This window comes from Duganella sp. Dugasp56, assembly GCF_047304105.1.
GTDB classification, from domain to species: Bacteria; Pseudomonadota; Gammaproteobacteria; order Burkholderiales; family Burkholderiaceae_D; genus Rugamonas; species Rugamonas hordei.
Genome location: NZ_JBGLYQ010000024.1, coordinates 54,701 through 110,350, shown reverse-complemented (window position 1 = coordinate 110,350; position 55,650 = coordinate 54,701). Strand labels below are relative to the sequence as shown.

Annotated in this window: 54 protein-coding genes (2 of these 54 only partly in view); 22 read left to right on the top strand and 32 right to left on the bottom strand. The window is 64.4% G+C overall.

Features of this window, described 5'->3' with window-relative positions; genetic code table 11:
• Positions 1-2,171 carry the 5' portion of a DNA translocase FtsK gene (locus ACCD07_RS18140; protein WP_176653722.1) on the bottom strand. Its footprint begins 223 nt before the window's first position, so the window shows 2,171 of its 2,394 coding nt (coding positions 1-2,171); its start codon is at positions 2,169-2,171; the stop codon falls past the left edge of the window.
• Positions 2,172-2,396: 225 nt separating this feature from the next.
• Between ACCD07_RS18140 and trxB the strand changes: the two genes are divergently transcribed.
• The 3 genes from trxB to ACCD07_RS18125 all read left to right on the top strand — a co-directional run bounded on the left by trxB (position 2,397) and on the right by ACCD07_RS18125 (position 4,740).
• Positions 2,397-3,350 (top strand): thioredoxin-disulfide reductase, encoded by a 954-nt coding sequence (gene trxB, locus ACCD07_RS18135; protein WP_176653721.1) that lies wholly within the window; start codon positions 2,397-2,399, stop codon positions 3,348-3,350.
• A 3-nt stretch (positions 3,351-3,353) separates the two neighbouring features.
• A complete protein-coding gene (locus ACCD07_RS18130) occupies positions 3,354-4,022 on the top strand; it encodes a Smr/MutS family protein (RefSeq protein WP_413448158.1) in 669 nt (222 codons plus the stop codon).
• Between the two features lie 79 nt (positions 4,023-4,101).
• Positions 4,102-4,740 (top strand): trimeric intracellular cation channel family protein, encoded by a 639-nt coding sequence (locus ACCD07_RS18125; protein WP_176653719.1) that lies wholly within the window; start codon positions 4,102-4,104, stop codon positions 4,738-4,740.
• Here the strand turns inward: ACCD07_RS18125 and map are convergent.
• Positions 4,737-5,504 carry a type I methionyl aminopeptidase gene (gene map / locus ACCD07_RS18120; RefSeq protein WP_413448157.1) on the bottom strand — a complete coding sequence of 256 codons (768 nt, stop codon included), beginning with the start codon at positions 5,502-5,504 and terminating at the stop codon, positions 4,737-4,739. The two genes, ACCD07_RS18125 and map, sit on opposite strands and share 4 nt — an antisense overlap.
• The gene (locus ACCD07_RS18115) at positions 5,501-5,713 is read right to left on the bottom strand and encodes a ParD-like family protein (RefSeq protein ID WP_176653717.1); all 213 of its coding nucleotides are present in this window, start codon (positions 5,711-5,713) and stop codon (positions 5,501-5,503) included. The genes map and ACCD07_RS18115 overlap by 4 nt, the downstream gene beginning before the upstream one ends.
• Positions 5,714-5,833: 120 nt before the next feature.
• On the opposite strand from ACCD07_RS18115, the gene ACCD07_RS18110 reads away from it, so the two are divergent.
• Positions 5,834-6,463 carry a pyridoxamine 5'-phosphate oxidase family protein gene (locus tag ACCD07_RS18110; RefSeq protein ID WP_353402123.1) on the top strand — a complete coding sequence of 210 codons (630 nt, stop codon included), beginning with the start codon at positions 5,834-5,836 and terminating at the stop codon, positions 6,461-6,463.
• An 8-nt stretch (positions 6,464-6,471) separates the two neighbouring features.
• On the opposite strand, the gene ACCD07_RS18105 is transcribed toward ACCD07_RS18110, so the two are convergent.
• The 7 genes from ACCD07_RS18105 to ACCD07_RS18075 form a co-directional block, all read right to left on the bottom strand.
• Positions 6,472-9,516 carry a TonB-dependent receptor gene (locus tag ACCD07_RS18105; RefSeq protein WP_176653715.1) on the bottom strand — a complete coding sequence of 1,015 codons (3,045 nt, stop codon included), beginning with the start codon at positions 9,514-9,516 and terminating at the stop codon, positions 6,472-6,474.
• 100 nt (positions 9,517-9,616) lie between these two features.
• Positions 9,617-11,143 carry a tryptophan halogenase family protein gene (locus tag ACCD07_RS18100; RefSeq protein WP_413448156.1) on the bottom strand — a complete coding sequence of 509 codons (1,527 nt, stop codon included), beginning with the start codon at positions 11,141-11,143 and terminating at the stop codon, positions 9,617-9,619.
• 305 nt (positions 11,144-11,448) lie between these two features.
• Positions 11,449-12,864: a sulfatase gene (locus ACCD07_RS18095; RefSeq protein ID WP_413448155.1), complete on the bottom strand. Its 1,416-nt coding sequence runs from the start codon at positions 12,862-12,864 to the stop codon at positions 11,449-11,451.
• A gap of 13 nt (positions 12,865-12,877) precedes the next feature.
• The gene (locus ACCD07_RS18090; protein WP_413448154.1) at positions 12,878-15,253 is read right to left on the bottom strand and encodes a TonB-dependent receptor; all 2,376 of its coding nucleotides are present in this window, start codon (positions 15,251-15,253) and stop codon (positions 12,878-12,880) included.
• A 99-nt stretch (positions 15,254-15,352) separates the two neighbouring features.
• On the bottom strand, positions 15,353-16,765 hold the full coding sequence (locus ACCD07_RS18085) for an aryl-sulfate sulfotransferase (protein WP_413448153.1): 1,413 nt from the start codon (positions 16,763-16,765) through the stop codon (positions 15,353-15,355).
• A gap of 135 nt (positions 16,766-16,900) precedes the next feature.
• Positions 16,901-17,239 carry a P-II family nitrogen regulator gene (locus ACCD07_RS18080; RefSeq protein ID WP_020705920.1) on the bottom strand — a complete coding sequence of 113 codons (339 nt, stop codon included), beginning with the start codon at positions 17,237-17,239 and terminating at the stop codon, positions 16,901-16,903.
• A 129-nt stretch (positions 17,240-17,368) separates the two neighbouring features.
• A complete protein-coding gene (locus ACCD07_RS18075) occupies positions 17,369-19,423 on the bottom strand; it encodes an NAD(+) synthase (RefSeq protein ID WP_353402115.1) in 2,055 nt (684 codons plus the stop codon).
• A gap of 127 nt (positions 19,424-19,550) precedes the next feature.
• Here ACCD07_RS18075 and ACCD07_RS18070 point away from each other — a divergent pair, with 127 nt between their 5' ends.
• A complete protein-coding gene (locus ACCD07_RS18070) occupies positions 19,551-20,681 on the top strand; it encodes a GNAT family N-acetyltransferase (protein ID WP_176653712.1) in 1,131 nt (376 codons plus the stop codon).
• A gap of 9 nt (positions 20,682-20,690) precedes the next feature.
• On the opposite strand, the gene ACCD07_RS18065 is transcribed toward ACCD07_RS18070, so the two are convergent.
• Positions 20,691-21,323 carry an HdeD family acid-resistance protein gene (locus ACCD07_RS18065; protein WP_413448152.1) on the bottom strand — a complete coding sequence of 211 codons (633 nt, stop codon included), beginning with the start codon at positions 21,321-21,323 and terminating at the stop codon, positions 20,691-20,693.
• A gap of 251 nt (positions 21,324-21,574) precedes the next feature.
• Between ACCD07_RS18065 and ACCD07_RS18060 the strand changes: the two genes are divergently transcribed.
• Positions 21,575-22,162 carry a Crp/Fnr family transcriptional regulator gene (locus tag ACCD07_RS18060; RefSeq protein ID WP_176653710.1) on the top strand — a complete coding sequence of 196 codons (588 nt, stop codon included), beginning with the start codon at positions 21,575-21,577 and terminating at the stop codon, positions 22,160-22,162.
• A 52-nt stretch (positions 22,163-22,214) separates the two neighbouring features.
• Here the strand turns inward: ACCD07_RS18060 and ppa are convergent, their stop codons facing one another.
• The 5 genes from ppa to hemC form a co-directional block, all read right to left on the bottom strand.
• Positions 22,215-22,757 carry an inorganic diphosphatase gene (gene ppa, locus ACCD07_RS18055; protein WP_176653709.1) on the bottom strand — a complete coding sequence of 181 codons (543 nt, stop codon included), beginning with the start codon at positions 22,755-22,757 and terminating at the stop codon, positions 22,215-22,217.
• Positions 22,758-22,933: 176 nt separating this feature from the next.
• Positions 22,934-24,130 (bottom strand): heme biosynthesis protein HemY, encoded by a 1,197-nt coding sequence (locus ACCD07_RS18050; protein ID WP_176653708.1) that lies wholly within the window; start codon positions 24,128-24,130, stop codon positions 22,934-22,936.
• 2 nt (positions 24,131-24,132) lie between these two features.
• Positions 24,133-25,281: a uroporphyrinogen-III C-methyltransferase gene (locus tag ACCD07_RS18045; RefSeq protein WP_413448151.1), complete on the bottom strand. Its 1,149-nt coding sequence runs from the start codon at positions 25,279-25,281 to the stop codon at positions 24,133-24,135.
• Positions 25,278-26,081 (bottom strand): uroporphyrinogen-III synthase, encoded by an 804-nt coding sequence (locus ACCD07_RS18040; protein ID WP_176653706.1) that lies wholly within the window; start codon positions 26,079-26,081, stop codon positions 25,278-25,280. Before ACCD07_RS18040 ends, ACCD07_RS18045 begins: the two co-directional genes overlap by 4 nt.
• Before the next feature lie 7 nt (positions 26,082-26,088).
• The gene (gene hemC, locus ACCD07_RS18035) at positions 26,089-27,120 is read right to left on the bottom strand and encodes a hydroxymethylbilane synthase (RefSeq protein WP_413448150.1); all 1,032 of its coding nucleotides are present in this window, start codon (positions 27,118-27,120) and stop codon (positions 26,089-26,091) included.
• 147 nt (positions 27,121-27,267) lie between these two features.
• Here hemC and ppc point away from each other — a divergent pair, with 147 nt between their 5' ends.
• The 4 genes from ppc (at position 27,268) to ACCD07_RS18015 (ending at position 32,973) form a co-directional block, all read left to right on the top strand.
• The gene (gene ppc / locus ACCD07_RS18030; RefSeq protein WP_413448149.1) at positions 27,268-30,108 is read left to right on the top strand and encodes a phosphoenolpyruvate carboxylase; all 2,841 of its coding nucleotides are present in this window, start codon (positions 27,268-27,270) and stop codon (positions 30,106-30,108) included.
• A 166-nt stretch (positions 30,109-30,274) separates the two neighbouring features.
• Entirely contained in the window at positions 30,275-31,396 is a 1,122-nt protein-coding gene (locus ACCD07_RS18025; RefSeq protein ID WP_353402095.1) for a PAS domain-containing protein, read from the top strand.
• Between the two features lie 98 nt (positions 31,397-31,494).
• Positions 31,495-32,274 (top strand): 3-hydroxybutyrate dehydrogenase, encoded by a 780-nt coding sequence (locus ACCD07_RS18020; RefSeq protein WP_176653702.1) that lies wholly within the window; start codon positions 31,495-31,497, stop codon positions 32,272-32,274.
• Positions 32,275-32,283: 9 nt separating this feature from the next.
• Complete coding sequence (locus ACCD07_RS18015) at positions 32,284-32,973, top strand: DUF899 family protein (RefSeq protein ID WP_413448148.1); 690 nt, start codon at positions 32,284-32,286, stop codon at positions 32,971-32,973.
• Positions 32,974-32,980: 7 nt separating this feature from the next.
• On the opposite strand, the gene ACCD07_RS18010 is transcribed toward ACCD07_RS18015, so the two are convergent.
• From ACCD07_RS18010 to rpoD, 5 genes are all read right to left on the bottom strand, one after another.
• Entirely contained in the window at positions 32,981-33,454 is a 474-nt protein-coding gene (locus ACCD07_RS18010) for a hypothetical protein (protein WP_413448147.1), read from the bottom strand.
• A gap of 1 nt (position 33,455) precedes the next feature.
• A complete protein-coding gene (locus tag ACCD07_RS18005; protein WP_413448146.1) occupies positions 33,456-34,160 on the bottom strand; it encodes a hypothetical protein in 705 nt (234 codons plus the stop codon).
• A gap of 134 nt (positions 34,161-34,294) precedes the next feature.
• Entirely contained in the window at positions 34,295-34,912 is a 618-nt protein-coding gene (locus tag ACCD07_RS18000; protein WP_413448145.1) for a DJ-1/PfpI family protein, read from the bottom strand.
• 3 nt (positions 34,913-34,915) lie between these two features.
• Entirely contained in the window at positions 34,916-35,278 is a 363-nt protein-coding gene (locus ACCD07_RS17995) for a VOC family protein (RefSeq protein ID WP_413448144.1), read from the bottom strand.
• A 112-nt stretch (positions 35,279-35,390) separates the two neighbouring features.
• Entirely contained in the window at positions 35,391-37,904 is a 2,514-nt protein-coding gene (rpoD, locus tag ACCD07_RS17990; protein WP_413448143.1) for an RNA polymerase sigma factor RpoD, read from the bottom strand.
• A 484-nt stretch (positions 37,905-38,388) separates the two neighbouring features.
• Here rpoD and ACCD07_RS17985 point away from each other — a divergent pair, with 484 nt between their 5' ends.
• The 4 genes from ACCD07_RS17985 (at position 38,389) to ACCD07_RS17970 (ending at position 41,642) form a co-directional block, all read left to right on the top strand.
• Positions 38,389-38,892 (top strand): ProQ/FINO family protein, encoded by a 504-nt coding sequence (locus ACCD07_RS17985; protein WP_176653695.1) that lies wholly within the window; start codon positions 38,389-38,391, stop codon positions 38,890-38,892.
• A gap of 85 nt (positions 38,893-38,977) precedes the next feature.
• The gene (locus ACCD07_RS17980) at positions 38,978-39,556 is read left to right on the top strand and encodes a 3'-5' exonuclease (protein ID WP_413448164.1); all 579 of its coding nucleotides are present in this window, start codon (positions 38,978-38,980) and stop codon (positions 39,554-39,556) included.
• A gap of 85 nt (positions 39,557-39,641) precedes the next feature.
• Entirely contained in the window at positions 39,642-40,358 is a 717-nt protein-coding gene (locus tag ACCD07_RS17975) for a c-type cytochrome (RefSeq protein ID WP_413448142.1), read from the top strand.
• A 9-nt stretch (positions 40,359-40,367) separates the two neighbouring features.
• Entirely contained in the window at positions 40,368-41,642 is a 1,275-nt protein-coding gene (locus tag ACCD07_RS17970) for a c-type cytochrome (RefSeq protein WP_413448141.1), read from the top strand.
• A 24-nt stretch (positions 41,643-41,666) separates the two neighbouring features.
• Here ACCD07_RS17970 and ACCD07_RS17965 read toward each other — a convergent pair whose 3' ends face one another.
• The 3 genes from ACCD07_RS17965 to ACCD07_RS17955 form a co-directional block, all read right to left on the bottom strand.
• A complete protein-coding gene (locus ACCD07_RS17965) occupies positions 41,667-42,089 on the bottom strand; it encodes a hypothetical protein (protein ID WP_413448140.1) in 423 nt (140 codons plus the stop codon).
• Positions 42,089-43,210: a type IV pilus twitching motility protein PilT gene (locus ACCD07_RS17960; protein ID WP_353402077.1), complete on the bottom strand. Its 1,122-nt coding sequence runs from the start codon at positions 43,208-43,210 to the stop codon at positions 42,089-42,091. The genes ACCD07_RS17965 and ACCD07_RS17960 overlap by 1 nt, the downstream gene beginning before the upstream one ends.
• A 76-nt stretch (positions 43,211-43,286) precedes the next feature.
• Complete coding sequence (locus tag ACCD07_RS17955) at positions 43,287-43,931, bottom strand: SAM-dependent methyltransferase (protein WP_176653690.1); 645 nt, start codon at positions 43,929-43,931, stop codon at positions 43,287-43,289.
• A 186-nt stretch (positions 43,932-44,117) separates the two neighbouring features.
• Here ACCD07_RS17955 and ACCD07_RS17950 point away from each other — a divergent pair, with 186 nt between their 5' ends.
• Positions 44,118-44,894, top strand: a complete 777-nt coding sequence (locus ACCD07_RS17950) for a head GIN domain-containing protein (protein WP_413448139.1) — start codon at positions 44,118-44,120, stop codon at positions 44,892-44,894.
• Positions 44,895-45,045: 151 nt separating this feature from the next.
• A complete protein-coding gene (locus tag ACCD07_RS17945) occupies positions 45,046-46,353 on the top strand; it encodes an amidohydrolase family protein (RefSeq protein WP_413448138.1) in 1,308 nt (435 codons plus the stop codon).
• Here the strand turns inward: ACCD07_RS17945 and ACCD07_RS17940 are convergent, their stop codons facing one another.
• Genes ACCD07_RS17940 through purU form a run of 4 tightly spaced genes read right to left on the bottom strand, consistent with a single transcriptional unit; the run spans position 46,354 to position 48,723 of the window.
• A complete protein-coding gene (locus ACCD07_RS17940) occupies positions 46,354-46,839 on the bottom strand; it encodes a YcnI family protein (protein ID WP_413448137.1) in 486 nt (161 codons plus the stop codon).
• Positions 46,839-47,282 carry a copper chaperone PCu(A)C gene (locus ACCD07_RS17935; RefSeq protein ID WP_413448136.1) on the bottom strand — a complete coding sequence of 148 codons (444 nt, stop codon included), beginning with the start codon at positions 47,280-47,282 and terminating at the stop codon, positions 46,839-46,841. Before ACCD07_RS17935 ends, ACCD07_RS17940 begins: the two co-directional genes overlap by 1 nt.
• A 12-nt stretch (positions 47,283-47,294) precedes the next feature.
• Positions 47,295-47,837 carry a YaeQ family protein gene (locus tag ACCD07_RS17930; protein WP_176653686.1) on the bottom strand — a complete coding sequence of 181 codons (543 nt, stop codon included), beginning with the start codon at positions 47,835-47,837 and terminating at the stop codon, positions 47,295-47,297.
• Between the two features lie 16 nt (positions 47,838-47,853).
• Entirely contained in the window at positions 47,854-48,723 is an 870-nt protein-coding gene (gene purU, locus ACCD07_RS17925) for a formyltetrahydrofolate deformylase (RefSeq protein WP_413448135.1), read from the bottom strand.
• Positions 48,724-48,847: 124 nt separating this feature from the next.
• On the opposite strand from purU, the gene ACCD07_RS17920 reads away from it, so the two are divergent.
• The 3 genes from ACCD07_RS17920 (at position 48,848) to ACCD07_RS17910 (ending at position 50,810) form a co-directional block, all read left to right on the top strand.
• Complete coding sequence (locus tag ACCD07_RS17920) at positions 48,848-49,876, top strand: NADP-dependent oxidoreductase (RefSeq protein WP_413448134.1); 1,029 nt, start codon at positions 48,848-48,850, stop codon at positions 49,874-49,876.
• A 66-nt stretch (positions 49,877-49,942) separates the two neighbouring features.
• Complete coding sequence (locus ACCD07_RS17915) at positions 49,943-50,359, top strand: hypothetical protein (RefSeq protein WP_413448133.1); 417 nt, start codon at positions 49,943-49,945, stop codon at positions 50,357-50,359.
• A 100-nt stretch (positions 50,360-50,459) separates the two neighbouring features.
• The gene (locus tag ACCD07_RS17910) at positions 50,460-50,810 is read left to right on the top strand and encodes a KGG domain-containing protein (RefSeq protein ID WP_176653682.1); all 351 of its coding nucleotides are present in this window, start codon (positions 50,460-50,462) and stop codon (positions 50,808-50,810) included.
• Positions 50,811-50,821: 11 nt separating this feature from the next.
• Here the strand turns inward: ACCD07_RS17910 and ACCD07_RS17905 are convergent, their stop codons facing one another.
• From ACCD07_RS17905 to modA, 4 genes are read right to left on the bottom strand one after another with little or no spacing between them, the layout of a single operon-like run.
• Positions 50,822-51,613, bottom strand: coding sequence for a TOBE domain-containing protein (locus ACCD07_RS17905; protein ID WP_413448132.1), 792 nt, complete (start codon positions 51,611-51,613; stop codon positions 50,822-50,824).
• Between the two features lie 13 nt (positions 51,614-51,626).
• Positions 51,627-52,307, bottom strand: coding sequence for an ATP-binding cassette domain-containing protein (locus ACCD07_RS17900; protein WP_413448131.1), 681 nt, complete (start codon positions 52,305-52,307; stop codon positions 51,627-51,629).
• A gap of 2 nt (positions 52,308-52,309) precedes the next feature.
• A complete protein-coding gene (gene modB / locus ACCD07_RS17895) occupies positions 52,310-52,999 on the bottom strand; it encodes a molybdate ABC transporter permease subunit (RefSeq protein WP_413448130.1) in 690 nt (229 codons plus the stop codon).
• 1 nt (position 53,000) lies between these two features.
• The gene (gene modA, locus ACCD07_RS17890; RefSeq protein ID WP_413448129.1) at positions 53,001-53,759 is read right to left on the bottom strand and encodes a molybdate ABC transporter substrate-binding protein; all 759 of its coding nucleotides are present in this window, start codon (positions 53,757-53,759) and stop codon (positions 53,001-53,003) included.
• A 133-nt stretch (positions 53,760-53,892) separates the two neighbouring features.
• Between modA and ACCD07_RS17885 the strand changes: the two genes are divergently transcribed.
• The 3 genes in view from ACCD07_RS17885 to ACCD07_RS17875 are tightly spaced (each overlapping or abutting the next) and all read left to right on the top strand, a layout consistent with a single transcriptional unit that may run on beyond the window.
• The gene (locus tag ACCD07_RS17885) at positions 53,893-54,507 is read left to right on the top strand and encodes a GbsR/MarR family transcriptional regulator (protein ID WP_176653678.1); all 615 of its coding nucleotides are present in this window, start codon (positions 53,893-53,895) and stop codon (positions 54,505-54,507) included.
• Complete coding sequence (cydP, locus tag ACCD07_RS17880; RefSeq protein WP_176653677.1) at positions 54,507-54,710, top strand: cytochrome oxidase putative small subunit CydP; 204 nt, start codon at positions 54,507-54,509, stop codon at positions 54,708-54,710. Before ACCD07_RS17885 ends, cydP begins: the two co-directional genes overlap by 1 nt.
• Positions 54,707-55,650 carry the 5' portion of a cytochrome ubiquinol oxidase subunit I gene (locus ACCD07_RS17875; protein WP_176653676.1) on the top strand. The gene runs 622 nt beyond the window's last position, so the window shows 944 of its 1,566 coding nt (coding positions 1-944); it begins with the start codon at positions 54,707-54,709; its stop codon lies off the right edge, out of view. Before cydP ends, ACCD07_RS17875 begins: the two co-directional genes overlap by 4 nt.

The window sequence follows — 55,650 nt, the reverse complement described above, 5'->3', positions numbered from 1 at the left end:
ACGGCATCGCCGCCGCCGGCTTCGCCTTCCAGCGTGCCGCCTTCGAGGATGCCTTCAATATAATTCGGCTCGCCCGTGGTCTTCAGGTGCTTGACCACGCGGTGCACCTCTTCATCCGACACGAAGGCGCCGTGCACCCGCACCGGCAAGCCCGTGCCCGGCGGCATGTACAGCATGTCGCCCATGCCGAGCAGCGTTTCCGCGCCCATCTGGTCCAGAATGGTACGGGAGTCGATCTTCGACGACACCTGGAACGCGATACGGGTCGGGATGTTGGCCTTGATCAGGCCGGTGATCACGTCCACAGATGGGCGCTGCGTCGCCAGGATCAAGTGCAAACCTGCCGCGCGGGCCTTTTGCGCGATACGGGCGATCAGCTCTTCCACCTTCTTGCCGACCACCATCATCAGGTCGGCCAGCTCGTCGATGATGATGACGATGGTCGGCAGCTTTTCCAGCGGCTCCGGCGAATCCGGCGTCAGGCTGAACGGATTCGGGATGTGTTCCTCCTTCTTCTTGGCCTCGGCGATCTTGGCGTTGTAGCCGGCCAGGTTACGCACGCCCAGCTTGGACATCAGCTTGTAGCGGCGCTCCATCTCGTTGACCGCCCAGTTCAGCGCGTGGCCGGCCTGGCGCATATCGGTCACCACCGGCGCCAGCAGGTGCGGAATGCCTTCGTACACCGACATCTCCAGCATCTTCGGATCGATCAGGATCATGCGCACGTCGGCCGGGTCGGACTTGTACAGCAGCGACAGGATGGTGGCGTTGATGCCCACCGACTTGCCCGAGCCGGTGGTACCGGCCACCAGCAAGTGCGGCATCTTGGCCAGGTCGGCCACGACGGCCTTGCCGGCGATGTCCTTGCCCAGCGCCACGGTCAGCGGCGACGGATTGTCATTGTAGACCTTGGAGCCGACGATCTCGCTCAGGCGCACGATCTGGCGCTTCGGATTCGGCAGTTCCAGCGCCATGTAGTTCTTGCCCGGAATGGTCTCGACCACGCGGATCGACGTCAGCGACAGCGAACGCGCCAGGTCGCGCGCCAGGCCGACGATCTGGCTGCCCTTGACGCCGGTGGCAGGCTCGATCTCGTAGCGGGTCACGACCGGGCCCGGATACGCGGCCACCACCTTGGCCTCCACGCCGAAGTCCGACAGTTTCTTCTCGATCAGGCGGCTGGTGAATTCCAGCGTCTCGATGGATACGGTTTCCTGCACCTCGGCCGCCTCGTCCAGCAGGGACAGGGCCGGCAGCTGGCTGTCGCCGCTCAGGTCCTGGAACAGGTTGGCCTGGCGTTCCTTCTCCACCCGCTCGGACTTGACCACGGTGACCACCTGCGGCTCGATCTTGACCGGCGGCGCCGCCACCGGATGCTTCTCGACGTGCTTGGCGCGCTCGATGACCACCACTTCCTCGCGCTTGACGGCGGCAACCTCGCCCTGGCGACGGTCTTCGCGGTACTGGTAGCGCTGCACGAACCACTCGATGATCATCTCGATGCCGCCGCCGATGCGCTCGGCCAGGGTAAGCCACGAGACATGGAAGAACAGGCTCAGGCCCAGCCCGAACAGCAGCAGCAGCAGCAGGGTCGCGCCGGTGAAGCCGAAGGCCACGTGGGCCGAATGGCCGATCAGCTCGCCGAGCACGCTGCCCGAGGTGCGCGGCAGTTGCATATGGCTGGTCAGGGTGCGCAAGCGTAAGAATTCGAGGCCGACACTGCCGATAAACAACAGCACGAAGCCGATCGCGCGGATCAAGGGTTCCTGCGCGTGCTCCGGATCGGGTTCCCGGGACATCACGAACTTCTGAGTCAGCCCGCGATAGCCCTGCCACACGAGACGCAACAGGCAGAACGCCCACCACCAGGCCGAAATGCCAAAGATATACAGCAACAAATCCGACAGCCAGGCACCGGCGCGCCCTCCCATATTGACGACCTTGGTTACCACCGTCTCATGCGACCAGCCTGGGTCGACCTTGCTGTACGTGGCCAAAATCAGCACGAAATACAATCCCAGCACGGCCAGCGCCAGCCAGCGCGCCTCGGACAGCAGCCGAACCAGCCGGTTTGGCAGGGGCTGGCGCTCGGTCGGGGTGCGGGTATAGGCGGACGAGGCGCCCTGAGAACTGGCTTTTGGCAGTCGTTCCTGAACTTTTTTACTGCTCATAGGTATAAAGGTGTTGCAACGTTATCGGCCAGTAAATATTCACATGCGGCTATTCTAAGGCATATGGGACGGAACAGGCCCTTCGATTCATGCCGGGCCGCTGCTTGCACTATAATCTTGTATTGCCTGCGTGAATGCAATAGCGACTGCCCTACCGCCGCCCTTGCCGTGATCGCAAATGCCCCCAAATTCGGATTAATCCAACATATTTTTAAGAAGCCTTCCATGACCACTGCTAAACACGCTCGTGTACTAATCCTCGGTTCCGGCCCAGCCGGCTACAGCGCAGCCATCTACGCGGCCCGCGCCAACCTGAAGCCGATGCTGGTGACGGGTGTCGAGCAAGGCGGTCAGCTGATGACCACCACCGACGTGGAAAACTGGCCGGCCGACCCGATGGGCGTGCAAGGCCCGGACCTGATGCAGCGCTTCCTGCAGCACGCCGAGCGTTTCAATACCGACATCGTGTTCGACCACATCCATACGGTTAAGTTGCAGGAAAAACCGATCCGCCTGATCGGCGACAGCCATGAATACACCTGCGACACGCTGATCATCTCGACCGGCGCCTCGGCGCAGTACCTGGGTCTGCCGTCGGAGCAGGCGTTCATGGGCAAGGGCGTGTCGGCCTGCGCCACCTGCGACGGCTTCTTCTATCGCGGCCAGGAAGTGGCCGTGGTCGGCGGCGGCAACACCGCCGTCGAGGAAGCGCTGTACCTGTCGAACATCGCCACCAAGGTCACGCTGATCCACCGCCGCGACAAGTTCCGCGCCGAAGCGATCCTGATCGACCGCCTGAACGCCAAGGTCGCCGAAGGCAAGATCGTCATCAAGTACAACCACACGCTGCAGGAAGTGGTGGGCAACGACAGCGGCGTCACCGGCATCAAGATCCAGTCGACCGACAACGGCGCCGTCACCGACGTGACCGTGCACGGCCTGTTCATCGCCATCGGCCACAAGCCGAACACCGGCATCTTCGAAGGCCAGCTGGACATGCACAACGGCTACATCAAGACCAAGACCGGCACCGAAGGCATGGCCACCGCCACCAGCGTGCCGGGCGTGTTTGCCGCCGGCGACGTGCAGGACCACATCTATCGCCAGGCGATCACCAGCGCCGGCACCGGCTGCATGGCCGCGCTGGACGCGCAGCGCTACCTGGAAGGCCAGGAGTAAACAGTGGGACTGAAAGACTTCGCCGACCTCAAATCCCTGAGCAAGCAGCTCAAGGAACAGGCCGAGACGCGCGCCGCCGCCGAGGCGGAGCGCGTCAAGCAGGAAAAGACGCGGGCGGCGGAAGCGAATATCTTCCAGACCAGCCTGGGCGGCGTCAAGCGCATGCCGGTGTCGGACCGCTACGTGCCGTCGCTGCCGAAGTCGGCCGCCACGGCCGCCGCGCCGGCCCGCAAGCTGACGCAGGCCGAGGACGACGCGGCCGTGCTGCGCGAGTCGCTGTCCGACCTGTTTGAAGTCGATCACTACCTGGAAGACGATCCGGCGCTGAACTACAGCGCTCCGGGCGTCGGGCCGGACGTGATGAAGAAGATGCGCAAGGGCCATTGGCCGGTGCAGGACGAGCTGGATCTGCACGGCATGAACCGCGACCAGGCGCGCGACGCGCTCGGCGCCTTCCTGACCCGCTCGGCCCAGCGCAACCACCGCTGCGTCTGCGTGATCCACGGCCGCGGCTTCGGTTCGCGCGGCCAGGAGCCGGTGCTCAAGTCGATGGTGCACAGCTGGCTGGTGCAAAAAGAGGTGGTGGCGTTCTGCCAGGCGCGCAACAACGAAGGCGGCGAAGGCGCGTTGATCGTTTTGCTGCGTGCCGCGCTGCAACCGCAACGCTATTAATTCCTGGCGAGAAACAATCTCACACGGTGACTGTTTGTCATGTTAACCTACGGACATCATCACTTTGTCCGTAGCCTACATGAAGCACGTCCCGGTTCCGCACGTTTCCCTGATCACCGTCATCGAGATCGTGGCTATCCTGGTGGGGGCGTTTTCGGGCTTCGTCGAAGCGCGCCGCAAGAAGATGGACGTGGTCGGCGTGTTCACGGTGGCCTTCATCACCGCGTTCGGCGGCGGCACCCTGCGCGACATCCTGCTCGACCGGCGCCCGCTGTTCTGGGTCATGCACCAGGAATACGCGATCCTGATCTTCATCCTGGCGCTGGTGGCCTCGCCGCTGATGCGCACCTTGCGCCAGATCCTGTCCGAACGCCTGATCGTGATCGCCGACGCCATCGGCCTGGGCCTGTTCGCCGTGGCCGGTGTGTCGCAGGCGCAGGCAGCACACATGCCGCTGTTCATCGCCTCGATGATGGGCGTCATCACCGGCATCTTCGGCGGCGTGCTGCGCGACATCGTCTGCAACGAAGTGCCGATGGTCTTCCGCGACGGCAAACCCTACGCCATCTGCGCCTTCTTCGGCTGCTGGATGTACATCGGCCTGCAGTACACCGACGTCTCCGACGACTTCGCGCTGTGGGCCAGCGCCGCGTTCATCACCATCCTGCGGCTGGTGACATGGAAGTTCGAGCTGCACCTGCACTACCACAAGAACTAAACAGGCAGTCTTTCCTCGGCGCGCAAGGTCAGGACCTGCACGCCGTTGTGGGTCACGGCCACCGTATGCTCGAACTGCGCGGACAACTTCCCGTCTGTCGTCACGACCGTCCAGCCGTCATCTTCGGTGTGAACGGCGCGACGCCCCTGGTTTAGCATCGGCTCGATGGTGAACACCATGCCCTCCCGCAGCACCAGTCCGGTTTGCGGCTTCCCCCAGTGCAGCACTTGCGGAGCTTCGTGCATCTCGCGACCGATGCCGTGTCCGCAATACTCCCTGACCACCGAGTAGCCGTTTCGCCGGGCGTGACGCTCGATGGCATGGCCCACATCGCCAAGCCTGGCGCCTGGGCGGACCGCTTTGATGCCCCGCCACATGGCTTCATAAGTCACCTGCACCAGCCGCCTGGCCAATGGCGACACTTCGCCGACGAAATAGGTTTTGCTGGAGTCGGCGATAAATCCGTTCTTTTCCAGCGTGATGTCGAAATTCACGATATCGCCGTTCCTCAGGATATCCGCCGGCGACGGAACGCCGTGGCAAACGACGTGGTTAGGCGAGGAGTTCAGCGCGAAGGCATAGCCGTACTGCCCCTTGCTCGCGGGACGCGCATCGAGTTCATTGACGATGAAACTGTCGACCATGTCATTCACCTGCATGGTGGACATGCCGATCAGACTCAATTGATCCAGGCGAGCAAATACACTTGCCAGCAGCTTGCCCGACTCCGCCATCAGCGCGATTTCTTCCGGCCGCTTGGTCATGTCAGAGCTCCCCTGACAGCCTGGGCGTCCACGCCGGCGGCCCTGAGTTCCCGCACAACGATCTCGTTGAAAGCCAGCGTAGGATTCATTTCGCACAGCATGCCGATCTTGATCCAGAAGGCGGCTTGCGCATTGATTGATCGGCAGGCCACGGAACTCGCCTTGCGTATCTGGTCGTGCAGCTCATCGTCGATGTTCACAATGCCCATATTTAATCCTATATACGAAACGTATACGAATCATATACCCATCCAGCGCAAACGCGCAAGGGGACGGAAATGCCCTCGACTATGAGAAAATTTGTTTTTTTGCATTTTAGGGGCGCCGCCATGGCTGACTACTCAGACCAGTTCACGATCACCAGCATCAGCGCACTAGAGGGTTTGTTCGACGCGCCCGCCGCCGCGTCCGTCTCCAAGGAGGTCGCGTTCATCCATCCGCATTACGGGGCGCTGATCAAGGCTTCGCCATTTTTCGTGCTGGCCACCAGCGGCCCGCATGGTCTCGATGCATCGCCGCGCGGCGATGCGCCCGGTTTCGTGGTGGTGGAAGATGAGACGACGCTGCTGATACCCGAGCGCCGCGGAAACAATCGCATCGACAGCCTGCGCAATATCGTCGAGGACCCGCGCGTCGCGTTGCTGTTCCTGATACCCGGTCACGGCGAAACCCTGCGCGTCAACGGCCGCGCCAGCATAGTGGTCGCGCCGGACTTGCTGGAACGTTTCGCGGTCGATGGCAAGACGCCGAAGTGCGTCCTGGTGGTGAAGGTTGAATCCGTGTTCTTCCAATGCGCCCGCGCCATCCTGCGTTCGCATCTTTGGGACGCCGCGTCGAGCCAGCGCGACAGCGAACTGCCGAGTGCCGGAACCATCCTTGCGGCACTCAGCGGTAACGCCATCGATGGCGCGCAATACGACAGGCAATTGCCCGAACGTCAGCGCGCCACCCTTTACTAACCCGCTCGTTAGAACGAGTACTGTGCCAACAGCGTGTAGCGCGGACCGCTCATGAAGACCTGACGGGTGAAGTCGCCCGCATGCTGCTCCATGATCTGACGCGTGTACGAGTTGGTCAGGTTGGTCGCTTCCAGTCCGACACGGAACTTGCTCGTGAAGTCATAGAAGACCGACGCGTCCACCTGACCGTACGCCGCCTGGTACAACGGCAGGCCATAGGCCTGATCGTTGTTGGTCGTCGGGATCAGGTACTTGCCCGCACCAGCGTCCGGATTCGTGTTCAGGCCGTTGTTGCCACGGCTGCCCCACTGGTTCACACCCAGCAGGTAACGCGAGCGCCAGTTGTAGGCCAGACGCAGCGACAGGCCGTTCTGCTCGTACATGAGCGCCAGGTTGATCGTGTGGCGGGACAGGCCCGGCAGCGCAGTCTTGCCGAATGGACGCGCATCGGTATCGCAACCGTTGATGCTCAGGTTGAAGTTGGAGGACGCATCGTTACCCGAGCACCATGCTTCGGCCACAGGGTCTTTCAGCGTGCGCTCACTCGACACGTAGGTCCAGCTTGCCTGCGTGCCGACGCCACGCAGCCAATTTGGTACGAAATCGTAGTACTGCTGGTGGGCGATCTCGAAACCGCGGGCAAAGCCCTTGGCGCCATTGACCGGACCGGTGACCACGAACGTCTGCGGCTTGCCGGTGACATCCTTCGCCGTGTACGCGTAGTTCTGCGTGATGATGATGTCCTTGAGGTCCTTGTTGAAGGCCGAGAACGTCAGCGAACCGGCCTTGGCGAAGTACCACTCGGCGGTCAGGTCGATGTTGGTCGACGTGATCGGCTTCAGCATCGGGTTGCCGTCGCTGGTGCCGGTCAGGGTGGTGCCGTCGAAGCGCACCGCCGTCGTGTTGCCTGCTGCGTCCCGGGTGACCGTCTGCTGGTGCTGGGCGCTCAGCGCCGTCTGCACCTGGAGCTGGTTGAAGTCCGGACGCGACATCGACTTGGCCGCCGCAAAGCGGAATTGCAGTTCGTCGTTGGCCTTCATGCGCAGGTTCAGGCTCGGCAGCCAGTTGCCGTATGAGTTGCTGAACGACTGCGCTTCCGCGAAGCCGGCGATGTTGATCAGCTTGTCCTGGCCGCTGACGTTGACGCCGGTGCCGACGACGGGGACGGACGGCGGGGTGAACGCGACGTAGCCGCTGCCGGAACCTTGCGTCCTCACGTAGCGGATGCCGACGTTGCCGTCGACCGGATACTTGAGGTCATCCCAGCCGAAGCGCAGCTGCGTGTAGGCGGCGCGGGTCTTCTCGGTCTGCGTGTTGGTGGCGGCCGGGTCGTTGAAGGTCGCCGGCTTCCATGGATCGCAGGTCGAGCCTTTTTCGGCGCACAGCACGTCGTGGTAAGCGTGGATCTTGCTCCATTGCTCCGGGAAGCCGCGCACCGTCGCCGCGTCCGCGAACAGCATCGGCGGCAGGTTGTATTTGCCGCCGAAGAAGTTGCCGATCTGCTGCAGCGAAGCGCCGCCGGCGAAGCGCGGATCGCTCAGGCGGGCAACGCCGTTGATCTGCCAGCCTTCCATCCACGGGAAGGTGATCGCCTGCCAGTTGTAGAACTTCTGGGCCTTGTTGTTCTCGCCTTCGCGGTCGGCCATGCGGACGCCGAAGCGGATGTCGCGCAGCACCGGGTCGTCGAACGAGTACTTGACGTCGGATTTCCACGCTTTCTGGGTGGCCGTGGCGTGGTCCAGCGCTTCCTGGGTATAGGCCCAGTAGTAGTTTTTCGGGTCGGCCATGTAGGCCGCCGAACCCAGGCTGATCTGCGGAACCTTGCCGGTCATGTCCATGGTCTGGTTCGGCAGGATGAAGCCGGTCGACACGTCGGCGTCGAAGCCCTCGGTGGTCGAACGCACATGCTGGAAGTCATTGGTCCAGCTCAGCGACGGCGAGATGCGCCATTGGACGTTCAGGGCGACGTCGCGGGTGGCGGATTCGCGCGTGTTGATGCGCTGCGAGCTGTTGAACGGGGAACCGCCATAGGTCGGGTTCGAGATCGTGCCGCTCTGGAACGCGCCCTTGCTGTCGAACACCGAGTTGGCGCTGGCCACCTGCTGGTACCACTTGTCTTCGGACGAGGCCACCACGTGTTCGTCCAGGTCTTCCTTGTAGCGGGTCTTGAAGTAGGTCAGCGCGGCGGTCAGGTCTTTGTTCGGCCGCCACTGGAGGGCAGCATAGTCGCCGCGGCGGGTGCGGTCGAAGTCCTGCGAGCGATAGCCGACGCCCAGCGGTATCCATTGCGTCTTGTTGCGGTCGTAAAGGGCCGGGTTGGTGGAGTTCACGTGCGGGAAGTACGGATCGACGCCCACGCCGTCCGACCGGCTGGGGCTCTTCGCATGGGCGATATCGATCAGGGCGCCGATCTCGCCGAGCCCGGTGTTCCAGCGGTTCGACAGCAGCAGCGTGCCGGTCGGGGATGGTGCGCCCTTGCGCAGCGTGGAATAGGATTCCGACACGCCGGCCGTACCCTTGAAGCCCTTGTAGTCGAACGGCATGGCGGTGCGCAGATTGACCAGGCCGGCGACAGCGCCTTCGATCTGTTCCGCGGACGGATTCTTGTAGACGTCAACGCCGGCCATCAGTTCCGGCGCCACGTCGGAGAAGCCGAGCGAACGGCCGCCACCGGCCGAGAACGCGTCGCGGCCGTTGACTTCCGAACGCACGTAAGTCAGGCCGCGCACGGACACGCCGGAGCCCTCGACCGATTGACGGTTCGGGTCGCCCGCCATGTTGCGGTCGATGGTGACGCCAGCGATACGCTGCAGCACTTCGGTGACCGAACGGTCCGGCAGCTTGCCGATGTCTTCGGCGACGATCGAATCGACGACTTCGTCGGCATTCTGCTTGAGTTTTTGTGCGGATTGCAGTGCGGCGCGCTGGCCGCTCACCACCACGACCGGTCCGGCGCTGGCGGTATCTGCCGTTTGGGCCCATGCCGGGCTGATGTGCAGCACTACAACCTGTGCGACCGCGGCGGCGATCGCCGTTTTTTGGAACTTACTCAATTTGTCTCTCCCCCATACAGGTGGTTTTTATATTTAACAACTGACACTGGTCTTTTCATAAGTACTCGTTCGAAAGTTTATGCCTCCATAAGTTTTGTAATCAGGATGAAACGCTCGCCGCAGCCTGGCTCGCGACATAGGCGCCGTGCTCCGGCATCCGCGTCACCGCCTGCGCGATCAGGTCGCGCAGTTCGGCGAAGTGGCCGTGCACCACGCGGATGTCGACGCGGTCAGCCAGCGGGTCGTAGCGCTTCGGCACCACGCCGAGGCCCATCATCATCGCCACGAACGAGGGCTCGGCGAAGCCGCCGCGATCGACGATCGCCACGCGTCCGGTCGCGCGGAACAGCTCGATCTGGTGGCGCAGCGAGTCGGGGATCGCCATGTTGGCGCAGTAGCGCCAGAATTCCGAATCGTCGCGCTTGGTCAGCTTGTAGTGCAGGATGATGAAGTCGCGCACCGATTCGTAGCGGATGCCCATGACGCGGTTGAATTCGTCGGCCAGCTCCGGCGCGCAATCGCGGTCCGGGAACAGTTCGAGCAGCTTGCCCACCGCCGTTTCGATCAGGTTGATGCTGGTCGATTCCAGCGGCTCGACGAAGCCGGCCGACAGGCCGATCGCGACCACGTTCTTGACCCAGGACTTGCGCCGCCGCCCGGTGACGAAGCGCAGCTGGCGCGGCTCGTCCAGCGCGGCGCCGTCGAGGCCGTCGAGCAGCACGCGGCGCGCCTGCTCGTCGCTGGTGAAGCCACTGCTGTACACGTGGCCGTTGCCGGTGCGATGCTGCAGCGGGATACGCCAGACCCAGCCGGCTTCCTTCGCGGTGGAGCGGGTGTAGGGCGTCAGCTGCGGGACCGAGGCGCAGGGCACGGCCAGCGCGCTGTTGCAGGGCAGGTACTCGCTCCAGTCCTCGTAGCCCGCCTTCAGCGCGCCTTCGATCAGCAGGCCGCGGAAGCCCGAGCAGTCGATGAACAGGTCGCCTTCGACGCGGCGGCCGTCGCGCAGTTTCACGGCGGTGACGAAGCCGGTCTCCGGATGCTGCTCGACATCGACGATCATGCCTTCGATGCGCAGTGCGCCGCGCGCCACGGCGTAGTCGCGCAGATAGCTGGCGTACAGGCTGGCATCGAAATGGAAGCCGTAGGAATAGGCGTCGGTCATGCCGGGCGTTTCCTCATTCGGCGGGACGAACTTGCCGTGGCGCGCCATGATCGAGGGCATCGACCAGTTCTCCATATCCGGCATCTTGTCGAACGCCTGCGCCAGGCGCAGCCAGTGCTGGTGCGCGCCGAGGCCGGCCAGCGCCGGGCCGAAATCGCCAAATCCGTGGAAGAAGCGGTTGCCGACGTGGCCCCAGTCCTTGAATTCGATGCCCAGCTTGTAGCTGGCCTGGGTCTTGCTGACAAAGTCGTCGGCATCCAGGCCCAGCGCCTCGTTGTAGACGCGGATCGTGGGCAGGGTCGCCTCGCCGACGCCGATGGTGCCGATCTCGGGCGATTCCACCAGCGTCACCTCGCAGGGCTGGGTCGGGTGGCGTGCCAGGCGCTGGGCCAGCGGGGCCGCCGTCATCCAGCCGGCGGTGCCGCCGCCCACGATGACGATCCTGCGGATCGCGTCGCCATTCATGTCGTTGCCACTCATTTTATGACAACGTTTTCATTTTTGGTCGAACCAAGGGCGGCTTTTGCATATGCCCCGGATCCCGGGGCAAGTTGGGCCGCGGCCATAGCAATGGCCGTCTTCTGTAAAACTTTCATGTGTGTGTCTCCCGTATTTTTTTATATGTCCGGCAACTGCGTGCTGGTGATTGGAAATTAACATTAATTCGATCAACGAACAAATAATTATCTCCCAAACGTTGCTGTTTAACCGTATCAGCTAAACAAGGCTTGACAAAACAAAATCCCCGCCGAAGCGGGGATTTCTGAACTTTAGTCGGGAATTTTCCCTCCGGGCGGAACTCCATAGCGATCCGCCTGCACATTACCACTGACACCATGGGTGCGTACATCGATGGTAATTGGCAACATCTCCTTGTCCCAAGCCTCCCACTTGGCCTTCAGTTGCGCAAACACCTCGGGGTGGCGTTTGGCCAGGTTGGCGCGCTCGCGCTGGTCCTTGACCACGTCGAACAGGAATTCGTTGCCGCCGATTTTCAGGTACTTCCAATTGCCGGAACGGATGGCGCGCTGGGCGTTGGCCTTGTAGCGCCACAGCAACGTGCGCTCGTTGTCGGCCGCCTGGCCGGTCAGGACAGGCAGCAGGTTCTGGCCGTCGCTCGGGTATTGCGGATCGGGCGCGCCGCCGGCGGCGGCCAGCAGCGTCGGCAGCCAGTCCATGGAAATCGCCACCTGCTCGCTCACCTGCCCCGCCTTGACCCTGGCCGGCCAGCGCACGATGGCGGGCACGCGGATGCCGCCTTCGAGCAGCTCGGTCTTCTGCCCGGTCAGCGGCCAGGTCCTGGAGAAGCGTTCGCCGCCGTTGTCGCTGGTGAAGATGACGATGGTGTTCTGCGCCAGCCCCTTGTCTTCCAGCGCCTTCAGCACGCGGCCGATCGACGCGTCCAGCGATTCGACCATGCGGCCGTAGGTGGCCAGGTCTCCGCCATCGTAGTGGAAGATGTTGTCGATGTCGCGCGAGACCGCCTCGTCGCCCGGCCCCTCCCACGGCCAGTGCGGCGCCGTGTAATGCAGCGACAGCAGGAAAGGCTTGCCGGCCTGCTGCTTGTTGACGTAGTCCACGGCGCGCGCGCCCAGCAGATCGGTGTAGTAGCCGATCTGCCGCACCGGCACTTCGCCCTCGTACAAATCCTCCTTCACCTGCGGGCCGACGCCCGGCTTGTGCGTGAAGTAATCGATGGCGCCGCCGTAGTTGCCGAAGAAGCTGTCGTAGCCGCTCTTCAGCGGGCCGAAGGTCGGCAGATAGCCCAGGTGCCACTTGCCGATCAGCGCCGTGCCGTAGCCCTGCTTCTTCAGCAGCGACGGCAGGGTCGGATGCGTGCGCGGCAGGCCGATGGTGTCGGAAGCGCCGGCGATCGGCTCTTCCAGCCCGCCGCGCAGCCGGTACTGGTAGCGGCCGGTGATCAGCGCGAAACGCGTGGCCGAGCATACGGCCGAATTGGCGTACGCCTGCGTGAAGCGGATGCCCTGCCCGGCCAGCTGGTCCAGGTGCGGCGTCTTGAAGTCGGTCTGGCCGTAGACGCCCAGGTCGGCGTGACCGAGGTCGTCGGCCAGGATGAAGAGGATGTTCGGCTGCTCCTTGCCGGCGCCGAAGACGTTCGGCAGCGCTCCAGCCAGCGCCAGGGCCGGCAAGGTTTTCAGGACGCTGCGGCGGGTATGGTCAGTCATGCTTGGTCTCCAGTCAGAAGTCTGCGCGGGCCGTCACGCCGAGCTGGCGCGGCGTGCCGATCACGGCGTTGTAAGCGCCCGGGTTGGTGTTCCAGGTGCTGGTGTAGTACAGCTTGTCGAACACGTTCTTGGCCCAGAACGAAATGTCCCAGCGCGTCGCGCCGTTCCTGATCTTCACGCCGGCCGACAGGTTGGTCAGGCTGCACGACGGGATGCGCCCGTACTCGGACGCGTCCAGCGTGCCGTAGGTGCTGCTGCGGTAGGCGTAGTTGATGTTGCCATAGCCTTCGATGTTGGCGGCCACCGCGTGCGCGTATTGCGCGCTCAGGTTGCCGATCCAGCGCGGCGCGTTGACCAGCGCGGCGCGGCCCGACAGATCGCAGAAGGCGCCGGCTTTCTCCGGCGGGCACGGGGCGTTTTTATACTCCTTGTACTTGACGTCGTTGAACGAACCGTTGGCGCCCAGCGTGAAGCCGCGCGCCACGACCAGGCTGGTGTCCAGCTCCAGGCCCCGGCTGCGCACGTTGCCAGCGTTGGTCAGGTAGGAGGTGGCGCTGACCGGGTCGTAGGCGTTGCTCTGGTAGCCCTTGACCTCGTTCCAGAACAGGCTGGCGTTGACTTGCGCGCGGCGTTCCAGCAGGTTGCTCTTGATGCCCAGCTCGAGGTTGTTGGCCTTCTCGTTGTTGACCTTGAGCGAGGATACACCCGCCGCGCCCGGCACCGACAGATTGATGCCGCCGGATTTTTCGCCGTGCGACACGCTGCCGAACGCCAGCACGTCGGTATCGATCTTGTAGGCCAGCGTGACCAGCGCCGATGGACTCAGGTTGTTCAGGTGGACGTCGCCGGAGTTGTAGGCGCCGTAGCGGGCGTTGCGCGAAGCCAGCGCGGCGCCGGTGACGGCGGCGCCGCCGGCGGGCGCGTCGCGCGTCACCTGGGCGATCTTGTCTTCATAGGTGGCGCGCAGGCCGCCGGTCAGGTCCCACTGCGGATCGATGTGCCAGATCGACTGGCCGAACAAGGCGTAGCTGTTGACGCGCAAGTGGCCGTTGCCGATGCTGGTGACGTTGCTCCATGCGCCTGCGGGTGTCGCGTTGAACTTGTCGGCCAGCGGACCGTTGTAGGTGAAGCTGACGTTGTCGAGATTCTGGTAGTAGTAATACGCGCCGAGCACCGATTCCACCGGTTGGCCCAACGGCGTGGCCAGGCGCAGCTCCTGCGTGAACTGGCGGTGGCGGGCGGAGGCGCCGACGTTCAGCACCACCGGCACTTCGAGGCCGTCATCGTTGTGCGGGGTGAAGTTCCAGAAGCGGTAGGCGCTGATGGAGGTGAACTTGTAGTCGTTGTCCAGCTTCCAGTTGACCTCGCCGGAGACGCCGCCCTGGTGCACGTCCACGTGCGAGCCGCGGTCCAGGTTGACCTCGCGCAGCGACGGATCGGTGATCGGGTGCCCGCCGACGGCGGCGGCCTGCGCCAGGAACTTGCCGCTCGGGCCGGCGTTGTAGAACACCAGCGTGCCGTTGTTGGAGTCTTCGACGTTGTAGTCGGCGATCAGGCGCGCGCTGACCTTGTTGTTCGGTTCCAGCAGCAACTGGGCGCGCACGCCTTCGCGGTCGCCGCCCTGCACCTTGTCGCCGTTGTAGACGTTGGTGATGTAGCCGCCTTCATGCGTCTTGTAGACGGCGAGGCGGCCGGCCGCCGTGTCCGAGAACGCGCCCGAGATGACAGCCTTGCCCTGCACATAGCCCTGCTCGCCGGCCGAAATCTGCGCGCTGTTCTCGCTGCGGAAAGTCGGCTGCCTGGTGGTGATATTCAGCACGCCGGCGGTGGTGTTCTTGCCGAACAGCGTGCCCTGCGGACCGCGCAGCAGTTCCAGCTGCTGGATGTCGAGCGCATCGAACGCGGCCATGCCGGGACGGGCCAGGTAGACGTTGTCCAGGTAGACGCCAACGCTGCCTTCGAGGCCATCGCTGGCGGGATTGTTGCCGAGCCCGCGGACGGCAAAGCTCATCTGCCGGGCGTGGACGTAGTTGACGGTGGTGCTCGGCAGCAGCTGCTGCAAGTCCTGCACGCGATAGACGCGGTTGCCTTCCAGCGCGCTGCTGTCGAGCACGCTCATGGTGGTCGGCACGCTTTGCGACGTCTCGTTGCGGCGCCGCGTGGAGACGGTGACGCGGGCCACCACTTCCAGCGACGCGTCGGCGGCGGCCGTGGTGGCGGCCTGGCCTTCGCCTTCGGCGGCTGCCGTGCTCGCGGCAGCCGCTTCCGCCGCCGTCCCCGACACGGCCGACAAGCCCACGGCTGCGGCGTTCTGCGCATACACCGGCGCCGAGGCCGCGATGATCAATCCATAAGCCGCGACGGCGGCGGCCAGTTTATTCTGTTGCATGACTATTTTCCTGTGGTTGTACTGCGAATTGCGCGGGCGTGAACCGCCCCGCACGCCGGCTTGGCGGCCGGCGCGTTGATCGTCATGAGTAGGTGGCGTTTAGTTTGTGGCTACGCGGAACTTGCCCTGCTCCGGCGGGGTGACCGCCTTTTCGGAGCGTGGCGTGCCGTCAGGCACCCAGTTGTACGGCACCGGTTGGGCGCGGTACAACCAATTGCTCAGCACCGGCTTGCCCGCGCCGGCAACCGGCGTCGGCGCAAAGTACGGGCTGACGTATTCCCAGGCGATGTCGCCCCTGGATGTGACCTGGAAGATGCGGCCGTTCATGCCCTCATCGATCAGCGTATTGCCGTTCGGCAGGCGGCGCGCGCTGCTGATGAACGAGCTGTAGAAGCCCCAATCCGGCCCGTTGGAATCGCCGCCGGTGTACTCCCACACGATCTGCTTGCTGACCGGGTCGATCTCCAGCACGCGCGAGCGCGGCTGCACGCCGACGCCGACGCGCGGATAGCCCGCCTCGCCCTGGTTGTCGAACACCAGGATGTGGCCGGCGCCCGGCAAGCCCGGCTCGATCAGGTGGGCGTCATGCTGGCCGACGATCTGGTCCACCGGGCGCGGCAGCACGCGCGGTCCGCGCACCTGCGCCGGATAGTCCGGCCCCAGCGACCACACCACCTTGCCGCTCTGCTTGTCGAGGATGACGATGAAGTTCGCCTCGCGCGAATCGATCAGGATGTTCTCGGGATTGAAGCGCTGGTCGCCCGCGTCGAACCAGCGGTTGGGGCCCAGCACCGACATGTTATTGATGTGCAGGTAGTCGAACGGCGCGGCCTTGCCGCGCGGCGAGTAGCCGCCCTTCACCAGCTTCAGCGATTCCGGCTTGAAGCCGAATTCGTCCAGGTGATCGGACGCCACCCACTTCCAGACGATATCGCCGCCGGGCGTGACCTCGTAGATCACGTCGTCCAGCACCTGCGGCGCGGCGAAGCCGGCCAGCGGATGCACCAGGTTGGCCAGCACCAGCGTATTGCCGTTCGGCAGACGGCGCCAGTCGTGGTGCTGCTTGGCGCTGCCGCCGGGCACTTGCGGCGAGGCCTTGCCTTCCACCGGCGCCGCATACGCATCCTGCGCGCCGCCCGCAGCGCCCCACTGCCATACCACCTTGCTGTCCCAATCCAGCTCGCCTATCGCCTGGTTGCGCAGGCCGTTGCCCTCGTTGGATGTGCCGGCCGTGCTGGCCAGCTGCACCAGCACATGGCCGCGCTTGCCGCCCGTCAGCGCCGGGTCCAGCAGCACCGGCGGAAAGCCTTCGGCGTTCCAGCGATGCACCTCGTTGCCGTTCATGTCGATCAGGTGGGTGTTCTTGTCCTGCCCGCTGAAGATGACGTAGCTGTTGTAGGCGGTGGCGGTATCGTAGCGGGTAACGCCGGTGGGATAGACGCTGGGCGCGGCGCCCAGGTTGGCGGCAACCGCCAGGAGTGATAGTGCTGCAAGCTTGGTGGTGGTGGTCATGACACGCGTTCTCAGGAGTGGACAGTGTGTCTATATTACTAATCCACCCAGAAAACCCGAACTAATATAACCAAACATCGTTATACAAAAAATGCCGGATAAACCGGCATTGTGGGGATGAGGCGCAGGCGGCGATTACACCGCCTCGGCGCCGGTCTCGCCGGTACGGATGCGTATCACCTGTTCGACGTTCTGCACGAAGATCTTGCCGTCGCCGATCTTGCCGGTACGGGCGGCCTTGATGATGGCATCCACCACCTGCTCGGCCACGCCGTCGTCGACCACCACTTCCACTTTGACTTTCGGCAGGAAGTCGACCACGTATTCGGCGCCACGATACAGCTCGGTGTGGCCCTTTTGGCGGCCGAAGCCTTTTACTTCGGTGACGGTCAGGCCGGTGACATTGACTTCAGCCAGCGCTTCACGCACTTCGTCCAATTTGAACGGCTTGATCACAGCGGTAATCTGTTTCATGACTTCTCCTTATTTAAAACCTGAATCGAAAATCTGTAGCCGGCCAACTGTGGACAGCGAGCGCACGTCTGTATTGTAATCGACGCGCACCCGCTGTCCATCAACGTCTGCGAATACCAGCTAAATCATTTAATCTTGCACCGGAATGGAGCGTAATTCTTCCAGCCATACAACGCTTTGCGCGTCGCTCGGCGCGCGCCAGTCGCCGCGCGGCGACAGCGAGCCGCCCGTGCCCACCTTCGGTGCGTTCGGCACACAGCTGCGCTTGAACTGGCTGGTGCGGAAGAAGCGGTCGAGGAAGATGCCCAGGTTCTTCTTGATCGCGGCCAGGTCGTACTGGTTGCGGGTGACGTGATCGCCGTCCGGCCAGCGGCCCAGCTCCTTGTCCCTCCAGGCGCTGAGCGACAGGAAGGCCACCTTCGACGGGCGGAAGCCGAAGCGCAGCACGTAGTACAGGTTGAAGTCCTGCAGCTCGTACGGGCCGATGGTGCTTTCGGTGCGCTGCTCCGGCTGGCCGTCCGCCGTGCCCGGCACCAGCTCGGGGCTGATCTCGGTGGCCAGGATATTGAGCAGCACCTGCGCGTCGTTGCGGCCGATCACGCCGGACTCGGCGACCCAGCGCACCAGGTGCGAGATCAGCGTCTTCGGCACGCTGGCGTTGACGTTGTAGTGCGACATGTGGTCGCCCACGCCGTAGGTGCACCAGCCCAGCGCCAGCTCGCTCAGGTCGCCGGTGCCGCAGACGATGGCGTTGTGGTGGTTGGCCAGGCGGAACAGGTGGTTGGTGCGCTCGCCGGCCTGGACGTTTTCAAACGTGATGTCGTACTGCGCCTGCCCTTCCGAGTACGGATGGTTCAGGTCCTTCAGCATCTGGATGCAGCTCGGGCGGATGTCGATTTCCTGCGCCGTGCAGCCGACCAGTTTCATCAGCTGGTGCGCCTGCGTCAAGGTGCGCTCGCTGGTGGCGAAGCCGGGCATGGTGTAGGCCAGGATGTTGGTGCGCGGCAGCTTGAGCTTGTCCATCACGCGCGCGCACACCAGCAGCGCGTGCGTCGAATCAAGCCCGCCGGAGACGCCGATGACGATCTTCTTGATGTTGCTCGACGTCAGGCGCTGCGCCAGCGCCTGCACCTGGATGTTGTAGACCTCGTTGCAGCGCTCGTCGCGCCGGCGCGCATCGGCCGGCACGTAAGGGAAGCGCTCGACGCAGCGCTTCAGCGCCAGCGGCTGTTCGCGGTTGATGTCCAGCTCGAAGAACACGGTGCGGAATTTATTCACCTCGGCGGCATGGCGCTGCACCGATTGGGCGAAGGTGTTCATGCGCATGCGCTCGCGCGACAGCCGCTCGAGGTCGATGTCGGCAAAGGTCAGCGTGGCTTCGTCGCTGAAGCGCTTGGACTCGGCCAGCATCTCGCCGTTTTCGCAGATCACGCCCTGCCCGTCCCACGCCAGGTCGGTGGTCGACTCGCCGGTGCCGGCCGAGGTGTACAGGTAGGCCGCGATGCAGCGCGCCGATTGCTGCGACACCAGCTGGTTGCGGTAGCCGGCCTTGCCGACCAGCGCGTTCGAGGCCGACAGGTTGACCAGCACCGTGGCGCCGGCCAGCGCGGCGAACGACGACGGCGGTATCGGCACCCACACGTCTTCGCAGATCTCGACGTGGAATTTGAACAGCGGCATGTCGGCCACCTCGAACAGCAGGCCGGAGCCGAACTGCACGCGCTCGCCCAGCAGGTCGATCTCGGTGGCGACCGCATAGTCGCCGCTGCTGAACTGGCGCGCGTCGTAGAATTCGCCGTAGTTGGGCAGATAGCTCTTCGGCACCACGCCCTGGATCTGGCCACTGGCGATGACCACCGCGCAGTTGTACAGCTGGTGCTCGACGCGCAGCGGCGCGCCCACCACGATCGTCATCTTCCACTGTCCCGACGCGGCGACGATGTCGTCCAGCGCTTCGAGGCAGCCGTCCAGCAAGGCGCGCTGATGGAACAGGTCGTCGCAGGTATAGGCCGACAGGCCCAGCTCCGGGAAGGCGACCAGCGCGGCGCCTTGTTCGGCGGCCTGCGCGGCCAGCTGGATGGTCTGGGCGGCGTTGTAGGCGGGATCGGCGATGCGGCAAATCGGCGCGGCGATCGCCACGCGGGCAAAGTCGTGCGAGTACAGATTGAGGAAATTCGAGGTCATGTCTAGTCTTTCGCGTGCACTACGGACATACAAAATTGAATTATCGCATGGGGGCGGCCGCTCCGCCGTCAACAGGAATGCCTCAGATAAGCTAGACTGGCGCCAACATCAAAGGCCGGAGGCAGGCGTGTCAGAAGCAGAGTTTACGATCATCGACTCATTGGTAGGCGTGGACCCGGCGCAATGGCAGGCGCTGGCCGGCGACAATCCGACGCTGTCCTACGCCTTCCTGCACGCGCTGCACGAAACCAATTGCGCCTCGCCCCACACCGGCTGGACCCCGCGCTACCTGGTGCTGCACCGCGACGGCGCGCTGCGGGCGGCCATGCCGCTCTACCTGAAGGACCACAGCCGGGGCGAATACGTGTTCGACCACGCCTGGGCCGACGCCTTCCACCGCAACGGCATCGACTACTATCCGAAACTGCTGTCGGCGGTGCCGTTCACGCCGGTGACCGGCAGCCGCCTGCTGGCGCACACGCAGGAAGACCGGCAGCTGCTGGCGCGCGCCGCGCTGCAGGTGGCGCGGCAGCTGGACACGTCGTCGCTGCACATCCTGTTCCCCGACGAGCAGGACAGGCAGGCGCTGGCCGAGGCCGGCTTCATGCTGCGCGAAGGCGTGCAGTTCCACTGGGAGAATGCCGGCTACGCGGATTTCGACGCCTTCCTGTCCAGCATGAAAATGGAAAAGCGCAAGAAGCTGAAGCAGGACCGGCGCCGCGTGCTGGACGCCGGCATAGCCTTCGAGCACCTGGCCGGCGGCCAGATCACGGACGAGGCGCTGCGCTTCTTCTACAGCTGCTACGTCTCGACCTACGAGGCGCACTATTCCAAGCCCTACCTGAGCCTGAAGTTCTTCCAGCGCATACTGCGCGAGCAGCCAGACAGCCTGATGATCGTGCTGGCCAAACGCGGCGGCCAGCCGGTGGCGGCGGCGCTGAACCTGGTCGGCGGCAACATCATGTACGGGCGCTACTGGGGCACGCAGGAATTCGTCTCGGGCCTGCATTTCGAGACCTGCTACGTGCAGTCGATCGAATACTGCATCCGGCACGGCATCGCCCGTTTTGAAGGCGGCGCCCAGGGCGTGCACAAGATGTCGCGCGGGCTGGTGCCGACGCCGACCTGGTCCGCTCACTGGGTGGCGGACCGGCGCTTCGCCGACGCCATCGCCGATTTCCTGGCGCAGGAAACGGCCGCCATGGACGACTACATCGACGAGCTGGCCGAGCACGTGCCGTTCAAGGCCGCCTGCTGACAGGCCGCTTCAGTGCTGGGCGGCCGGCGCGGTGCGGCGTTCGCCGACGCGGCGCTCGGCATTCACCTGCCTGGCCGCCGACCAGGGCATGCGCCCATACGAGCGGTACGCCAGCGCCAGATACAGCGCTCCGGCCACGATCGCGTAGGTGCCGATCAGCCAGACCAGCGCCAGCGCGCCGATGGCGGGCAGCGTCAGCAAAATCGTGCCGAACACGATGGCCGCCAGGCCGCCGGCCAGCAGCAGCCAGTCGCCGCCCCGCAAATGATTGCGCAGGCGCACGGCCAGCACGATATCCAGCACGCCGGTGATCAGCGCATTGACCCCGATGACGATCACCAGCACCAGCGCGGCCAAGCCGGGCCGCATGACCGCCAGCACGCCGGCAACCAGGCTCACCAGCCCGAGCAGCAGCAACAGCCACCAGTCCAGCGCATGCGGACCGGTGGCATGGCGCCGGTGCCGCACCGTGCCGGCCAGGTAGACTATCCCCGCCAGCAAGGCATACAGCGCAAAAATCGCCACCAGGCTCAGTACCGTCGGCCCGGGCATGGTCAGCGCCAGGCCGCCGAACACCAGCAGCAGCACGCCGCGCAGCGCCAGCACCCACCAGGACCGCAACACCATGGGCTTCGCATCCATATCCCCTCCTACACCGTAGCGTCTCATCTCATTCAGAGCGGTCTGGCGGGCAAAGGGTTCCGCAAACCGGTAAAATGGAAGCGTTACCTACGATTTTTACGTAGAGGAAACCCGTAGATGAAACCAGTTTGCTTCACAGCAACGTCAATCGGGCCTATACTTTGCGCCCCTTGTAGGGTTTTATCAGGACATGGCAAGCAAGCATGAATGCAGATTTTATAAGACAGCGTGAGCGGTTCAGGTCCGCCACGATGAAGCGGATCGATGTCAGCGACGAATCCTACAACAACGTCACCGAGATATTGGCCCCCATCGCCAAGCCGTTCCATGTGCGCAAGGGAGCTTATCTGCAGCGCGCCGGCGTCCCGGCGACCCAGGTGCACTGGATCAGCAGCGGCGTAGTGCGCAGCGGCTTTTTCAACCGCGACAACACGGAAATGACCTTGCGCTTTTACCGCGAAGGCGAATCGGCCACCACGCTGACCGACCTGATCAGCGGCGAGAGCGGCCAGCCCGCGGTGCAATTCCTGATTGCGGAAACGCCTGTGAACGGTTTCACGCTGGACTGGAAACTGTCCTGCCAGTTGCGCGCGCAGCACGAAGTGATGCAGCACTATCACCTGAACATCGCCATGCACGGCTTGCAGACGCTGGCGCAGCGCGCCTACACCAACGGCGAAACCTCGGCCCACGAGCGGCTGGCGGCGTTCCGCGAAGAATATCCGGGACTGGAGGCGCGCATCTCGCAGCGCGCGGTGGCGTCCTACCTGGGCATCACGCCGCAATACATGTCGCGCCTGCGGCGCGAGGCCGAAGCGGCAGCCGCCCAGCCGGAATAAAAAAAGCCCCGCAATAAACTAACGCGGGGCTTTCTCGTTGCGGCAGCGGAAATTACGCGACGCCGTTTTCCTTCTTGTACGACTCGACGCCGCTCAGGATTTCCTTCTTCGCTTCTTCAGGACCGTACCAGCCGTCGATCTTGACCCATTTGCCTTTTTCCAGGTCCTTGTAGTGCTCGAAGAAGTGCTGGATCTGGCGCAGGCGCAGTTCGTTCAGGTCTTCCGGCTTCTGCCAGTGGCTGTAGATCGACAGCACCTTGTCGACCGGCACGGCCAGCACCTTGGCGTCTTCACCGGATTCGTCGGTCATTTTCAGCACGCCGATAGGACGGCAGCGCACCACCACGCCCGGGATCAGCGGGAACGGGGTGATCACCAGCACGTCGACCGGGTCGCCGTCGTCGGACAGGGTGTTCGGCACGTAGCCGTAGTTGCATGGGTAGTGCATCGCCGTGCCCATGAAGCGGTCGACGAAGATCGCGCCCGACTCCTTGTCGACTTCATACTTGATCGGATCGGCGTTCATCGGGATTTCGATGATGACGTTGAAATCGTTCGGCAGGTCGCGGCCGGAAGATACTTTATTCAAGCTCATGGGGGTTTCCTCGTAGGTGCTGGCAAATGTTTAACCGCGTAATTATAGCGAAGTACAGCCCGCTTGTGCAGCGCAGCACCCAAAATCCGGGGTCAGATCCGACATTTGGACACGAACTCTGCTGTAGTAGCCGCTACAGCAGAGTTCGTGTCCAAATGTCGGATCTGACCCCGGATTTAAAGAATGGTGGCCAGCGCGCACTGGCGGTAGTGGTTGGCGGCGTCTTCCGGCTGCGCCAGCGCTTCGTGCATCTGCGCCAGCTTCAGGTGGGATTCGCGCACCATGCGCGGATCCGAGGCGTCCGACAAGGCTTGCTCCAGGTAACGCTGGGCCTTGCCCCACAGCTTTTGCTTCAGGCACAGCGAGCCCAAGGTCAGCGCCAGCTCGGCGTCGGTCGGGCGCGCGTGGATCCAGTTTTCGCAGTGCTCGATCTGCATCAGCAACGCGGCCGAGCCGGCCGGCGCCGCCGCTTCGCGGTAGGCGCGCACCACGCGGTCGTCCCAGTCGGCGGCCAGCGACTCTTCCGCCACCAGGCGCGCTTCGTCATGCAGTCCGCGCGCGTTCAGCGCGGTGGCGGCGCGGCAGGCGACGTAGGGCTTGATGCGGTCCGAGTTCGGCACCGTCGACCACACGCGCTGCAGCGATTCGGCGTCGTGGCCCTCGTCGGACAGCATGTCATCGTAGGCCAGCTCGCGCAGCCGCGCCGACAAGGCCGGATGCAGCGCGCGGTGCTTGTCCAGCGAACGCACCAGGCGCAGCACTTCCGGCCAGTTCTTGGCCTGCTGCTGCGCCTTCAGCGACCATTGCAGGGCGTGAATGTGGCGGGTGCCACTGGCGTTGAGTTCGCGCACCGCTTCCAGCGCCTGCTCCGGCTGATGGTCGTCGACCAGCAACTCGGTCATCGTCATCAGGCGCGCGGTCTTCATCGCGTTGTCGCCGCCGAGGCGGGCCAGCCAGTTGTCGCGGCGCTGGCTTTGACGCATGCGGTGCGCGGCGCGGGCGCCGATCAGCGCGGCCACGCCGGCGTTGTCCGGCAGTTCGGCGGCGCGCATGGCGGCTTTTTCGGCATGGCCGAAACGGCCCTCGAACAAGGCCTTCAGCGCTTCGCGCAAGCCCTTGTTGCCGTCACGCTCGCGCTTCTGCTGGCGGTAGGCGGCAACCTTGCCCGGCATCTTGACGGTGGCGCGGAAGGCGCGGATGACCAGGTACAGGAAGGCGAACAGCGCCACTTCCAGCACCACGAAGAAGTTCAGCGACAAATCGATGCGATTGGGCGGGTAGAACAGCACCACGTTGCCCGGGTTGTAACGCGCCGTCACGGCGATGCCGATCGCCGCGGCCATCAGGGCGACTATCCAGAGAAATAAACGCATGGCTATGGCTTCGCTTTGTAGTTGCGCACAGCGTTCAGGCTGTCCGACAGGGTCGGCATTTCAATCGCCAGATTGCTGCCCTGCACCTGGCGCAACAGCGCCTGCACGGTCTGCGTCGACTTGGCGCGCACGTCGAAATACTTGACCAGCGCTTCCTGCGCCGCGATCAGGTCGGCGCGGAAGGCCGCCTCGTTGCGCGACAGCAGCGCCATGCGGGCGTTCAGCAGGCGCAGCTTCAGGTTCTCGCGCAGGAAGTAGGCCTGGGTCGGCGACAGCATCAGCGCATCCGGCGTTTCCACGCTGCGCACGCGGATCAGCTGGCGCACGTCGATCCACATCTCGCTGCTCCAGCCGCTCCAGGTGTCCTGCAGCGCCTGCAGCCATGGGCTGGTCTGCTCGACCGGCTCAGGCTTGACGCCCTTGGCCAGCGGCTTGGCCGGCTTGAGTTTTTTCTCCGGCGGCGCCGGCAGCGTCGGCTTTTCGTCCGACAGCATCGGCAGCGTGTCGATCTGCGCGATGGCGTTGTCGAGGCGCAGCGCCACACCCACCGAATCGACGCTCGGCAGCGCCTTCAGCTTTTCCGTGTCCTTGGCGATGGCGCGGCGGATGGTGATGAATTGCGGCTTGTCCGAACGCGACAGGCTGCGGTCGGCGTTCTGCAGCGCGATCAGCGCGCCCGGCACGTTGCCGGCCAGCTGCAGCTGCTGGCTGGCGGTCGACAGCACTTGTTCGATCTCGGTCAGCGCCCACTCGTCGCGGTTCTTCGACAGGTCCTGGTACAACTGCTCCAGCGCCAGTTGCTGGCTCTGCGCTTCCTGCTGCTTGCTTTCCAGCAGGCTGACCTTGACTTGCAGCTCCTTGCTGCTCTCCTGCACCGCGCGCGCCAGGGTGCCGGTTTCGGCATTGCTGGCGTCGCCCTTTTGCAGGCGGCGCGCCATTTCCTCGCGCAGGTTGCGCACCTGATTGTGCGACGACCAGGTCTGGCCGGCCAGCAGGATCGCCAGCACGACGATGCCCACCAGCAGCGTCTGCGGCTGCTGGATGGTCTCAAGCAGGCTGGGCTCGGGCTGCGGCGGCTTGGCGGCAGGCGGGGTCTCGGGGGCGGCGCCGGTCGAGACGACGGGATCAGGTAATGTAGGCAAATCGTTCATAGGCGTGATTGTAACGCGGCCAGCAGGCGTTCGTCGCCTGATCCTGTGAGCGTCAGTCGGGAAAACCCCAAATTATTTGCCGTTTCGGCAATTCGGGCATGCGGAATGATCAAATGCTGCTGTTGCATCAATACAACGCTATTCTGCTGCGCCGCATCAGGATGTTCCTGGTCGAGCCGGACCAGCAGATCGCACAGGCCGCGCAACGCTTCGGAGCTGGTGATGATCCAGTCATTTTGCTGCGACAGCAAATGGCGCAAGGTGGCCGCCAGCTGCGGCGTCAGCCGCGGCACCGAGCGGCGGTAGGCCGGCACCACGTCGACCAGGGCACCGGCGGCGCGCAGGCCGTCGGCCATCAGTTCACGCCCGCTTTCGCCGCGCACGATCAGCACCGGCTGGCCCCGCAAGGCCTGCAGGTCCAGCGTTTGCAGCAGGTGTTCGGAATCGCTGTGGGCGCTGTCGGCCGGGCTGACGATATGCACCCGGTCCGGCGTGACGCCGTGCGCGGCCAGCGCCGCGCGGCTGCCCTCGCCCAGCACGGCCAGCGTGACGCCGTCCGGCCACTGCCGGATGTGGGCGAAGGCGGCGTCGATGGCGTTCGGCGAAACGAAGGCCACCAGCACGTAGCCTGGCACCGGCGCGGTCAGCCTGGCCAGCGCGGCCAGCAGGGCGGTCGGTTGCGGCAGGGGTTCGATTTCAAGCAGCGGCAATAATTCGACCCGGCGGCCCAGCGCGGTCACGCGGGCCGCCAGCGGCAAGGCTTGCGCCAGGGGACGGGTGATGACGACGGCGCCGGTCATCCGCAGGTCAGGCGTCTGCAGCGGGCGGCGTGGCCTGGGCCGCCAGGTCGGCCGAACGGGCGTCGGCGTCGGCCTGCGCCGCCTCGCTCAGGCACACCGACAGGATGCCGACCGCGTCCTGCGCGCGCAGCAGCTCGGCCACCTGCGCGCCCAGCGCCTCGGGATCGGCGGCCGCGCCGCGCACTTCCGCGCTGGCCATGCGGCTGCCGTCCGGCGTCGCCACCATCGCGCGCAGATGCATCTGCCCGCCTTCAACGGTGGCAAACGCCGCCAGCGGCACCTGGCAGCTGCCGCCAAACACTTTCGACACCTTGCGCTCGGCCGTGACGGCCTGCGCGGTGGCCTCGTGGTTCAGCGGCGCCAGCAGGGCCATCAGGTCGACGCCGTCGTCGCGCTCGGCGATTTCGATCGCCATCGCGCCCTGCCCGGCGGCCGGCAGGCTGCTGGCCGGATCCAGCAAGACGCGGATGCGCTGCGGCAGGCCCAGGCGGATCAGGCCGGCGGCGGCCAGGATGATGGCGGCGTAGTCGCCACGATCGAGCTTGCCCAGCCGGGTGTCGAGGTTGCCGCGCAGCGGCTTGATGACCAGGTGCGGATAGCGCGCCGCGATCAGCGACTGGCGGCGCAGGCTGCTGGTGCCGACGACGGCGCCGGCCGGCAGCTCGTCCAGCGAGGCGTAGTCGTTGGAGACGAAGGCGTCGCGCGGATCTTCGCGCTCCAGCACGGCTGCCAGCGCGAATCCTTCCGGCAACTCCATCGGCACGTCCTTCAGCGAATGCACCGCCAGGTCGGCGCGGCCCTCGGCCATCGCGACTTCAAGTTCTTTGACAAACAGCCCCTTGCCGCCTACCTTGGACAACGTGCGATCAAGAATTTGATCGCCTTTTGTCGACATTCCTACAATTTTGACATCGCACTGCGGATATAATAATGTCAAGCGAGCGCGGACATGCTCGGCCTGCCACATGGCAAGGCGGCTTTCACGCGAAGCGATTACCAACGTGGACGGGGGATTTTGTAGTAATTCCGATATTTTCAAAACCAGTTCTTTCGCTGTAGCTGACGCTAACCGGCGCAGGCCAGTAACACGCGCGTGTTTAAGATCACAAATTTTATCACGCTCACCTTCTTGCAGAACCGGGCCACAAGCCTTTGCACCGACATTTCATCCTTTGCGGCTTATCTCATGGCAAAACAATCTAGTGCAACGAACGATCAAACGGCTGAACAACCTGGCGTGGACACGAATCTCGATAAAGACGCGCCCCTCAAAGAAGACATCCGCCTGCTGGGCCGCCTGCTGGGCGACGTGCTGCGCGACCAGGAAGGCGAGGAAGTCTACGCCGTGGTCGAGACCATCCGGCAAACCGCCGTGCGCTTCCGCCGCGAGGCCGACGCCGGCGCCGCCAAGGAACTGGACGGCATGCTGAAAATCCTGACGCGCGAGCAGACCATTTCCGTGGTGCGCGCGTTCTCGTACTTCTCGCACCTGGCCAATATCGCCGAAGACCAGCACCACATCCGCCGCCGCCGCACGCACCTGCTGGCCGGCTCGAAGCCGCAGCAGGGCAGCGTCAGCTTCGCGCTGTGCAAGCTCAAGGAAGCCGGCGTCAGCCAGGAAACCGTGGGCGAGTTCTTCCAGCAGGCGCTGATCGCGCCGGTGCTGACGGCCCACCCGACCGAGGTGCAGCGCAAGTCCATCCTGGACGCCGAGCACGACATCGCCCGCCTGCTGGCCGAGCGCGACCTGCCGCTGACGCCGAAGGAACAGGCGGCCAATATGCACCTGCTGCGCGCCCGCATCGCGACCCTGTGGCAGACCCGCATGCTGCGCTACTCCAAGCTGACCGTGGCCGACGAGATTGAAAACGCCCTGTCCTACTACCGCATCACCTTCCTGCGCGAACTGCCGGGCCTGTACGACGACATCGAGACCGACATCGCCGCCCACTACGGCAACGGCGACGGCGCCACCACGCAGATCAACGCTCCCTACGTGCAGATGGGCAGCTGGATCGGCGGCGACCGCGACGGCAACCCGAACGTCAACGGCGGCACCATGGAGCACGCGCTGACGCGCCAGGCCACCACCATCCTCGACTTCTACCTGGAAGAGGCGCACACGCTGGGCGCCGAACTGTCGGTGTCGACGCTGATGATCGCCTGCAGTCCCGCGTTGCAGGCGCTGGCCGACCACTCGCCGGATACTTCCGACCACCGCGCCGACGAACCGTACCGCCGCGCGCTGATCGGCATCTACGCCCGCCTGGCCAGCACCGCCCGCGCGCTGGGCGCGACCAACATCCTGCGCAAGGAAGTGGGCCACGCCGAGCCGTACGCCAACGCCGCCGAATTCTCGGCCGACCTGCAGGTGCTGGTCGATTCGCTCAACGCCAACCACGGCGCTGTGCTGGTGCAGCCGCGCCTGTCGACCTTGAAGCGCGCGGCCGACATCTTCGGCTTCCACCTGGCCTCGCTGGACATGCGCCAGTCGTCGGACATCCACGAGCGTGTGCTGGCCGAGCTGTTCGCCAAGGCCGGCGGCCAGGCCGACTATTCGTCGCTGGACGAGGACGCCAAGGTGGCGCTGCTGCTGAGCGAACTGGCGCAGCCGCGCCTGCTGTACTCGCCGTACATCGCCTACTCGGCCGAGACCGTTTCCGAGCTGGGCGTGCTCAGCGCGGCGCGCCAGATCCGTGCCCGCTACGGCGAGCGCGCCATCCGCAACTACATCATCTCGCACACCGAAACCGTGTCCGACCTGCTGGAAGTGCTGCTGCTGCAAAAGGAAATGGGCCTGCTGCGCATCGCCGAACAGGAACTGGACCTGATGGTGATCCCGCTGTTCGAAACCATTCCCGACCTGCAGCGCGCGGCCGGCATCATGGAAGCCGTGATGGCGATCCCGCTGGTGAAGGCGCTGATCGCCAAACAGGGCCAGATCCAGGAAGTCATGCTCGGCTATTCGGATTCCAACAAGGACGGCGGCTTCCTGACCTCCAACTGGGAGCTGTACAAGGCCGAGACCCACCTGGTCACCGTGTTTGAAAAGGCCGGCGTCAAGCTGCGCCTGTTCCACGGCCGCGGCGGCACCGTCGGCCGCGGCGGCGGCCCGTCGTACGAGGCGATCCTGGCGCAGCCGCACGGCACCGTCAACGGCCAGATCCGCCTGACCGAACAGGGCGAGATCATCGCGTCCAAGTTCTCCAACAAGGACATCGGTCGCCGCAACCTGGAGCTGCTGGTCGCCGCCACGCTGGAGGCCAGCCTGATGCCGCAGTCGGAAGACGGCGCGCACCAGGCCCAGCTGCGCCAGTTCGAAGCCATCATGGCCGAGATCTCCGACCGCGCCTACAAGGCCTACCGCAACCTGGTCTATGAAACCCCCGGCTTCACCGACTACTTCTTCGCCGCCACGCCGATCGCCGAGATCGCCGAACTGAATCTCGGTTCACGTCCGGCTTCGCGCAAGTCGACCAAGCGCATCGAAGACCTGCGCGCGATTCCATGGGGCTTCTCGTGGGGCCAGTGCCGCCTGCTGCTACCGGGCTGGTACGGTTTCGGCAGCGCCATCGGCGCCTGGATCAACGACGGCAAGCAGGACGAGCGCCTGGCCCAGCTGCAGGCGATGTTCCAGCACTGGCCGTTCTTCGCCACGCTGCTGTCGAACATGGACATGGTGCTGGCCAAGACCGACCTGGCGATCGCCTCGCGCTACGCCGAGCTGGTGCAGGACAAGGACCTGCGCGACCGCATCTTCAAGCGCATCACCGAAGAGCACGCGAACACGCTGGGCATCCTGCAGCGCATCACCGGCGCCACCGAGCGCCTGGCCGGCAATCCGCTGCTGGCGCGCTCGATCCAGAACCGCTTCGCCTACCTCGATCCGTTGAACCACTTGCAGGTGGAGCTGATCAAGCGCCACCGCGCGCTGTCGAGCGAGCCGGGCAAGGCGGATGAACGGGTGCACCGCGGCATCCACCTGTCGATCAACGGCGTCGCCGCTGGTCTGCGCAACACTGGCTGATATTGCCACTAAGCATCTTCTTACCCTGCAGTACTGAAAGCCCCGTTTGCCTTGCGACGTTGTAAATTGTCGCAAGGCAGCATGGGGCTTTTTTTATTTCCCAAAAGACAAGACAAAATGACAAAATTAGCATTACAATCTTAGCTAAACTACTATATTCATTGTCATGAAGACTATAATCGAGTCGCTGGGTAAGTCCGAAATTGAAAGCGTGGTGGCCCAACTGCGGGCGGAGATAGGCGGCGCGCCGCTGGCGGCCGACGCCGAGCTGCAGGACATCATCACCATGATGCCGCTGGCCCTGTTCATCAAGGATGCGCAGTCGCGCTTCGTGCTGATGAACCCGGCCTGCGAAGCCATGTGGGGCGTGCGCTTCAGCGAAATGCGCGGGACCGACGGCAGCGCGCATTTCCCCGAGCAAACGCCCGGCTACATCGCCCAGGACCGCGCCGCCTTCGCCGCCCACCGCCACCTGGTCAACGAAGAACTGCTGTGGCACAAGGGACTGGGCGAAAACCGCTGGCTGCAAACCTACAAGCAGCCGACCTACGACGAGCAGGGCCGGCCACGCCTGCTGATCGCCATGTGCATCGACATCACCGAGCGCAAGCGTGCCGAGCGCACGATGGTGAACTCGATGAAGCAGTTGCGCGCGCTGTCGACCCACCAGCGCCGCGCCAAGGACAACGAACGGCGCCGCATCGCCAAGGAAGTCCACGACGACCTGGCGCAAAACCTGCTGGCGCTCAAGCTGGATGTGTCCGCCCTGCACGCCCGCACCAGCCAACAGCAACCGCTGCTGCACCGGCGCGCCGCGCAGTCGCTGGCCACGCTGGACGCCTGCATCGTCGCGGTGCGCGACCTGATCAACGAATTGCATCCCAGCACACTGGAGCTGGGCCTGTCGGCCGCCGTCGAATGGCAGTTGCAGCAGCTGGAGCGCCGTCACGGCCTGAGCTGCCGCCTGAAGGTGCTCAACGACAACGCCGCGCTGGACCAGCGCCAGACTTCCGCCATCTTCCACATCGCCCAGGCGGCGCTGGACTATGTCGGCAGCCACTCGGGCGTGCGCGAAGTGCAGGCGACGCTGAACCTGGAGCCGGCCAAGCTGTCCATCATCATCAGCGGCGACGGCCTGCCCGATCGGCGGAAGGTGTCCGGCGCGCTGGAACTGCGCGCCATCCGCGAGCGCCTGGTCGACTTCGGCGGCGAACTGGCGGTGGCCAACCTGGCCGGCGCCGGCACCGTGCTGAGCATGACCCTGCCGGTGACCTCGGTGCCCGAATAGCCCCCGCCCGGCCGCTATGTACGCTGGCGCATAGACGCCGGCCGGCATAGCCGCTGTAATCGCGGGGTTGCATTCCCACACCCGCGAGGAGCGAAACAATGAAACTGCAAGACAAAGTCTGTATCGTCACCGGTGCCGCCAGCGGCATCGGCAAGGAAATCGCGCTGGTCTACGCGCGCGAAGGCGGCAAGGTCGTGATTGCCGACCTGAACCTGGAAGCGGCGCAAGCGACCGCCAACGAATTGAAGGCCGCCGGCCACCAGGCCATGGCCATCGCCATGAACGTGGTTGACGAAGCGCAAGTCAACGCCGGCATCGCCGGCGTGATCGAGGCCTGGGGCCAGATCGACGTTCTGGTCAGCAACGCCGGCATCCAGATCATCCACCCGATCGAAGAGTTTCCTTTCGAGGACTGGAAGAAACTGCTGTCCATCCACCTGGACGGCGCCTTCCTGACCACCAAGGCTTGCCTGCCGCATATGTACAAGGCCGGCAGCGGCAGCGTGATCTACATGGGATCGGTGCACTCGAAGGAAGCGTCCAAGCTCAAGTCCGCCTATGTGACGGCCAAGCACGGGCTGATCGGGCTGGCCAAGGCCGTGTCCAAGGAAGGCGCCGAGCACGGCGTGCGCGCCAACGTGATCTGTCCGGGCTTCGTGCGTACGCCGCTGGTCGACAAGCAGATTCCCGAGCAGGCCAAGACACTGGGCATCTCCGAGGAGGACGTCATCAAGAAAGTCATGCTGGCCGATACCGTGGACGGCAAGTTCACCACGGTGGAGGACGTGGCGCAAGTGGCGCTGCTGTTCGCCAGCTTCCCGTCGAACGCGCTGACCGGACAATCGCTGGTGGTCAGCCATGGATGGTTCATGCAATAGGAGGAGATCATGAGCATGCTGACGCCGGCGGCTGAACTGGCCGCCAGAAGCAAACCCTATCCCAACGACAGCGCCGCCTACCGCACGGCGCGCACCGCCCTGCTGGCCGAGGAAATCGAACTGCGACGCCATATCGAGCGCGTTGCAGAGCAAAGGCGCGCGCTGCCCGACGGCGGCGAGGCGCCCGACTACGATTTTCTCGACGAAAACGGCAAGACGGTGAAGCTGGCCGACATGTTCGGCAAGCACGACACGCTGGTCACGTATTTCTGGATGTACGGGCCGCAGCGCGAGCGCCCCTGTCCGATGTGCACGGCCTTTCTCGGCGCGCTCGACACGCCGGCGCGCGACATCGCGCAGCGCGTCGCGGTGGCGGTGCTGGGCCGTTCGCCCGTGTCGCGGCAGCTGGCCTTCGCCCGCGAACGCGGCTGGCGCAACCTGGCGTTCTACCAATGCGTCGGCGACAATTTTCCACGTGATTACCGAGGCCTGGGACCGGACGGCAGCGAATGGCCGGCGCTCGACGTCTGGGTCAAGCGCGACGGCAAGGTGCGGCACTTCTGGGCCAGCGAGCTGGGCGGCACCGAAGATCCCGGCCAGGACCCGCGCGGCGCACCCGATCCGACGCCGCTGTGGAACATCCTCGACCTGACGCCGGCCGGACGCGGGACCGACTGGTATCCCAAGCTGTCCTACTAAACCGCGGCTAGCGGCCGAACGTCATGCGCATCAGCAGCGCGTTGAAGTCCATGTCGGGGCGGGCCAGTGTCTGCTCCGCATATCCGCCGTCGCAGGAGGACCGGGTTTCGTCGTCCGGCACCTGCGACACTTTTTCTTTCAGTCCGGAGGCAAACAGTTCAAGCACGGCGCCCACCTGCGCCTCGGCCTCCGCATCCGACAGCCTGGGCCGGGAGATGCGGATGTTACGCTCCAGCTGCGCCTTGTACAGCTGCCGCAGGATGGCCAGCGCGTCGGCGTTCTTCGCCTTCCACTGCGCCATGGATGCGGCCAGCGCGCCGGCCGAATCGGGCGCCAGCGTCCGGCATCGCTCCAGCAAAGCCGCGTGATAGGAGTCGAAGTCGATCTGCGCCAGCTGGATGCCGGTCGCCACATCCATCTGCTCCGCATCGGCGAGCAGGCAGCATGCCATCAGCAGCGCAGCGATACCGGCTTTTCTCATGTCAGTCCTGATGATGTTGCGCGGCCGTGTTGACCGTCTCGATCCGCGTGCCGCCGCGCGCGAGGCCATAGATCGCCGCGCCAATCTGCTCATAGCCGGCCTCGGCCTCCGCGCGCAGTTCAACGTCGGAAATGTTCTGCTCGTGCAGCAGCGTGGCCAACTCGGTGGCCGAGCCGACTTCCCTCCCCAGCACCGCGTAGCTTCCCTGCTTGACCCATACCACGGTCGGCCCGGGGCCGCGGCCCTGCTTCAACTGATCGAGCAGCGACGCCAGCGGCGCCATGCCCGCGTCATCGGCCGGCATGGCCTTCATCGGGTAGCCGCCGACATAGGTGAACGAGGCGGGCTTGAACAGCTGGACGCCATCCTTGATTTCCAGCGGCGACCACTTGGTTTCGGGACCTTGCGTCCGCACCAGGATCGCCGCCGCGCTGACCGGCAGCGTCGGCTTGCACCATTCGCCCAGGCGGGACTTGACGCTGAGCGTTGCGCCGGGGCCGTCGCCGACATAGGTCTGCTCTACCTTGATCCTGGCCTCCTGGCAGCCGCAATCGTTGGAGACGGTCAGCCTGGGGCCGTGCATAGCGTTCAAGTCGGGGCAGCCCGGCGCGCCCGCCGGCGTCAACGTTATCGATTCGACGCGGCCGGAAACCAGCAATTCGTCAGCCGCCACCGGCCCGACAGCGCCGGACAGCAGAACACACATCCATAAAGACCGCTTGTCCAGGACCATGGTGATTCCCAAAAAATTAGCTGAAAGCGGCGAAATCCGCCGCGACATGTACTGCAATGGCAGGAGGTGTTTTACAAAAACAGAGGGAACCTCAAGCAGCATCAAGCTCATACCTGATACTCCGCTGAGGTGATGTATGGCTGAATATTTTCCATCATTCTGGCCACGTATTGGTCCTTCTCTCCGACCGGAGCGATGTAGTGCATGGCGCTGCGCGCGGCGTCCTCGCCCGCCAGGCGCGCGACTATCCACGAGGCCAAATACACTGACGCGAGACAACCGCCGGCGGTGGCGATATTCCCTTTCGCGTGAAACGGCTGGTTCAGCACTTCGGTGCCCGCCTCAAGCACCCATGGCTTGGTTGTCAGGTCGGTACAAACTGGAGCGCCGTCAAGGATGCCGAGCTTGGCCAGAATCAGCGCGCCGGAACACTGCGCCCCCAGCAGCTGCCGCGTCGGGTCCAGCTTAAGTTGAGCCAGGAAATTCTCGTTATCCGCCAGTGCCCGGGTTTTTACGCCACTGCCGACGATGACGGCATCCGCCGCGCAAGCTTCCTCGATGGTCGACTGGGCGAGAACTGTCACGCCATTCATCGACGTGACCGAAGGACTGGGGCAGGAAATCGTCACCCGCCAGTCTTCTCTCTTCACCCGATTCAGCAAGCCCAAGGCAATAAACGAATCAAGTTCATTGAATCCGTCAAATGTCAGTATCGCGATATGCATGATTTACAGCTCCTGGCCGAACATGATGCGATGGCCGTCGATGGTGCGAATGCCGAACTCCCGCATGCCCCACGGCTTGTCCGCCAGCGCCTGGGTGAATTCCGCTCCCGCCGACTGGTACTCCGCAAACAAGGCCGTGGCGTCCGAGACCGTCACATAGCCATACCAGGAATGGTCGCCGAGCTCCGACGGTGGCATGGCATCTGTCCACTCGCCCAGCATCACGCGGAAGCTGCCGCGTGACAAGAAGGTCCAGCCTGGCGCCGTGAAGTCGATGGCCAGGCCGAGCACCGAGGTGTAGTAGTTCGTGGATTTCTCCAGATCCAGCACCGCAAGCGTGTATCGAACGTTGGTGAAGTCTGTCATGTGGCTCTCCGTATGGCCGCGCGCGCGGTGTCGACGGAAACTCTACCGCATCTGCCGGCCCAACGCAAAAAGGGAGGCGCGAGGCCTCCCTTTTTGCTTGCCGCTCCGACGCTTAGTTCTGCGTCAGGAAAGTCTTCAGCTTGTCCGAGCGCGATGGCTGGCGCAGCTTGCTCATCGCCTTCGCTTCGATCTGGCGGATACGCTCGCGGGTCACGTCGAACTGCTTGCCCACTTCTTCCAGCGTGTGGTCGTTCGACATTTCCACGCCATAGCGCATGCGCAGCACCTTGGCTTCGCGCGGGGTCAGCGAATCCAGCACTTCCTTGATGACGTTGCGCATCGACGCGTGCAGCGCCGCGTCCAGCGGCGCCAGCGTGGTGTTGTCTTCGATGAAGTCGCCCAGCTGCGAATCGCCGTCCTCGCCCATCGGCGTTTCCATCGAGATCGGCTCTTTGGCGATCTTCATGATTTCGCGGACTTTGTTTTCCGGCATTTCCATCTTGAGCGCCAGGGTCGCCAGGTCCGGCTCGCTGCCGGTTTCCTGCATGATCTGGCGCGAGATGCGGTTCATCTTGTTGATGGTCTCGATCATGTGCACCGGCACGCGGATGGTGCGCGCCATGTCGGCGATCGAACGGGTGATCGCCTGGCGGATCCACCAGGTCGCATAGGTCGAGAACTTGTAGCCGCGACGGTATTCGAACTTGTCCACCGCCTTCAGCAGGCCGATGTTGCCTTCCTGGATCAGGTCAAGGAACTGCAGGCCGCGGTTGATGTACTTCTTGGCGATCGAGATCACCAGACGCAAGTTGGCGACCGTCATTTCACGCTTGGCCTGGCGCGCGCGTTTCTCGCCGGCGGCCATCTGCTTGTTGATCTTGCGCAGGTCGGCCAGCGGCAGCGCCACGCGCGCCTGCAGGTCGATCATTTTCTTTTGCAGTTCTTTGACCGCTGGCACGTTGCGGCCCAGGATGGCGCTGTACGGATACGCGCTGTCGACTTCGCCGTCGACCCAGTCCAAGTCGCATTCATTGCCAGGGAAGACCTTGATGAAGTGGGCCCGCGGCATGCCGCATTTGTTCACGCACAGCTCCAGCACGGCGCGCTCGATGTGGCGCACTTCTTCCATCTGGCCGCGCAGCGTGTCGCACAGCTTCTCGACCACCTTGGCGGTGAAGCGGATGCCCAGCAGCTCGGCTGAAATCGCTTCCTGCGCCGCCACGTAAGCCTTGGAGCCGTAGCCGCCGGAAGCCTTGCGCATCTTGTCGTACTGGGTCGAGATGACGTCGAACTTTTCCAGCGCGGCTTTCTTCAGCTGCGCCAGTTGCTCGGTCGAGAAGCCGGCCGCGCCGCCATTGGCGTCGCCGTCTTCTTCCTCGACTTCCTCTTCCTCTTCTTCATCGTCGTCCGCCGCGGCGGCCGGCGCGGCGGCCACGGCCGGCGTGTTGTTCGCTTCGTTCAGGTCGACGAAGCCGTCGACCACTTCGTCCACCTTCAGTTCGTCGGCTTCGATCTTGCGGGCCAGCGCGACGATCTCGGCGATCGTGGTCGGGCAGGCGGAGATGGCCTGGATCATGTCCTTCAGGCCGCCTTCGATGCGCTTGGCGATCTCGATCTCGCCTTCGCGCGTCAGCAGCGCCACGGCGCCCATTTCACGCATGTACATGCGGACCGGGTCGGTGGTGCGGCCGAAGTCGGAGTCGACCGTCGACAGCGCGGTCGCGGCGGCCGCTTCCACTTCGTCGTCCGAGGTGACGGTGGCCACGCTGTCGGTCAGCAGCAGCGATTCGGCATCCGGCGCGCGCTCGTAGATGGCGATGCCCATGTCGTTGAAGGTCGCGATGATGCCTTCGATCGCTTCCGGATCGACGATGTTTTCCGGCAGCTGGTCGTTGATCTCGGCGTAGGTCAGGAAGCCGCGCTCCTTGCCCATGTTGATCAGGTTCTTGATCTGGTTGCGGCGGCGCTCCAGGTCTTCGGCCGAGCTCTTCGGATCGACGCCCAGCAGGTCGGCGGCGCCGCCCTTGGCCTTGCGCTCGCGCGCCTTGGACACGGCCTTCAGTTCGGCGCGTTCGACCGCGTTCAGTGCCGCGACCTCGTCGTTTTCCGGCGTGAATTCGGACGGCTTGCGGCCGCGGCGGCCCGGCACCTTGACGCTCGGCAGCAGGTAGCCGGAGGTGTCGATCGACGCCAGCGTGGCGGCGTCGGTCACCTGGCTGACGGCCGGGCCGGCGGTCACGATGACGACCGGCGCGGGCTCGGCCTTGGCAGCCTTGACCAGCTTGGATTTCGGCGCGGCCTTGACCACCACGGCCGGCGCGGCGACTTCCGCCACCGCTGCGGCGGCGGCGTTGGCCGCGGCGCTCTTGCGCGTGACCTTGACCGCCTTCACCGGTGCTTCGGCCGCATCGGCCTGCACCGCCACATGCGCCTCCGCCTGGGCCGCTTCGGCCGCGGCGCTCAGGCGCGTTTTCTTTTTGACTACCGTAACTTTGCTCGCTGCCTCTTGCGCATTATCGATCACATAAGATAGAGTCGTCTTTGGCACCACCAGCGGAGCGGAGTTGCTACGCGCGGTCTTGGCGGCCTTGACGGACAACGTTAAAGTTTTCGGCGTTTTTGTCATTAAAAATCTCTCAATGCGTATCCGCCAGAAAAATACAAAATGCCATAGCCAGCGCCGACCGTCACCGGTGCGCACAGATGGAAATGTTGTAATTTAGCTGACGATTATCTGCGGAATAAAAAAAGCCCGCATCGTAACAACGGGCTTGTTTCTCTTTTCAGTGAAGAATAGGGAGAGGGCAAAGTATGCCGTATAGCGAGACATCCGGATAATTTATAGTACCCATATCCGATATCTTAAAACCATATAACAAGGGCCAGGCAACGCCAAAACACCTTGTCAGACCGTCCAAATCGCATCCTGTACCAAACTGAACCGCACCGTCCTGCAAAGGTGCGTCAAGCATTATACATGTTTTGCGGTCCGGACGCACCTCCCCCGGCCATCTGACGTGCGACACCAGTGTAGCCTTTTTGGCATGCTGGTTTAAAAGGCACTGCAATCCCGTAGTGCACATGATATGCTGACGCCTCTTGCTTAAACTATGAAGTCGATGAACACTAGCCTCACCCCTCAGCCGCCGGCAATCGAGCCTGCAGCCACCGCCGCGAATTCGGCGCCTGTCGCAGCCACTGTCGCGGCCCCTGCCGCACCGACTCCGCGCAGCTTGCTGAAACAATTACAAACCCAATTCCCGGCCTTCCGCGACTTCCTGCCTTTGTCGATCGGTATCGACAAGCAGATCCTCGCCGTGATGCCTGAACTGGATCGTAAAACCATGCGCACCGCGCTAGGCATCCACACCGGTTCGCTGCGCTACCTGAAAGTGATGGAAAAAGCCAAGGTGCGCCACGACCTGGACGGCACCCCCGGCGCCGAAGTCACCGACACCCACCGCGCCCACGCGACCCAGGTATTGCAGGACCGCTTCAAGAAAGAAGCCGAGCGCAAGAAGGCCGAACGCGAAGCCGCCGCCGCCGAGGAAGCCGCCCGCGTGCGCGCCGACAAGCTGAACCAGCTGACCGCGAAGTTCTCGCGCAAGGGCTGAGTTGGATAGCCAGCAGCGCGCGGTACCGGCGGAGGCGGAGGCCGAGCTTCCGCCCTACGTCGGCATACGCATCGCCGACGTGCAGATGGTGAGCACGGCCGAGCAGGCCAGCGCCGCGCGCATCGCCCTGCTGGCCGCCGACGCCATCGGCTTCGACACCGAATCGAAGCCCACCTTCACCAAGGGCGAGACCTCCACCGGCCCGCACCTGATCCAGTTCTCCACCGACCACAAGGCCTGGCTGTTCCAGATCGGCGCCAGCACCAGCGCGCACACGCTGGAAGTGCTGACGGCGGTGCTGGAATCGGCATTGCCGCTGAAGATAGGCTTCGGCCTGTCCGACGACGTCAAGCGCCTGCACGCCAAGCTGGCGATACGCGCGGCCGGCGTGGTCGACCTGTCGGTGGCCCTGCGCACGCCGGGCCAGCGCAACGACCTCGGCGCCAAGACCGCCGTGGCCAAGTTCTTCGGCCAGAAGCTGCAGAAGTCCAAGAAAATCTCCACCACCAACTGGGCCCTGCCGCGCCTGAACGAAAAGCAGATCCTGTACGCGGCCGACGATGCCCAGGTGGCCCTGCGCGTCTACCGCCACTGGCTCGCCGCCGGCAACAAGCTGCCGCCGATGAAGGCCGTCAAACTGCCCCGTCCGCCGAAAACAACTTAGACAATCTGTCCTCTGTCATTCCTTGCAACTCAGGTATATCCTTGTCAGGCAGCCATCGTCCCGGCCTGCCTCAACAAGGAATGGTATGACTACTTTTTCCACCATGCGACTGTGCGCGGCCCTGGCCCTGGCCGGCTGGTGCGCGCAGTCCCAGGCCGCCGCGCCCGCCACCTTGCCCGACACGCTGGAACAGCGCGTGGCCGCCTGCGTCGCCTGCCACTCGCTGAAGGAGCGCAGCGACGCCTTCTTCCCGCGCATCGCCGGCAAGCCGGCCGGCTACCTGTACAACCAGCTGGTGAACTTCCGCGAAGGCCGCCGCCATTACCCGATGATGACCTACATGGTCGACCATCTGCCGGACGCCTATCTGCGCGAGATCGCCGAGTACTTCTCAGCACAGCATCCGCCCTACCCGCCGGCGCAGGCCGGCAGCGGCGCCAGCGCCGATGCCGCCTCGCTGGCGCGCGGCCAGGCGCTGGTGCAGCAAGGTGACCCGGCCAAGAAAATCCCCGCCTGCGCGGCCTGCCACGGCAGCGCGCTGACCGGCGTGGCGCCCGCCATCCCGGGTCTGATCGGCCTGCCGAGCGACTACATCAACGCCCAGTTCGGCGCGTGGAAGAACAAGGTGCGCCGCGCCGCCGCGCCGGACTGCATGGCCGACATCGCCGGCAAACTGTCCGAGGCCGACGTGGCAGCCGTGTCCGGCTGGCTCAGCAAGCAGACCCCGGACGCCGCCGCCCGCCCCGCCACCAGCATCGCCATGCCGCTGCCGCTGAACTGCGGCAGCGTGCCGGCGCAATAAGGGACGATCATGAAGAAAATTATTTATATCGTTTCCGCGCTGATACTGGGCGGCCTGCTGCTGGTCATGTTCGGCAACCGCGACGACGCCGGCCCACCGCCTACCGTCACCGCCAAGCTGGCGCCGGCCGAACAGGTCGCGCGCGGCGCCTACCTGGCCAAGGCCGGCGACTGCATGGCCTGCCACACCACGCGCGGCGGCCAGCCCTATGCCGGCGGACGCGCGCTGCAAACGCCGTTCGGCAACGTGATCTCGCCCAACATCACCTCCGACGCCGCGACCGGCATCGGCAGCTGGAGCGCCGACGATTTCTGGCGCGCGCTGCATAACGGCAAATCGAAGGACGGCCGAATGCTGTATCCGGCCTTCCCCTACACCAACTACACCCGCATCACGCGCGACGATGCCGATGCGCTGTATGCCTATTTCAAATCGGTGCCGGCGGTCAGCCAGGCCAGCCAGCCGCACCAGCTGCGCTTCCCGTACAACCAGCAGTTCATGCTGGCCGCGTGGCGCATGCTGTACTTCAAGCCGGCCGTGTTCCGCGAGGACAGCAAGCAATCGCTGGACTGGAACCGCGGCGCCTACCTGGTGCAGGGGCTGGGACACTGCAGCGCCTGCCACAGCGCGCGCAACACGCTGGGCGCATCCGAAGGCGAAAGCCTGTCGGGCGGCCTGATACCGGTGCTGGGCTGGTACGCGCCGTCGCTCAATTCCGGCGCCGAGGCCGGACTGGGCGAATGGCTGCAGCCGCACATCGCCGCGCTGCTGAAGACCGGCGTGTCGCCGCGCGCGACGGTGTTCGGGCCGATGGCCGAGGTGGTGCAGCAAAGCCTGCAATACCTGAGCGACGACGACATCAACGCGATGGCGGTCTACCTGAAGGCGCTGCCGGGCGATGGCAAGAAATCCGACTTCGAGCGCGACAAGGGTGCCGAGGCGGTCGCCTTCCTGGCCGCCGGCGCCAAGCTGTACGACAAGCACTGTGCCGACTGCCACGGCGCCGGCGGCGGCGGCCTGCCGCCCGGCTATCCGCCGCTGGGAGGCAATCGCGCGCTGACGATGGAACAGGCGGTCAATCCGATCCGCATCGTGCTCAACGGCGGCTTCGCGCCCGGCACGGAAGGCAATCCACGCCCGTACGGCATGCCGCCGTTCGGCCATGTGCTCAACGATGTGGAAGTGGCGCAGGTGGTGTCCTACCTGCGCAGCGCCTGGGGCAACAACGCCCCGCCGGTGACCGGCACGGACGTCAATCGCTACCGCGCGATACCGCTGGATTAAACCCCGGGGTTAGTGCTACCGATGCTATGGGATGTGCAGCGCCAGGGAACTGATGGAGCAGCTGTAGCCCATGCGCTGGGAGACAAAGAAAATCACCCGGCCCTCGGTCTGGGACACGGCGCTGAACGCGCTGCCGACAAACGGCGTTCCGGAGGCCGGCTCGCCGATGGCGGTCCGTGTGGTTTTCCCTTCCGGCATGGCGGCCAGCGGCTCGATGCGGCTGACGCCTCCCAGCTTGCGCATCATCGCGTCCAGCGCGTTTTGCGTCGCCGCGGCACCGGAGCCTGCTGCGCCCGGCAAATTGAAAAACCCGCTGGCTTTGAGCGCCGTCGCAGGATCTGCCAAGGTCGACAGGAAACGCTGGGCGCATAGACCGTCAACCGGCGCCGCCTGCGCGGCACCAACTGACCAAAGCAGCAAACATGGCGCGACAAAATATTTGAACATCACTGGGACTCCGCGAAGCCGATGCGGTCGGTGGTGGCATTGCGCGCGTCTTCCACACTGACCTTGCCGTCGGCCAGCAAGGCGCGCAGCGAGGCGTTCATCGTGTGGCAGCCGTCGCCCGGCTTGTTTTCCATCCAGCCGCGCAGCGCCGACACCTGGCCGCCGGCGATCATGTTGACCACGTCCGGATTGGAGGTCAGGCATTCGGTGGCCAGGTAGTAGCGGTCGCCGTCGACCGACGGCAGCAGCGCCTGGCACAGCACGCCGCGCAGCGCGTGCGCCAGCGCTTGCGACTGCGCCTCGCTGTTGCCCAGCAGCCGCAGCATCTTCTGCAAGCCCAGCTCGGTCGAGCGCGCGTGCAGCGAGGCCAGCACCAGCGGGCCGGATTCGGCCAGCGCCAGCGCTTCCTGCGCCGTCTGCGCGTCGCGGATCTCGCCGATGACGATCACGTCCGGCCGTTCGCGCAGCGCGTCGAGCGCGCCCAGGTAGAAACTTTCGACGTCGCCGTCGAAGCCGACCTCGCGCTGCGTGATCACGCACTGGCGCTGTGGGATCAGCGTTTCCACCGGATCTTCAATCGTGATGATGTGGCCGGAGCGGTGCTTGTTGATCTCGTCCAGCATCGCCGCGATGGTGGTGGACTTGCCCTGGCAGGTGTCGCCGATGATCAGCACCAGCCCGCTGGTCAGTTTCGCGAAGTTCTGCTCGGCCTGGCGCAGGCCCAGCTTGCCCAGCGCCATCGGCTCTTTCGGGAAGCGGCGGATCACGCAGCCCAGGCGTTTCTTGCCCTGGAAGCTGAAGCAGTTGGCGCGGATGCGCGCCGTGTGCAGGTCGACCGCGCGGTCGAAGGCGCGGTCCTGGATCCGCTCGGCCCAGTTCGGCTCGACCACCTCGAAGAATTCCTGCAGCTCCTCGCGCGTGATCGGCGAATCGGTCACCGCCACCAGCCCTTTCGGCTGGCGCAGCAACAGCGGACTGTTCTGGTGGATCAGGATGTCGCTGAAGATCAGCTTGGAATTCAGCAAATGCAGGATCTGCTCGACCAGCGTGCCGAAGACCGGGTGGTCTTCGTTTTCGATGTAGGTCAGGGTGCGAATTTGCGACGACTGGTAATTTTCCATCTGTACTCTGATCTCCGTGGGGTCGGTTGAACGCCTCGGACGATTATAAGAGAAAAATTGCAGAGTCGAAACTTTTTCAGCTGCGTACCTTCGGGTATTTGAAGCCGGTGCGCAAGTCCATGCTGAAGCGCTGCTTGCCTTCGGTCACCACCACATGGTCTGGCGGCTCTTCGCCGGCCAGCGGACGGTAAAACACCGGCAAGCCCTCGCCCTTGCGGATCAGGTCGTCGCAGCGTTCATAGACATTCGGACAGCCGGTTTCCGCCAGCAGCGCCTGCACGATGGGGATTTTCCACGCCTCGACGCCGGCCGACTGGAACTGGCAGATCAGGTAGCCCTTGACGCCGCCCCAGCTGTCGACCAGCAGGCCGGACAAGCCATCCTCGTCGCCGCGCACCACCGGCACCAGGTCGTTGGGGCCGGCCGCGCGCACGCTGGCGGCGCGCTTGGCGATGGCGGCCTTCACGCGGCGCTTGATCATCGCATGGTCGACCGGCTCGTCTTCCTTGTAGGTCCAGATGCGGGCGCAGATTTGCGACTTGGCATTGTAGGCGGCGCGGCCAATGAACTGGCGCGACGAGGTCTGCACGGTGGCGGTCGCGCCGGGCTTGTTCTTTTCCTGCGGCTTGCCCTCGACTTTTTCAATCGCGGAGGCGTAAATCCAGGGGTCGCCGGCCAGGAGGCTCTTTTCCTTGCCCTGTTTGATGGTGATGATAAGCATGTGATTCCAGTATGACGTTGTAGCCCGAATGATACCTTATGCCGCCGCCCTGCCCGCCGCCTGTTCCTTCACTCATGCATTCTGCTCCGCCAAGGCTGCAATCCGTCGCAACCGGATGTCACGCCCCGGGGGAAGTCCGTAGTATCCAATCTCAAGAGCTGTCCGAACTTATTTGAGGAGAACAACATGTCCGCAACTATCCGCCGTATCCTGAGCCCATTGTTCCTGACCGCCGGCCTGCTGGCCGTCGCCGTGCCGGCGGGGGTGGCGCAGGCCGGTCCGCTGAGCTGGCTCCACGGCGAGCGCGTGCAGGGCAGCGGCAAGGTCACCAAGTCGAACCGCGACGTGGGGCACTTCACGGCGCTGGCCACGGCCGTCAGCGGCAACGTCGAGATCCGCATCGGCAATACCGAGAGCATCAGCGTCGAGACCGACGACAATCTGCAGGCGCTGATCGAGACCGTGGTGGAAAACGGCACGCTGCGCATCCGCCCGGCCAGGAAGGATATCAACCTGGAGGCGCATGTGATGAAGATCGTCGTGCAGGCGCGCTCGCTGGACAAGATCGCGGTGGCCGGTTCCGGTTCGGTGGAGGCCGACAAGCTGCGCGGCGAGAGCCTGAGTTTCGACGTCGGCGGTTCCGGCTCGATCAGCGTGCGCAGCGTGGAAAGCGAGTCGGTGGCGATCGCGCTGGGCGGCAGCGGCAACCTGAAGGCTGGCGGCAATGCCGAGCGGCTGCAGGTGTCGATCGGCGGTTCGGGACGGGTGCAGGCGGGCCAGTTGGCGGCGCGCGACGTGACGGTGAGCATCGGCGGTTCGGGACAGGCCACGGTGTGGGCCAAGCAGACGCTGAACCTGAGCGTGGCCGGCTCGGGCGACATCGCCTACTACGGCGATCCGCAGGTGACCAAGAGCGTGATGGGCTCGGGCAGCATCAAGCGCCTGGGTGGCTCGCCGCAGTAAGCAAGTCATCGGGAGCCAGGCGCTGAGCTGGCAGACGTCGGCAGCATTGATTTTTTCGGAAAATTGTAGCGCCCGCTTTCATTGCCGGGTACGCTAGGCGGCGAGCTTTGCTTGGCTCGGATCAAGCAACCACCACCTCAAGGAGACGTACTTGAACGCTACCGCTTCAGCCATCCGTCGCACCTATGCGCTACCCGCGCTACTGCCCTCTCTGTTACTGGCCTGCGCCGCCGCCGGCGCCGCCGATGCGCCTCCCGCCGCCGTCACCGCCGTCAAGGCCGCCCACATGCTCGACGTGCGCAGCGGCGCGCTGGTCGACAACGCGGTGGTGCTGATCAGCGGCGAACGCATCACCGCCGCCGGCAGCAAGCTGGCCATCCCGGCCGGCGCCCAGGTCATTGACCTCGGCAGCAAGACCCTGCTGCCCGGCCTGATCGACATGCACACGCACCTGACCGGCGACCCGCAGGATTCCGGCTATTCCATCGTCGCCAAGTCGATCCCGCGCGTCACGCTGACCGGCGCCAAGAACGCCCGCATCACGCTGCAGGCCGGCTTCACCACCGTGCGCGACGTCGGCGCCGACGGCTATGCCGACATCGGCCTGCGCGACGCCATCAACGACGGCGACGTGCCCGGCCCGCGCATGGCCGCCTCCGGCCCGCCGCTGAGCATCACCGGCGGCCACTGCGACGACACCATGCACGCGCCCGAATACAAGATCACCGCCCTCGGCGTGGCCGACGGCGTCGACGAGGCGCTCAAGGTCACCCGCCGCAACATCAAGTACGGCGCCGACGTCATCAAGATCTGCGCCACCGGCGGCGTGCTGTCGTTCGGCGACGATCCGCGCACCTCGCAATACACGCTGGAAGAATTGAAGGCCATCATCAGCGACGCCCACCGCCTCGGCCGCAAGGCCGCCGCCCACGCGCACGGCGGCGACGGCATCAAGCTGGCGGTGCTGGCCGGCGTCGATTCGATCGAGCACGGCTCCTACATCGACGACGAGGGCATCAGGCTGATGAAGGAACACAAGACCTGGCTGGTGCCGACGGTCTACCTGGGCGACTGGCTGATCGAGAACGCCGAAGCGATCAAGCTGCCCAAGCCGCTGCTGGAAAAAGCCAAGGTGACCTTGCCGATGGCGCGCCAGAACATTGCCCGCGCCATCAAGGCCGGCGTGCCGATCGCCTTCGGCACCGACGCCGCCGTGTATCCGCACGGCCTGAACGCGCGCGAGTTCGGCATCCTGGTCAAGCTCGGCATGACGCCGATCCAGGCCATCCGCGCGGCCACGCTGAACGCCAGCGAGTTGCTGGGCTGGACCGACAGGGTGGGCACGATCGAGGCGGGCAAGTTCGCCGACCTGATCGCGGTGGACGGCGAACCGCTGAAGGATGTGAAGACGCTGGAAAGCGTCCAGTGGGTGATGAAGGGCGGCGCCGTCGTCAAATAATCAGTGCTGGTGCGTGGCGGTGCCGGCCGGTGCCGGCAGCACCTCCAGCACCGGCGCCGGCGCTTTCGGCCTGGCGGCGCCGTCGGCGGCGATTTCATCCCAGGCCACGCTGGTCTTGCCGCACTGCTGCACGATGCGGAAATACAGCTTGCCCGGCGTCTCGGGCAGCTTCACCTGCATGACGAATTCGTCGAAATAAGCATCCGGCAGCGAACCGCCCTTCCAGCTGATTTCATGCAGGTTGCCGCTGTTGGCGATGTCGATCTTCCAGCCCTGCTTGGGCATCGGCTTGGCGGCGTTGGCGCCTTCCGGCAGCGATACCGTCAGGCCGGTGGTGGCGCCGCCGTCGCAGCCGTGGCCGACGCGGAACGCCAGCTTCTGATAGGTACCCGCCAGACCGGTGGCCTGGTCCAGCGTGACGTGCGCCTGCGCGGCCGGCACGATCGTGGCCATTGCCAGCGCCAGCATGGTGGAAGTCATCTTCATCACTGCCCCTTAGGTGGAGTGTAGGTCAACGGTTTGACCGGCACGTCAAGTGCGATGGTTTCGTTCTTGCCCTTCTTGCGTATGACCAGCGTGACCGGCACGGTCTCGCCTTCCTTCAACTGCCGCTTCAAATCCATCAGCATCACGTGATAGCCGCCGGAGGCCAGGTTCACGCTCTGGCCGGCCGGCAGTTCCAGCGACGGCACGGCGTGCATCTTCATCATCTGGCCATCCATCTGCATCTGGTGGATTTCCGCCACGCCGGCCACGCTGGAGCGCACTTCCACCAGCTGCGCATCCTGCCTGGACTTCAGCTCCATGAACACGCCGGTCGATTTGGCGGCAGGCACGGTGGCGCGTATCCACGCGTCCTTGACCTCGACCTGGGCCAGCACCACCGGGGCGCATGCCGCCAGCAATAACGAAAGGATGAGTTTTTTCATCTTGAGATTGTATCAGCGCTCGGCCTTGAAGGTCTCGCGGCCGATCTCCACGGTATCGGTGCCGTCGTTCAGCCAGATCTGGCCGTCCTGGATGGTGCACTGCAGCTGCATGGTGCGCTGGGCCATCTTGGCCAGCTGCTCGGTGGCGTCGGCGTCCAGGTTGATCACGGTCAGGTTCTTGCAGCGCTCGACCTTGTTGGCCAGCGCCTTCCACCAGATATGGCTGGTGGCCGCATAGCTGTAGACATAGACGTGCTCCGAACGGCCGCAGGCCTTCAGGATCACCTTCTCGTCCGGCTGGCCCACTTCGATCCACAGCTGGATCGCGCCGGTCAGGTCCTTTTGCCAGATGTCCGGCTCCTCGACGTCGAACAAGCCCTTGGTGAACGTCAGCGCCTCGTTGGCGTGGATCGCGAACGCGACCAGGCGCACCATCATGCGCTCGTCGGTTTCCGACGGATGGCGCGCCAAGGTCAGCGACTGCGTTTCATAGAAGTTGCGGTCCATGTCCGCGATCTGTAAATCGGCTTTGTAGATTGTTGCTTTGAGGGCCATCTGTGAATCTCTATAGTTATTTGAAGACGACAGTCTTGTCGCCGTTCTGCAAAATGCGGTGTTCGACAAACCACTTCACCGCGCGCGCCAGCACCACGCATTCGACGTCGCGGCCGATGGCCGACAGCGTCTCGGCATCCATCGAATGGTCGACGCGCTCGACGTCCTGCTCGATGATCGGACCTTCGTCCAGGTCGCCGGTGACGAAGTGCGCGGTGGCGCCGATCAGCTTGACGCCGCGGTGGTGCGCCTGCGCATACGGCTTGGCGCCCTTGAAGCTGGGCAGGAAGGAATGGTGGATATTGATCGCCTTCCCTTTCAGCGCCGTGCACAGGCCGGGCGACAGGATCTGCATGTAGCGCGCCAGCACCACCAGGTCGATCTTGTGGGTGTTCATCAGCTCGATGATCTTGGTTTCCTGCGCCAGCTTGGCTTCCTGCGGCGCGCCGGTGGCCAGCGGCAGGTGGTGGAACGGAATATTGTAGCTGGCGGCCAGCTGGTAGAAGTCCATGTGGTTGGACACGATGGCCGGAATTTCCACCGGCAGCAGACCGCTCTTGTAGCGGAACAGCAGGTCGTTCAGGCAGTGGCCGATCTTCGACACCATCAGCATCACGCGCGGCTTGTAGTGGGCGTCGCGCAACTGCCAGTCCAGCTTCATCTCGCTGCCCAGCAGGCCGAAATCGGCGCGCAGCAGGTCGTCGTTGACGTTGCTGTCTTCCAGTGCGAAATGCACGCGCATGAAGAACAGCTTCGACTCGCCGTCGCCGAACTGGGCCGAGTCGATGATGTTGCAGCCGTGATCGGCAAGGAAGCCCGATACGCGATGAACGATTCCGCGCTGGTCCAGGCAAGAGAGTGTCAAAATGTATTCGGGATTGCTCATATCTACCATCGTTATTGGTCTAACAAGGCCGGTATTGTCGCACGGCTGGGCCGCGCACGTGAAAATAGCACGATCGTGCAATTTACGGTATATTGGCCCCCACACCCCATTTCGAGGAATAAAAATGACGAACAAAGAGACTAACCTGCAATTCCGCCTGGCAGCCCGTCCGGTCGGCATGGTCAAGGACAGCGACTGGCAGCAAGTGGAAGAGCCGTTGCGCGAGTTGGCCGACGGCGAAATGCTGGTCAAGGTGCTGTACCTGTCGCTCGATCCGGCCATGCGCGGCTGGATGAACGACGCCAAATCCTATATCCGCCCGGTCGGCATCGGCGAGGTGATGCGCGCCGGCGGCATCGGCGTGGTGGTGGAATCGAAGTCGTCCCGCTTCGCCGTCGGCGACTACGTGCAGGGCGGCACCGGCGTGCAGCGCTACTGGATCGGACCGGCCGACGACAAGAGCGTCGGCTTCCGCAAGGTCGACGCCAAGCTGGCGCCGCTGCCCACCTACCTGAACACCTTGGGCATGCCGGGCTTGACGGCCTACTTCGGCCTGATCGAATCGGGCCAGCCGAAAGCCGGCGAGACGGTGGTGGTGTCCGGCGCGGCCGGCGCGGTCGGCCAGACCGTCGGCCAGGTGGCCAAGCAGCTGGGCTGCCGCGTGGTCGGCATCGCCGGCGGCACGGAAAAATGCGACTTCGTGGTCGACCAGCTGGGCTTCGACGCCTGTATCGACTACAAGGGCGGCTCGGTCAAGGACGGTCTCAAGCAGCATTGCCCGGACGGCGTCGACGTCTACTTCGACAACGTCGGCGGCGAGATCCTCGACACGGTGCTCACCCGCATCAACATGAAGGCGCGCATCGTCATCTGCGGCGCCATCTCGCAGTACAACAACACCACGCCGGTCAAGGGTCCGGCCAACTACCTGTCGCTGCTGGTCAACCGCGCGCGCATGGAAGGCATCGTCGTGTTCGACTACGCCGACCGCTACCACCTGGGCATCGCCCAGCTGGGCCAGTGGATGAAGGAAGGCAAGATCCACAGCAAGGAAGACATCGTACAGGGCCTGGAGAATTTCCCGCAGGCCTTGAACATGCTGTTCGAAGGCAAGAACTTCGGCAAGCTGGTGCTGCAGGTGGCCAGCGAATAAAGGGAACTTTTTGGCGTCCTCGGCGTCTATCCTTCTTTCGTCGAAGGACCACGCCAAGGACGCATCATGACTCCCCAATTTTTCACCCCCGCCGTCAAGAATCATCTCGACCTCCTCATCACGCTGTACACCGACCTGGCGCAGCGCGCGCTGGAAACCATGCAGAGCCTGAGCGAGTTGAACATGCAGCTGGCGCGCGACCTCATCGCCGAAGCCGGCGCCAACACGCAACGCCTGATGAGCGGCAAGCTGCTCGACCCCGGCCGGCCGGCGCCGGAGAGCGGCGCGCTGCAAAGCTACCAGCGCCACCTGGCCGAAATCGTCACCCGCGCCAGCTCCAGCATGGCGCAAACGGCGGCCACCCACGGACCGGCCGTGCAGCGCGCCGCCACCGACGTTGCCCAGGAAATGATGCAGCGCGCCTCGGAGCAGGCGTCCGAGCAGATGTCCAGGTATCAAACAGCTAGCCAGACCCGCCATTGAATGTGGAACTTCCGTCAAGCTTGCATCTCTAACCATACAGAGCAGCCAAAACTGCTCGGCGAACCCTGACGGAATGTCATCACACTCATGAGGAGGTTTTATGGCCAGTAATTCAGGTAACGATCAAAGCAAGCCGAAAGGCACGGCCAAGCGCGGCTTTGCGGCGATGGACGAGGCAACCCAGCGCAGCATCGCCAGCAAGGGGGGACAGGCGGCCCACCAGAAAGGGACGGCCCATGAGTTCAACTCGGAGGAAGCCCGCCGTGCCGGCCAGAAAGGCGGCGAGGCGGTGAGCCGAGACCGTGAACACATGGCGCAGATCGGCCGCAAGGGTGGCGAAAGCCGCCAGTCCGCCGCCCGTGCCAATGCCAGCAAAGCCGCCGCCAGTGCCGGCTCCGAGCAATCAGCCAAAGGGGGCAACATGCAAGGGGGCAAGGCCGCTGAGCGCTAGGCAGGATCTGTCTAGGCCGGTATGCCGATGATGACGCTGGAAGCCTTGAACACGGCGATGACCTCGCTACCGACTTCCAGCGCCAGCGCCTCGCCGCTGTCGCGCGTGACGATGGCGGCGATCGCGCCGCCGCCCGGCAACTCGATGCTGACCTCGGTGTTCACCGCGCCCACCTGCACCCGCGTGACGGTGCCGGCCAACTGATTGCGGGCCGACAGGCGAGCCTCGCCCATCCCGGTCACGACGATCACCGACGACGCCTTGACCAGCGCAAAAGCTTCGCAGCCGACGGTCAGGCTCAGGCTGTCGCTGCTGTCGCGGGTGATGGTGGCCACGATGTGCTGGCCGCCGACGATCTCCAGCGTGATCTCGTCGTTGACGGCGCCCTCTTTCAAGGCCACGACCTTGCCGCTGAATTGATTGCGCGCGCTGGTTTTCATTTTCATCCTCTGGATCAGCAAGAAGTCGTCGGCCAGCGCATGCGACTGGCTGCTCAGGTGGGCCACGAACTTGCGGTGCTCTTCATCGACCTTGCGGAAATTTTCCACCAGCTGCGCGCCGCGTTTGGTCAGCCGCGTGCCGCCGCCGCCCTTGCCGCCGGCCACCCGCTCCAGCAGCGGCTCGCCGGCCAGGTTGTTCATCGCCTCGATGGCGTCCCACGCCCCCTTGTAGCTGATGCCGACCGCCTTGGCGGCGGCGGTGATCGAGCCGTGCGTGGCTATGGCCGCCAGCAACTCCACCCTGTCCTGCCCGCCCAGCTTCTGGCCGCCTATCGTCATCCAGACATTGCCCTGTAATTCCATGGTGTGCTCGTCCTCAGGCCGCTTCGTTCATATTGCTCAGGCTGCCGTGCTCCATGCGCAGCACATGCTCGCCGAAAACGCGCACGTCCTCGGGATCATGGGTGATCAGTATCATCGGTATCGCCAGCCGGCGCTGCAGGGTGTCCAGCTCGCCGCGCATGCGCTCGCGCAGGCCGGGGTCGAGCGCGGCAAACGGCTCGTCCAGCAGCAGCGCCGCCGGCTCCGGCGCCAGCGCGCGCGCCAGCGCCACCCGTTGCCGCTGGCCGCCGGACAATTGATGCGGCAACTGCAGCGCCACATGCTCCAGCTCGAACGCCTTCAGCCAGTAGCCGATCGCCGCATCGTCGACCCGCGCCAGCGGATTGCGCCAGCCGCGCCGCAAGCCGAAGCCGATATTCTGCCGCACGTTCAGATGCGGGAACAAGGCATAGTCCTGGAACAGATAGGCGACCTTGCGCTGCTGCGGCGCGACGTCGATGCCGCCGTGCCGGTCGAACAGGCAGCGCCGCGCGACGTCGATGCGGCCGCTGTCCGGCCGCATCAGGCCGGCCACCGCCTTCAGCAGCAGGCTCTTGCCGGCGCCGGACGGGCCGTAGATGACGATGCGCTGGCTGGCCGATTCAAAGCGCGCGTTCAAATGAAACGTGCGCTCGCCGGAACGCAGGGTCTTGCGGATGTCGACTGAGATTTGCATGGTCATGCCTGCGGATTCCGGTTGGGCGTCAGTTTGTTGGCCGCGATCAGCACCGCGATGCAGACCACGGACGTAATGGTCACCAGCAGGTTGGCGGTGTCGTCCTGTCCCGCCTGCACGGCTTCGTAGACGGCGATCGACAGGGTCTGCGTCTTGCCGGGGATGCTGCCGGCCACCATCAGCGTCGCGCCGAACTCGCCCATCGAGCGGGCGAAGGCCAGCAAGGTGCCGCCCAGCACGCCGCGCCAGGCCAACGGCAAGGTCACCCGCAGGAACACGCCGAACGGCGGGATGCCCAGCACCTGCGCGGCCTGCTCCAGCTGCGTGTCGACCGCCTCGAAGGCCGCCCGCGCGCCCTTGAGCACCAGCGGAAACGCCACCACGGCGGCGGCGATGACCGCCGCCTGCCAGGTGAAGATCAGGTTGACGCCCAGCGTCTGCTGCAGCCACGCGCCGATCACGCCGTGGCGGCCGATCACCACCAGCAGGTAGTAGCCCAGCACCGTCGGCGGCATCACCATCGGCAAGGTCAGCACGGCGTCGAGCAGCTCGCGGCCCGGGAAGCGCTTGCGCGCCAGCAGGTAGCCGAGCGCGACACCCAGCACCAGGTCCAGCAGCGTCGCCCAGCACGCCACCTTCAGCGACAGGCGCAGCGCGATCCACGCCGGTTCGGCCAGCAGGTTGTCGAACACCTTACGGGCGGCCGAAGCCGTACTTGGCCAGGATCGCCTGGCCGGCCGACGACAGCACGTAGTCCGCGAACCGGCGGCCAGCCGCGGCTTGCGGGCCGGCGGCGATCACCGCGATCGGGTAGCTGACCGGCGTTTCGGTCGGCACCGTGGCAACCACCTTGACCTTGTCCTTCATGATGGCGGCATCGGTGGCGTAGACGAAGCCGGCATCGACTTCGCCGCGCGCCACGTAGTCCAGGCTCTGGCGTACCGAGGTGCCGTAGATGGCTTTCGGCTCGACGGCGGCCCACAGCCTGGCCTGCTCCAGCGCGTTTTTCGCATAGCGGCCCACCGGCACGCTGGCCGGATTGCCCAGCGTCACGCGGGTGACGGCGGCCTGCCGCAGGTCGGCGATGCCCTTGATCGGCAGCGCGCCGGCGAGCGGCGCGATCAGCACCAGGCTGTTGCTGGCGAAATTCCTGCGGCTGCCGGGCGCCAGCAGTTTCAGATTGTCGGCCTTGTCCATCGCATCCTGGTCGGCCGAGGCGAACACGTCCACCGGCGCGCCCTTGCTGATCTGCTGCACCAGTGGATCGGAGGCGGCGAAGTTGAACTGCACCTTGTCGCCGGCATGCTCTTTCTCGAAAGCGGCGCCGATTTCCTTGAACGCGTTGGTCAGGCTGGCAGCAGCCGACACCGTGATATCGGCGGCCGACGCCGTCGCGCACATCGCCGCCATCGCGCCCAGTACAGCCGCCGCGCCCAGTCTCAAAGCTCGCATCGTGTTTTTCCCTTTGGTAACGAAACCGCAATATACCCGATTATATAGCGATGGGGCGGGCGCGTGTCATGCAGAGATTTTGTATACCTTCTATAATTTCAGTAATTACTGAAAATTCAAAAATAAGGAAACCATGAGCACCTCCCCGCCTCTCCCTCCGCTGACGCCTCTGGCCCAGAAATTCATCCTCCATTTCGGTGAAATGGGCAGCCGCTGGGGCATCAACCGCACCGTCGGCCAGATTTACGCGCTGCTCTACGTCAGCGCGCGGCCATTGAACGCGGACGAGATCGCCGAATCGCTGTCGTTCTCGCGCTCGAATGTCTCGATGGGATTGAAGGAACTGCAATCCTGGCGGCTGGTCAAACTGCTGCACCAACCGAACGACCGCCGCGAATATTTCGAACCGCCTAAGGACATCTGGGACATCTTCAAGGCGCTGCTGGAAGAACGCCGCCGGCGCGAGGTCGAGCCGACGCTGTCGATGCTGCGCGACGCGCTGCTGGAAACGCCGTCCACCGAGGCCGACCGCGTGGCCCAGGAGCGCATGCGCGAGATGTACAACCTGATCGAGCTGTCCAGCTCCTGGTTCGACGACGTGCAGCGCCTATCGCCGGAAACGCTGGCCTCCTTGATGAAAATGGGGTCCACGGTGAAAAAGCTGCTCGATGTCGGCGAAACCGTGCGCGACACTTTCCGATTCGGGCGTAGCGTGGAAGATGCCGCCCCCGACAAGGATAAAAAATAATGATGCTGCGCCGGCTCCATGGTTACCCGCTTGCGCTGGCCATCACGCTGGCGCTGCTGCTGAAAGCGCTGCTGCTGTTCGGGCTGTGGAAAGCCTTCTTTTCCGCGCCCCAGGCCAAGCACATGCGGATGCCGACCGCCACGGTCGAACAGCATCTGCTCGCCCCCACTCCCCCCGTCTCCCCACCTGAAAGAAAGCCATGAGCCCGCTCGACGATGTCGTCACTTTGTCGCGGCTGCAGTTCGCCGCCACCGCGATGTATCACTTCCTGTTCGTCCCCCTCACGCTCGGCCTGTCCTGGATCCTGGTGATCATGGAATCGGTCTATGTCATGACCGGCAAGGAAATCTACAAGGACATGACCCGCTTCTGGGGCAAGCTGTTCGGCATCAACTTCGCCATGGGCGTAACCACCGGCATCACGCTGGAATTCCAGTTCGGCACCAACTGGGCCTATTACTCGCACTACGTCGGCGACATCTTCGGCACCCCGCTCGCCATCGAAGGCATGATGGCCTTCTTCCTCGAATCCACCTTTGTCGGCCTGTTCTTCTTCGGCTGGAGCAAGCTGTCGCGGGTGCAGCACCTGGGCGTGACCTTCCTGGTGGCGTTCGGCTCCAGCCTGTCGGCGCTGTGGATACTGATCGCCAACGGCTGGATGAACCACCCGGTGGGCGCCGAGTTCAACTACGAAACCATGCGCATGGAACTGACCAGCATCGTCGACGTGATCTTCAATCCGGTGGCACAGGTCAAGTTCGTGCACACGGTGGCGGCCGGTTACGTGACGGCTTCGATGTTCGTGCTCGGCATCTCCGCGCTCTACCTGCTGAAGGCGCGCGACATTCCGTTCGCGCTGCGCTCGTTCGCCATCGCGGCCGGCTTCGGCCTGGCGTCGACGCTGTCGGTGATCGTGCTGGGCGACGAATCGGGCTACACCGTCGGCGAAGTCAACAAGGTCAAGCTGGCCGCCATCGAGGCGGAATGGGAAACCCAGCCGGCGCCGGCCGGCATCACCGTGTTCGGCCTGCCCAACGAGGCCACCCAGAGCACCGATTACGCAGTCAAGATCCCCTACATGCTGGGCCTGATCGCCACCCGTTCGGTGAGCGAGGAAGTGACCGGCATCAAGCAGCTCAAGCA

What these genes read in the sequence shown, in the direction of transcription:
- trxB (WP_176653721.1), top strand. Translation starts at nt 2,397, where the DNA reads ATGACCACTGCTAAACACGCTCGTGTACTAATCCTCGGTTCCGGCCCA.
- ACCD07_RS18125 (WP_176653719.1), top strand. Translation starts at nt 4,102, where the DNA reads ATGAAGCACGTCCCGGTTCCGCACGTTTCCCTGATCACCGTCATCGAG.
- map (WP_413448157.1), bottom strand. Translation starts at nt 5,504, where the DNA reads ATGACCAAGCGGCCGGAAGAAATCGCGCTGATGGCGGAGTCGGGCAAG.
- ACCD07_RS18115 (WP_176653717.1), bottom strand. Translation starts at nt 5,713, where the DNA reads ATGGGCATTGTGAACATCGACGATGAGCTGCACGACCAGATACGCAAG.
- ACCD07_RS18110 (WP_353402123.1), top strand. Translation starts at nt 5,834, where the DNA reads ATGGCTGACTACTCAGACCAGTTCACGATCACCAGCATCAGCGCACTA.
- ACCD07_RS18100 (WP_413448156.1), bottom strand. Translation starts at nt 11,143, where the DNA reads ATGAATGGCGACGCGATCCGCAGGATCGTCATCGTGGGCGGCGGCACC.
- ACCD07_RS18095 (WP_413448155.1), bottom strand. Translation starts at nt 12,864, where the DNA reads ATGACTGACCATACCCGCCGCAGCGTCCTGAAAACCTTGCCGGCCCTG.
- ACCD07_RS18090 (WP_413448154.1), bottom strand. Translation starts at nt 15,253, where the DNA reads ATGCAACAGAATAAACTGGCCGCCGCCGTCGCGGCTTATGGATTGATC.
- ACCD07_RS18085 (WP_413448153.1), bottom strand. Translation starts at nt 16,765, where the DNA reads ATGACCACCACCACCAAGCTTGCAGCACTATCACTCCTGGCGGTTGCC.
- ACCD07_RS18080 (WP_020705920.1), bottom strand. Translation starts at nt 17,239, where the DNA reads ATGAAACAGATTACCGCTGTGATCAAGCCGTTCAAATTGGACGAAGTG.
- ACCD07_RS18075 (WP_353402115.1), bottom strand. Translation starts at nt 19,423, where the DNA reads ATGACCTCGAATTTCCTCAATCTGTACTCGCACGACTTTGCCCGCGTG.
- ACCD07_RS18065 (WP_413448152.1), bottom strand. Translation starts at nt 21,323, where the DNA reads ATGGATGCGAAGCCCATGGTGTTGCGGTCCTGGTGGGTGCTGGCGCTG.
- ACCD07_RS18060 (WP_176653710.1), top strand. Translation starts at nt 21,575, where the DNA reads ATGAAGCGGATCGATGTCAGCGACGAATCCTACAACAACGTCACCGAG.
- ppa (WP_176653709.1), bottom strand. Translation starts at nt 22,757, where the DNA reads ATGAGCTTGAATAAAGTATCTTCCGGCCGCGACCTGCCGAACGATTTC.
- ACCD07_RS18050 (WP_176653708.1), bottom strand. Translation starts at nt 24,130, where the DNA reads ATGCGTTTATTTCTCTGGATAGTCGCCCTGATGGCCGCGGCGATCGGC.
- ACCD07_RS18045 (WP_413448151.1), bottom strand. Translation starts at nt 25,281, where the DNA reads ATGAACGATTTGCCTACATTACCTGATCCCGTCGTCTCGACCGGCGCC.
- ACCD07_RS18040 (WP_176653706.1), bottom strand. Translation starts at nt 26,081, where the DNA reads ATGACCGGCGCCGTCGTCATCACCCGTCCCCTGGCGCAAGCCTTGCCG.
- ppc (WP_413448149.1), top strand. Translation starts at nt 27,268, where the DNA reads ATGGCAAAACAATCTAGTGCAACGAACGATCAAACGGCTGAACAACCT.
- ACCD07_RS18025 (WP_353402095.1), top strand. Translation starts at nt 30,275, where the DNA reads ATGAAGACTATAATCGAGTCGCTGGGTAAGTCCGAAATTGAAAGCGTG.
- ACCD07_RS18020 (WP_176653702.1), top strand. Translation starts at nt 31,495, where the DNA reads ATGAAACTGCAAGACAAAGTCTGTATCGTCACCGGTGCCGCCAGCGGC.
- ACCD07_RS18015 (WP_413448148.1), top strand. Translation starts at nt 32,284, where the DNA reads ATGAGCATGCTGACGCCGGCGGCTGAACTGGCCGCCAGAAGCAAACCC.
- ACCD07_RS18010 (WP_413448147.1), bottom strand. Translation starts at nt 33,454, where the DNA reads ATGAGAAAAGCCGGTATCGCTGCGCTGCTGATGGCATGCTGCCTGCTC.
- ACCD07_RS18005 (WP_413448146.1), bottom strand. Translation starts at nt 34,160, where the DNA reads ATGTGTGTTCTGCTGTCCGGCGCTGTCGGGCCGGTGGCGGCTGACGAA.
- ACCD07_RS18000 (WP_413448145.1), bottom strand. Translation starts at nt 34,912, where the DNA reads ATGCATATCGCGATACTGACATTTGACGGATTCAATGAACTTGATTCG.
- ACCD07_RS17995 (WP_413448144.1), bottom strand. Translation starts at nt 35,278, where the DNA reads ATGACAGACTTCACCAACGTTCGATACACGCTTGCGGTGCTGGATCTG.
- rpoD (WP_413448143.1), bottom strand. Translation starts at nt 37,904, where the DNA reads ATGACAAAAACGCCGAAAACTTTAACGTTGTCCGTCAAGGCCGCCAAG.
- ACCD07_RS17985 (WP_176653695.1), top strand. Translation starts at nt 38,389, where the DNA reads ATGAAGTCGATGAACACTAGCCTCACCCCTCAGCCGCCGGCAATCGAG.
- ACCD07_RS17980 (WP_413448164.1), top strand. Translation starts at nt 38,978, where the DNA reads ATGGTGAGCACGGCCGAGCAGGCCAGCGCCGCGCGCATCGCCCTGCTG.
- ACCD07_RS17975 (WP_413448142.1), top strand. Translation starts at nt 39,642, where the DNA reads ATGACTACTTTTTCCACCATGCGACTGTGCGCGGCCCTGGCCCTGGCC.
- ACCD07_RS17970 (WP_413448141.1), top strand. Translation starts at nt 40,368, where the DNA reads ATGAAGAAAATTATTTATATCGTTTCCGCGCTGATACTGGGCGGCCTG.
- ACCD07_RS17965 (WP_413448140.1), bottom strand. Translation starts at nt 42,089, where the DNA reads ATGTTCAAATATTTTGTCGCGCCATGTTTGCTGCTTTGGTCAGTTGGT.
- ACCD07_RS17960 (WP_353402077.1), bottom strand. Translation starts at nt 43,210, where the DNA reads ATGGAAAATTACCAGTCGTCGCAAATTCGCACCCTGACCTACATCGAA.
- ACCD07_RS17955 (WP_176653690.1), bottom strand. Translation starts at nt 43,931, where the DNA reads ATGCTTATCATCACCATCAAACAGGGCAAGGAAAAGAGCCTCCTGGCC.
- ACCD07_RS17950 (WP_413448139.1), top strand. Translation starts at nt 44,118, where the DNA reads ATGTCCGCAACTATCCGCCGTATCCTGAGCCCATTGTTCCTGACCGCC.
- ACCD07_RS17940 (WP_413448137.1), bottom strand. Translation starts at nt 46,839, where the DNA reads ATGAAGATGACTTCCACCATGCTGGCGCTGGCAATGGCCACGATCGTG.
- ACCD07_RS17935 (WP_413448136.1), bottom strand. Translation starts at nt 47,282, where the DNA reads ATGAAAAAACTCATCCTTTCGTTATTGCTGGCGGCATGCGCCCCGGTG.
- ACCD07_RS17930 (WP_176653686.1), bottom strand. Translation starts at nt 47,837, where the DNA reads ATGGCCCTCAAAGCAACAATCTACAAAGCCGATTTACAGATCGCGGAC.
- purU (WP_413448135.1), bottom strand. Translation starts at nt 48,723, where the DNA reads ATGAGCAATCCCGAATACATTTTGACACTCTCTTGCCTGGACCAGCGC.
- ACCD07_RS17920 (WP_413448134.1), top strand. Translation starts at nt 48,848, where the DNA reads ATGACGAACAAAGAGACTAACCTGCAATTCCGCCTGGCAGCCCGTCCG.
- ACCD07_RS17915 (WP_413448133.1), top strand. Translation starts at nt 49,943, where the DNA reads ATGACTCCCCAATTTTTCACCCCCGCCGTCAAGAATCATCTCGACCTC.
- ACCD07_RS17910 (WP_176653682.1), top strand. Translation starts at nt 50,460, where the DNA reads ATGGCCAGTAATTCAGGTAACGATCAAAGCAAGCCGAAAGGCACGGCC.
- ACCD07_RS17905 (WP_413448132.1), bottom strand. Translation starts at nt 51,613, where the DNA reads ATGGAATTACAGGGCAATGTCTGGATGACGATAGGCGGCCAGAAGCTG.
- ACCD07_RS17900 (WP_413448131.1), bottom strand. Translation starts at nt 52,307, where the DNA reads ATGCAAATCTCAGTCGACATCCGCAAGACCCTGCGTTCCGGCGAGCGC.
- modA (WP_413448129.1), bottom strand. Translation starts at nt 53,759, where the DNA reads ATGCGAGCTTTGAGACTGGGCGCGGCGGCTGTACTGGGCGCGATGGCG.
- ACCD07_RS17885 (WP_176653678.1), top strand. Translation starts at nt 53,893, where the DNA reads ATGAGCACCTCCCCGCCTCTCCCTCCGCTGACGCCTCTGGCCCAGAAA.
- cydP (WP_176653677.1), top strand. Translation starts at nt 54,507, where the DNA reads ATGATGCTGCGCCGGCTCCATGGTTACCCGCTTGCGCTGGCCATCACG.